Origin of the sequence: Gilliamella sp. Nev5-1, assembly GCF_001690895.1 — a bacterium.
GTDB classification, from domain to species: Bacteria; Pseudomonadota; Gammaproteobacteria; order Enterobacterales; family Orbaceae; genus Gilliamella; species Gilliamella apicola_C.
The window spans coordinates 57,672-115,342 of the sequence record NZ_LZHO01000011.1 but is presented as its reverse complement, the minus strand read 5'-3'; the positions used below and the strand labels follow the sequence as shown (position 1 = coordinate 115,342).

The following is a 57,671-nucleotide window of genomic DNA, read 5'->3' as shown; positions in this document are numbered from 1 at the left end:
GGCTACTTGCTTGATAAATTTTTGGTGCTGTTTGTTGGTTAAAGATATTATCACCAGCTGCTTGCCTATTAGGAGGTATTGTTACTTTTTCTTCCACTTCGGTTAAATTTGACCCAAGCGCCATTACAATAGCTTGATAAACAAAATCATGAACAAGCCTTGCTTCATGAAAACGCACTTCATGCTTAGCTGGATGAACATTAACATCAACTTGTTTTGGATCTATCTGTAAAAACACCACATAGCTTTGTTGTTCATTAGTACGACTGATGTAAGCCTGACGCAGTGCATGATTAAGTAATTTATCTTTGATGACTCGCCCATTAACATAAAAATACTGCAAATCACTACTTTCACTACTGGTGACCCAACCTTGAATGAGTAAATCATCATGCTGCCAATCTAATTTGACAGCTTTTTGCATAAATGCACGCCCGCACACCAATTCGACTCTTTTTTCAAGGGTGGATGAACGATACTGCTTAACCAATTTACCATTATGTTGTAAATTAAAGGTAACATCAGGTCGTGCAAGTGCAATACGCCGAACAAACTCTTCGATATGCATAAACTCAGTTTTTTCTGTTTTTAAAAAACGACGTCTTGCCGGTGTATTATAAAACAGATCAAGGACTTCGACAGTCGATCCTACAGGATGGGCAGCAGGTTTAATGATCGGTTTCATATCACGCCCCTCTGCATAAACTTGCCACGCTTCGGATTGTTCAACAGTACGTGAAGTTAATGTTAATCGAGCCACCGAGCTTATACTTGCAAGCGCTTCCCCACGAAATCCAAGACTAATAATAGCATCTAAATCATCTAATTTACTGATTTTACTTGTCGCATGACGAGCAAGCGCCAGCGCTAATTCATCTTTAGCAATGCCACAACCATTATCACGAATACGGATTAATTTACAGCCACCTTGCTCAAGGTCAATATCAATTTGAGTACTACCCGCATCAAGACTATTTTCAACTAACTCCTTAATAACTGACGCTGGACGTTCTACTACTTCACCTGCAGCAATTTGGTTAGCTAATTGCGGCGATAAAATATGAATTGCCATTAATGCTGTTCTCCAAATTTTGGATTTTGTTTAATATAATTTTTGATACCTTGATAAATAGCGTTAGCGATTTTCTCTTGGTGGGCATTATTACTTAGTAGTCTTTCTTCATCCTCGTTAGAGATAAAGCCAACTTCAACTAAAATTGATGGAATATCTGGCGAACGTAATACACCTAAACTTGCATGTTCTGGAACAGATTTATGCAATGGTATTGTTCCTTTCATCGCTTTTAAGACTTGCATTGCTAACTGATATCCCACTTGTTGAGAATAAGAAAACTGTAGATCTAATACTGCTTGACTTAAATGAGGATCATGATCATCACTAAGCGCATCACCAGCACCACCTAGTAATTGAGACTGTTTTTCACCTTTTTCAAGCCAACGCCCCAGCTCTGTATCTGCACGCTGAGTTGACAATACCCAAATTGAAGCCCCCGTTGCATTCCTATTTGGCGCAGCATCAGCATGAACTGAAACTAATAAATTAGCTTTATTTTTACGAGCAATTTCTGAACGTTGCGAGACAGAAATAAAATTATCACTGTCACGAGTCAGTACACCTTTAAAATTAGTATCTTTATTTAATAAGTTGGTCAGTTTTTTAGCAATTGAAAGCGTAACTGCTTTTTCATATAACTTATTTTGTCCTATTGCGCCCGAATCTTTACCGCCATGCCCCGCGTCAACAGCAATCACAACTTTGGTTGCATAAGCAGAGCTACAAAGCAGTACTAACATAAAAAAAATAAGTAGTTTTTTCATTGTCTTTTAATTGTTTATTTTTATTGTGATAAATTAAGAATCACTTGGCCTTTTTCGCTTTTTGCTTGTACACAAGCAGTGCGTTCAAGCGCTAAATAAGCCAAATGAATTTCGAGATCAACATTAGGCAAGATACCGCCTGCTCGCTCAGGCCACTCAATTAAACAAATCGATCGAGAAACAAAATATTCACGAATGCCCATAAACTCTAATTCTTCAGGGTCACAAAGCCGATACAAATCAAAATGATAAACTGAAAAATTATCAAAATGATAGGGTTCTACTAATGTATAAGTTGGGCTTTTTACGTTACCTTTATGGCCTAATTGTTGTAAAAAACCGCGACTAAAAGTTGTTTTTCCTGCGCCAAGATCGCCAATTAAATGGATAACAATTGTATCATCATGCTTAGACAAATAGTTTAAACACTGTTTGGCAAGTTTGCTACCAAACAAAATCGTTTGGTGCTCATTGGTTAAAATAATCGGTTTCATGATGAATTCTTTGCTCAATAATGATCTCTTATTATATACTAATAACCATTAAAGATGTACTAAACAAGATAACCTAGATTTTGTAAAAAACTTACAGGAAAACCTACGTTTCATTGTAAAAAGTGAAAAATAATGTTACATACTATTTCAACAGCAAATCCATTAGCTCTAGATCCACAACAAATATCCGCTCAAGATGCCATATTATTTTGGCAAAATGGTGTTGTTCTAGCTATCAAAAACACTCCATTATTAAATGATATTATCAGTAAAACGGCGCATTGTTATATCATCAACAGCGATATTCAAGCTCGTGGGCTAAATGATATTATCGATTCAAGACTTAAAATTATTAATATGCAACAAGTTGTTGAACTAACAGCTAGCTATTTCCCACAGATAAATTGGGAATAACAACAGCACATTAAGCTTACCATTAGCGGTGTTTAAAAACTAAATAATACCCATTTGCCAAACCTAAAACTGAGGTTTAATATAAATATTAACTGTAATCTGATTGTATTTAAATTTAATGGCTAATTTATTAACGCTATCGCAAATCAATAATTGTTTAAAAAATGGTGAAGTGATTGCTTACCCAACTGAAGCTGTTTTTGGTCTAGGCTGTGATCCCAATTGCGAATCAGCGGTATTAAAACTATTACAACTAAAACAGCGATCAATAGATAAGGGGTTGATTCTAATTGCTAGCCATTACCAACAACTAATACCTTATATAGATGAATCAACTATCACCAACGAACAAAAAAAGTTAGCCCTTACTAATTGGTCTGAGCCCATTACTTGGGTTTTTCCTAAAAATGAAAATACACCATATTTTTTGACCGGTAAATTCGATTCTATTGCTATACGGATCACGAATCATCCTGTCGTTTGTAGACTTTGTGATCTTTATGGCAAACCAATAGTTTCAACTAGTGCTAACATTTCTGCTCATCCTCCTTGTAAAACAGCTATCGAAGTTGCCAAACAGTTTGGTTCAGATTTCCCTATTTTAGATGGTGAAACAGGTCACCGTACACAGCCATCACAAATAAAAGACATTAAAACAGGTCAAATTTTTCGGCAAGGATAACGTTATGCAAAATTTATATATAGGTGTGATGTCCGGTACCAGCATGGATGGAATTGATATAGCTTTAGTGAATATTACCGAAAAAAAAGTTAAATCAATAGCAAGTGCATGCTATCCAATACCCAGCAATTTAAAACAGCATTTACTAACATTGTGTGAAACCAAGCAAACCTCATTACAAAATTTAGGTGAAATAGATCACAAGCTTGGTAAACTTTTTGCCAATAGTATAAATAACTTTTTAGAAAATAATAAGATAGATAAAAAACAAATTAAAGCCATTGGCTGTCATGGACAAACAATTTATCATGCACCAAACAGTAACAATCCATTTACCCTACAAATTGGCGATGCCAATATTATTGCCGCAAAAACAGGCATTACGACTATTGCTGATTTTCGCCGTAAAGATATGGCTTATGGTGGGCAAGGCGCACCACTCGTTCCAGCTTTCCATAAAGCTATATTGCAAAATAAACATATAAATCGCGTAATATTAAATATAGGCGGAATAAGTAATATTTCAGTACTAATTCCTAATCATACAGTTATTGGATATGACACAGGCCCAGGTAATGTGTTACTTGACGGTTGGATAAAGCAGTATTTAGGAAAAAACTATGATAAAAATGGATTATGGGCAAAAACAGGTAAAATAAACCAAGACTTATTAAACCTTTTATATAAAGAAGACTATTTTCAAATGCCCGCTCCCAAAAGTACCGGACGGGAGCTGTTTAACTTACCGTGGCTACATAAAAAATTAGCAGGAACACATTTAAAAGCACAAGATATTCAAGCAACACTGGTTGAATTTACTGCTTTATCCATTGCCAATGAAATTAATAAATTAAAGATACAAAGCACGTTACCTTGTGAACTTTTAGTTTGCGGTGGGGGAGCGAAAAACCCGCTTATCATGCAAAGATTATCGGCATTATTACCTTTATGGTCAGTATTAACCACAGACACAAAAGGCATAAACGGTGATGATATGGAAGCAATCGCTTTTGCTTGGCTTGCTTATTGTAAAATAAATAATCTTCCCTCCAATATTCCTGAAGTAACTGGCGCAAACCAAGCGGTTTGTTTGGGGGTTATTTATCAATAAACTAAAAAATAGATGAAAGTTAATTAAATCAATCCAAATTTTTGTAATGCTTTTGCTATCCCATCATTATTGTTAGTATCTGTTATATATTCAGCTTTACCTTTTAACGTATCAACAGCATTTCCCATAGCAATAGGGTGATCAACAGTTAAGAACATTTCAAAATCATTCATACCATCACCAAATGCATAAGTTGGTACATCAGAAAATCCCTTAGTTTGAAGCAACTGAGCAATACCATAACCTTTAGATCCTCCATGATTAAAAACATCAACACAGTAAGGCGTATTACGAATAAAAGTTAGCTCAGGAAAAACATCACGATAATGCAATTCACCTTCCTCACACAATAATAACAACATCTGGATAGGTTCTTTTAAATAAATCTGATCATCAACGGGAGGGACGGGTTGCTTAAGGTAATGATAAAACTTCTCAGCCGGTTGACTATGGGCTGATACACGCATCAATTCATCATTATAAAAAGATAAAGGAATATTCATTTTTTGTTTAGAATATTGATATATTCTAGCTATCACCTCTTTATCAATATCATTTGTAAAAACTTTTTCACCTTTATATAAAACAACCTGCCCATTCATACCAACAATGGAATCAATCTGAGTCCTTTTCATTAAATTAATAACTTCACAAGGTGTTCGGCCTGTTGCTATCATTGGGGTAATATTATTTTGTTTTAACTTTTTTATAGCTTCAATAGAACTAGGTAATATATCAATCTGACTATTAAATAGTGTGCCATCTAAATCAAAAAAAACGATAGCTTCAGGTTTTTCATTCATATTACAAATCCAAAATATGTTTAATAAAAGGAATAGTTAATTTTCGTTGTTGTGCAAGCGTTGCGACTTCAAACTTTTCTAACAAAGAAAACAATGTGCGCATATCACGGTTAACACGTTTTAATAAAAATAACCCAACTTCTGTTGATAATTCAAAACCACTTAATTGTGCTCTTAATTGTAAAGCTTTAAGCTTATCATCGTCACTAAGTTCTTTTAATTGATAAACTTGTCCCCAAGATAACCGAGAAACCAAATCAGGTAATATAAAAGAAATTTGTTTAGGAGGTGCACTTGCTGTTATCAGTAATTTACTCACATTTTTTTCAGTCAAACGATTAAATAAATCAAAAATAGCCTCTTCCCAATCCCTATGGCCTGCTATTGCATCAATATCATCTAAACAGACTAAATCATAATTATCTAACCCCTGTAAAATTTCAGGTACTAAATGATAATATTGCTTCAACGGGATATAACTAGCTAATTTGTTTTGGCTTGATGCGTGTAAAAGGTGCGTTCGACCCGCAGCGCTAACCGACCATATATAAAAGATATTAAACCCCTCTTTACCTAATAAGGATTGCAATGAATCAGACAATAATCGATTATCGCCTACATAAAAACTATCAAAAGTTTCATTATTGGGTAATGAAAAAGGTAAAGGCAACTGCGAAAGAGTAATAAAATAACCTCGTAATAAAAATACAATTATGTTAAGTATAAATTTGCTTTTACAAAAATCAATCACTTTTATAGAAAAGAAAAATATCCTGCCCCATAAATTATTTAATATGTACTTTAATTGCACAAAAACAGGTTAATCTACTTTTTAATAGAGAAACTAAGGCTAAATCAAACCCCTCTAGTTTATAAATATAATTTGCTTATTATAAAATAGTTTAACCATCTTACCCACAAAAAAATGACTATACTAAATTTATTTTTTAATAATAAATTAGCTTATATTTATATGAAAAATATTTTCTAACTGGTTTTATATTATGGCTAGGCGTTTTTTGTTGCTTTAGTTTTCGTACTTTTTATTTGTAAACAGCCTTAAATTTATTTTGGCTATTTTTTAATTAGGTATTTTACATATATTCTCTGCTAGTTTTGCTATTCGATCATCAGGCTTAACGCATAACTTTTATAATGACCTTCTGCAATCACAGCTACCTTATTCACCTAATAGAAAGGGACAATCGTCTATTCAACCAAGATAAATTGCACTGGCAATTCCTTTTTCCAATAAGGTAAAACAGGCTCAGTAGGTTATGCCACCATATGCGATCGATTATTTTAGATTGAATTTTATAGAAAGGTTTTATACTAATATGGCTTGATCGCACATTGATCTTTTCAACTAATCCTATTAGATATTTTAAAATAGATCATTGATATAAGTATAAAAATCAAGCAAACGAACTTATTTTTTTGTGGGTAACTCTGTGATAAATTAGGATCACAAGCTGTTATAATCGCATTAACAACTTCAATCAAAAAAACATCTGTGGATAAATTTAATAGTTATAAACAAGTATACACAAAAAAAGCTCCGATCAATTCACAGAATTGGATCACAAATAAGATCTTATAAAATATCTATAAAAATAAGTTATCAACAAAAAGGATCCTCTTTAATAGTAATAAAAATAAAAGATCATCTAAAAGATCTTATTTAATTTAGATCGCGATCGAAATAGATCATTTGACGTAATCGAAAAGATGAGTAAAATTCCCTACGCTAAATAACTAGATCACAGGATCTAAATTAGCGATCATCTATACACAAATAAATACGAGGCTTTTTTATGTTTTATCCAGATCTTTTTGATGTCATCGTGGTTGGTGGTGGTCATGCAGGAACAGAAGCCGCAATGGCATCAGCGAGAATGGGACGAAAAACACTGATTTTAACCCATAATATCAATACATTAGGACAAATGTCCTGTAATCCTGCTATTGGCGGTATAGGTAAAGGCCATTTGGTAAAAGAAATTGATGCTATGGGTGGTCTAATGGCACATGCTATTGATCATGCAGGGATCCAATTCAGGATCTTAAACAGTAGTAAAGGACCTGCTGTGAGAGCAACGAGAGCACAAGCAGACAGATCACTGTACCGTAAAGTGATCCGCACTACTCTTGAAAATCAAGAAAATTTAATGCTCTTTCAACAATCTGTTGAAGACGTGATCATTGAAAACGATCAAATAACAGGTGTCAAAACACAAATGGGCATTTCATTTAAAGCTAAAGCTGTTGTTTTAACAACAGGTACTTTTTTAGATGGAAAAATTCATATAGGACTTGATAATTATAGTGGTGGTCGCACAGGGGATCCGGCATCAATAGGTTTATCAAAATCATTACACCAATATCCTTTTAGAATGGGACGACTAAAAACAGGTACGCCACCACGAATTGATGCGAGAACAATTGATTTTTCAAAACTAGGCACTCAATATGGTGATGATCCAGTACCCGTATTTTCATTTTTAGGTAATGCAAGTGAGCATCCTAAACAGATCCCTTGTTATATAACAAGTACTAACGAAACAACCCACGAGATCATTCGAAACAGCTTAGATCGTAGTCCTATGTATACCGGGGTAATTGAAGGTGTAGGACCTAGATATTGCCCATCAATTGAAGATAAAATAATGCGCTTTGCTGATCGAAATTCGCATCAGATCTATTTAGAGCCTGAAGGATTAGACAGTAATGAAATCTATCCAAATGGGATCTCAACAAGCTTACCGTTTGATGTACAACTCGCATTTGTACGTAGCATGAAAGGATTAGAAAATGCCAACATTGTAAGACCTGGTTATGCGATCGAATATGATTATTTTGATCCAAGGGATCTTAAGCCAACACTGGAAAGCAAAGTGATCAAAGGGCTATTTTTAGCAGGACAGATCAATGGTACAACAGGCTATGAAGAAGCTGCCGCACAAGGTATGCTTGCTGGCTTAAATGCAGCGCGTTTTGTTTTTGATCAAGATCAATGGTATCCAAGTCGCGATCAAGCTTATTTAGGTGTGTTAGTTGACGATCTTTGTACTCTTGGTACTAACGAACCTTATCGCATGTTTACCTCGCGTGCTGAATATCGTTTAATGTTACGTGAAGATAATGCTGACATTCGTTTAACAGAAATAGGCCGTAAGCTAGGGATGGTTGATGATTATCGTTGGCAGCGCTTTAACGAAAAATTTGAAGCAATCGAACAAGAAAGAGCGCGTTTACGCGATATTTGGGTACACCCCCATATTGAAACGATTGATGAAGTCAACGCTGTTTTAAGCGCTAATTTAACCAAAGAAGCTAATGGTGAAGAGTTGCTTAAGCGACCAGAAATGAGTTATAACACATTGAAAACGCTTTCTTTATTTTCACCAGGATTATCAGATGCACAAGCTGCAGAACAGGTTGAAATTCAAGTTAAATATGACGGTTATATTAAATTGCAAATTGAAGAAATTGAACGTCAAAAACGCAATGAACAAACACTTATTCCTGAACATATTGATTATGCCGAAATATCTGGATTATCGAATGAAGTTGTGGCTAAATTAAAACAACACAAGCCTGTTTCTATTGGGCAAGCGTCGCGTATTTCTGGTATTACGCCAGCTGCTATTTCAATGTTGTTGGTTTATTTAAAAAAGAAGAATTATGTTAAAAAAGAAACTTATTAATCTTATTGATCAAACGGATCTTTTGATCACTGAATCACAAATAGATCTATTGATCCATTATGTTGAAATGCTCAACAAATGGAACAAGGCTTATAACTTAACGGCGATCCGCGATCCTAATGATATGTTAGTAAAGCATATTATCGATAGCTTAATTGTATCGCCTTATTTAACAGGTAAAAGCTTTATTGATGTAGGAACAGGTCCTGGTTTACCTGGTGTTCCCTTAGCGATTATTAATCCTGAAAAACAATTTGATTTAGTTGATAGCTTAGGCAAGCGTATTCGCTTTTTAAAGCAGGTACAGTTTGAATTAAAATTAACAAACATAAATCCTGTGCAAAGTCGTATTGAAGAGTACACTGCAAAAAAATTTGATGGGGTTATCAGTCGTGCATTTGCCTCTTTGCAAGATATGCTAAGTTGGTGTAAACACCTTCCTAATGAGCAAGGGCTTTTTTATGCATTAAAGGGAAGTGATATTGATTCCATTCCTAATGGTTTTACGCTTAAACAAAATATTAAATTAACTATACCTGAATTAAATGCTGAAAGATGTTTAGTTATTATTAAGTAGCTTTATACTAAAGTGTCTACATAATTTTAAACATCTTTACAAGGTTAATTTTTACGTTTTTTTAGGTAGGCTTTTATACCATCAACAATTGCCTTAGATACTTGATTTTGAAAAGCTGCTGTTCTTAATTTCTTTTCTTCGGTAGTATTACTAATAAAGGCAGTTTCTACTAAAACAGACGGGATATCTGGTGCTTTTAGTACCGCAAATCCTGCTTTTTCAAGAGAAGGTTTATGCAGCTTATTAATCTTCTTCATTTGGCTTAAAATAGCATTACCCAGTAAAACCCCATTATTTAAAGTTGTTTTTTGCACTAAATCTAAAATGGTATTGTCCAAATATTTATCGCCACTACGACTTACTCCCCCAATTTGGTCGGCTTCATTTTGGGTTTGTGCCAGATAGCTTGCTGCAGAACTACTTGCCCCACGTGTTGATAATGCAAAAACAGAAGATCCACCAACTGAACGATTAGCAAATGCATCAGCATGGATAGAAATAAAAAGATCTGCATGCAAAGATCGTGCTTTAGCTACTCGTACTTTTAAAGGTATAAACACATCTTCATTACGCGTCATATAAACTTTTATGTTGGGCTCTTTTTTTAGCAAATTGTAAGTGCGACGTGCAATTTGTAAAACAATGTCTTTTTCACGGGTTTTATTATAGCCTATAGCACCGGGATCTTCACCGCCATGCCCTGGATCTAACATAACAACAATTGGCGCGTTTTTCTTTTTATTAGCCGGTGTTTTTATTTCAGATTGTTTTTTATTAAGATTTCCAGATTTATACTCTTCTAACAGAGCAAGTAAAGGATCAGCATCGGAAGTTGAAGCGGGTTTAGATGGATAAAGATCCATCACCAAACGATGCTTAAATTTCGCAATTGGCGATAAAGTAAAAGTATTTGGTTGGACGCCTTGTTTTAATTCGATCAGTATTCTAACCGTTTTTGGGTCACGTTGAACAACACGTATCGATTTAATATAAGGATCGTTTTTTAAAACTTTTGAAGATATATTTTTTAATGTTGTATTTAAATTGACATCACTGATATCAATTGCGATTCTTTCGGGGTTACTCAATAAAAAATGCTTGTATTTTAAACTAATATTGGATTCTAAAGTGATCCTAGTATAAGTAGATGAAGGCCAAACTCGCACAGCAACAATTTGTGCCATTGAAGCAGCAAAGCCTACACGAGTGACAGATAATAAACAAGTCGCAAGAATACCTTTAACTAATAGGCGCTTTGTAGGACTGAATGTTTCTGACATATTTAATCTAAACACTTTATTTTCTATATGAGTTAATCGCGAATAATAACATAAAATATAAAGATATTAAAAAGAATGATTCTTATCTTTATCTGATTTTTTTATAAAATAACCTATCCATTTTTTATGTTATAGCGATATTATTTTTTCCTTTTCTAAGATCAATGTTAGATTTTATCGTTATAAAAAGTTGGTATAGATCTTAAAACGCCATTAAATGCAATTATTCAATTAACAGTTTTTTTATAATCATCTATATTAATTGAAAATTTTTCACTGTATTTTCAAATCATTTTACAAAAGCTTATATAATGCTTTATTTTGGGTTGCTATGCTTATTTTATTATAGACCCTACATTCACAAAAGATTACAATATGGCTCGCTAAAATCACGGATTTAAACCCGTTTTCATTTTAACAATTAAATATAGCTGAGTTATTGATGAGCAAAAAATTACATATCAAAACTTGGGGCTGCCAAATGAATGAGTATGACTCAACAAAAATGGCTGATCTCCTTGAATCTACCCATGGTTTAACATTAACAGACAATGCCGAAGAAGCGGATATTTTATTACTAAATACCTGCTCTATTCGAGAAAAAGCTCAGGAAAAGGTTTTTCATCAATTAGGTCGTTGGAAAAATCTTAAACAACATAATCCAAATATCATTATTGGTGTTGGTGGTTGTGTTGCCTCGCAAGAAGGTGCACATATTCGTAAACGCGCCCCTTTTGTCGATATTATTTTTGGGCCTCAAACTTTTCACCGTTTACCTGAAATGATTGAACAGATTCGAAGTGGTAATGGTAACCATGTCGTTGATGTCAGCTTTCCTGAAATTGAAAAATTTGATCGTTTGCCAGAGCCTCGTAGCGAAGGACCTACTGCGTTTGTTTCTATTATGGAAGGGTGCAATAAATATTGCACTTATTGCGTCGTACCTTATACTCGCGGTGAAGAAGTTAGCCGACCTTGTGATGATGTCATTTATGAAATTGCACAACTGGCTGAACAAGGGGTGCGTGAAGTCAATTTATTAGGTCAAAATGTTAATGCTTATCGTGGCCCCACATTTGATGGTGATATTTGTTCCTTTGCAGAGCTATTACGGCTAGTTGCCGCTATTGATGGTATTGATCGTATTCGCTTTACAACTAGCCATCCGATCGAATTTACTGATGACATTATTGATGTTTATCGTGACACGCCAGAGCTTGTGAATTTTTTACATTTACCTGTTCAAAGTGGTTCAGATCGCGTATTAAACTTAATGAAACGTACGCATACCGCACTTGAATATAAATCCATTATTCGAAAATTACGTAAAGTGCGCCCAGATATTCAAATTAGCTCTGATTTTATTGTCGGTTTCCCGGGGGAAACGCAAGAAGACTTTGAGCAAACAATGAAGCTAATTGCCGAAGTCAATTTTGATTTAAGTTATAGCTTTGTTTATTCAGCGCGTCCAGGTACACCCGCTGCTGAAATGGAAGATAATGTTTCAGAAGAAGAGAAGAAGCAGCGCCTTTACATTCTTCAAGAACGAATCAACCAACAAGCCATGCAATTTAGCCGTCGTATGTTAAATACTGTACAACGTATTTTAGTTGAAGGTCCATCCAAAAAAGACCTTATGGAATTAACCGGTCGAACGGAAAACAATCGAATTGTTAATTTTGCAGGTCGTCCTGATATGATTGGTAAGTTTGTTGACGTTGAAATTACTGATGTTTATCCAAATTCACTACGTGGTAGAGTTGTTCGTACTGAAGATGAAATGGATTTACGAGTTAGTGAATCGCCAATGTCAGTTATTTCTCGCACTCGTAAAGAAAACGAGCTAGGGGTCGGTATCTATCAACCTTAAAGTAGTAATCATTAAGCCACAATGTGAGTGGCTTTTCATATTTTTTATAAAATAATAAAGATAATAAAATAACTTACGGATGAATTTAAAGGAAAAGAAAATAATATGTTTATAATATTTGGAACTCGCGGAAGAGAAGTTAACGAACATAGTGGACAATTTAATTGCCCAAATTGCTGTTCGCAACAAAACACCACTACCGATGAAAAAAAACAAAAATATACACAAATAAAAGTGGCAAAATATTTTACGCTATTTTTTATTCCTATTTTTAGTTACGAAACATTAGGACGTTATATAAAGTGTAATGAGTGCAATAGTGATTACAACGAAAACGTACTGGAATATGTGCCACCAACATTTGAAGAACAAGTTGCATCATATGTTGAACAAGAGTTAAAAAGTGGAACACCTATTTCAATGGTAATTAATAAACTAAAAGCACAAGGTCTTGATCAAGATCAATCCCAACGTGCTGTTGATCATGTTGTTTCTGGTAATATTGTGACATGTCATCATTGTAATATGGACTTTTTAACAGGTATTGAAAAGTGTTCTTTATGTGAAGGGCACATTAAAAGTTAGTTTTAATTATTTGAGGGCTTACATTTGAATATCATAACACATGAAACTATGCTTGACCCCGCTGATAATCAGCGACTTAATAGCCTTTGTGGCCCTTATAATGACAATATTAAGCAGCTAGAGCGTCGACTAGGTGTTGAGATTAATCATCGTGGTAATTTATTTTCAATAACTGGCGATCGGATTTGTGTCAAAGCAGCCAATGATATTTTACAATCTCTTTATAAGCAAACTAAAGCCAAAGATAAAATCATTGATATCGAGCCAGAACAAATCCATCTAGCAATTAAAGAGTCTGGCGCGCTAGAAAAGGCAAGTGAGCATTTACCTGCTTATATTGATCATCAAGGCGGCAAGCTGGTAATGATAAAAACTAAGCGAGGCATCATTAAACCAAGAACGGCAAATCAAGCACAATATATTGCCCATGTTTTAGATTATGATATCTCGTTTGGGATAGGGCCTGCTGGCACAGGTAAAACCTATTTAGCGGTAGCCGCAGCAGTTGATGCGCTTGAAAAGCAACAAATCCGCCGCATTGTATTGACTAGACCAGCGGTTGAAGCTGGTGAAAAATTAGGTTTTTTGCCTGGCGACTTAAGTCAAAAAGTCGATCCTTATTTACGTCCACTTTATGATGCGTTATTTGAAATGCTCGGATTTGAAAAAGTTGAAAAGCTGATTGAAAAAAGTGTGATTGAAGTTGCACCACTTGCCTATATGCGTGGGCGAACTCTTAATGATGCTTTTATTATTCTTGATGAAAGCCAAAATACCACCATTGAACAAATGAAAATGTTTTTAACTCGCATAGGTTTTAATTCTAAAGCGGTAATAACAGGCGATATTACCCAAATTGATTTACCACGCCATCAAAAGTCGGGTTTACGGCATGCTATTGAAGTATTGAGTCAAGTTGATGAAATTAGTTTTAATTTTTTCAATAGTGAAGATGTAGTCCGTCATCCAGTGGTTGCCAGAATTGTTAATGCTTATGAAAAATGGGAAGAACAACAGCAGAATATTAAACAGCAATATACGGAAAGTAGTATATAAAGGAGTCTTATTATTCCTATTTCACGTAAAAAAGAAAAAACGGTAATTCGAGATCATTCTGCCGAAGCAAATTTATTTCTTCGTAGGGCGCTATTTGCATTCGTTACGATTATTTTAATGGTCATTATTTTGCTTGGTAATTTAGCAGATTTGCAAATTGCTAATTTTAGTTATTACAGTACAAAATCCAATAATAATCGAATTGAAATTATACCTATCTCACCTAGCCGCGGCATGATTTATGATCGTAATGGCACACCTTTGGCAATTAATAACATCACATATCAGCTTAATATCATTCCTGATAAAACAAAAAACCTTAATGAACAATTCAATGAATTAAAAAAAATTGTTGGCTTGACTGATGAAGATATTGAGATGTTCCAAAAAGAACGACGCAATTATAAAGCTCATCGCCCAGTACCGCTAAAAGAAAATTTGACCAAAAAACAAATAGCGCGTTTTGTTGTGGATCAACATCGTTTTCCATTTGTTTCTATTGTGGGGATACAGCATCGTTATTACCCTTATGGTGCATCACTGACTCATATTCTTGGCTATATTTCTAAAATTAATAGCCAAGATAAACAGCGCTTAGATGATGAAAATAAGTCCAGCGATTATGTCGCTACGTTTAATATTGGTAAAATGGGGATAGAAAGATATTATGAAGACGTATTACACGGAACCCCAGGTTATGAAAAGGTTGAAGTTAATAGCCGAGGTCGTATTGTTCGTCAAATAAACAAACATCCACCACAAGCTGGTGAAGACATCTATTTATCTATTAACCTTAAATTACAGCTTTATATAGAGCAATTATTAGCAGGGCGTAAAGCGGCAGTGGTTGCTATGGATCCTAATAATGGTGAGGTTTTAGCTTTAGTTTCTAGTCCAAGTTATGATTCCAATCTATTTGTTGGTGGTATATCGAGTGTAAAATATAGCGAATTACTCAAAGATCCTAGTAAACCTCTATTTAATCGCGTGTTACTTGGCGCTTATCCACCAGCTTCGACCGTTAAACCTTTTATTTCTATTGCCGCTTTGAGTGAAGGGGTTATCACGCCAAAAACTGTGGTTGATGATCCTGGTTGGTGGCAATTACCTGGTACTGAGCGACGTTATCGAGATTGGCTTAAATGGGGGCATGGTCGGGTTGATGTATTAAAGGCCATTGAAGAATCGGTTGATACTTACTTTTATAAAGTTGCTTATGATATGGGTATCGATCGCTTAAACTTATGGATGGCTAAGTTCGGTTATGGTAAACGCACCGGTATTGATATTTCACCAAACGAAGAAACCCGTGCCGTTATGCCGAGCCGTGAATGGAAAATAAAGCGTCATAAAAAATCTTGGTTACAAGGTGATACCATTCCTGTCGGTATTGGTCAAGGTTATTGGACTGCAACCCCAATGCAAATGGTTAAAGCGCTAACGACTTTAATTAATAATGGTAAAACCTATACACCGCATTTTTTATTATATAAAAAGAGCGATATTTTAAACGCTAATAAACGGCAACCAGAGATTAATTCAGATAATTATATTGAAACAAATAGTTTAGGTGATATTAACCCAGCTTATTGGGCACTTGCTAAGGAAGGTATGCACCGAGTGATGTTTGGATCAAGAGGAACGGCACGTAAGATTTATGCTGATGCAAAATATCAGGCTGCAGGTAAATCAGGTACCGCGCAAGTTTATGGGTTGAAGCAAGATGAAGTCTATAATGCTCATAAGATCCCAGAGCATTTACGTGATCATGCATTATTTATTGCTTATGCTCCTTATGATAAACCAAAAATAGCGCTAGCGATTGTATTAGAAAATGGTGGCGGTGGTAGCTCAAACGGTGGCGCTGTTGCTCGTAAAATCTTAGATTTTTACCTTCTAGGTAATGATTCAACACAGCTAGATGAGCCATCACCCAATGACGGAACTGAAGATTAATGATGAATAATAGCAAAAAATCTTTTTGGCAAAAGATACACATCGATCCCTTATTTTTTTTATTTATTACGCTATTACTTGGCTATAGCCTCTATATTCTTTGGAGTGCATCGGGTCAAAATATCGATATGATGCAAAAACGAGTCATTCAAATATTGCTAAGTTTTGCTGTAATGATTATTTTAGCTCAGTTTTCACCTAGGGCTTATGAAAAATGGGCGCTGTATCTATATATTGTTTGTATTATCATACTATTACTAGTTGATATTTTTGGTTACACCAGTAAAGGCGCACAGCGTTGGTTGGATTTAGGTATTTTACGATTTCAACCTTCAGAAATAGCCAAAATAGCCGTGCCATTAATGGTAGCAAAATTTATTCACCGAGATGGGTGTCCGCCGCCATTAAAAACCACATTACAAACACTAGCTATCATTGGTGTGCCAGCATTACTTGTTGCGATGCAACCTGACTTAGGTACAGCAATATTAATTGTTATGTCAGGCATTTTTATTATATTTTTAGCGGGCATGAATTGGCGTTACATTCTTGTTGCATTAATTTTAATCGCTGTCTTTTTACCGATTATGTGGTTCTTTTTAATGCATGATTACCAGCAAAAACGCGTATTAATGTTGATTAATCCCGAACTTGATCCTAGCGGAGCAGGTTATCATATCATTCAATCTAAAATAGCAATTGGATCGGGCGGTCTATGGGGTAAAGGCTGGTTACAAGGCACACAATCGCAACTTGAATTTTTACCTGAGCGACATACCGATTTTATCTTCTCCGTTATTGCCGAAGAGTTTGGTTTTGTCGGCTCTATTGTTTTGCTTATTCTCTTTTTATGTTTAATTGTACGAGGGCTTATTATTGCCGCTCAGGCACAAACCACCTTTGGTCGAATACTTTCTGGTGGGCTGATTTTAGTCTTTTTTATTTATGTGTTTATTAATATTGGTATGGTCAGTGGAATCTTACCAGTAGTTGGTGTACCATTACCGCTAATAAGTTATGGTGGCTCTTCTTTAGTCGTATTAATGGCAAGTTTTGGCATTATGATGTCTATTCACACACATCGATATATGTTATCTAAAAATATTTAACGGAACCCAAATAAATGAAAAAGAAATTTAAATTATCTTTTGCGTTATTCGCGCTTGCTGTTTGCTCATCAGCAAATGCTGAAATGGCTTTTCCTATTCCAGCTATCCCAAAATTGGATGCAGAATCTTATATTTTAATCGATGCTAAATCAGGCGAGATACTGGCACAATATAATGCCGAGGAACAACGTGACCCAGCAAGTTTAACTAAAATGATGACCAGTTACGTGGTGGGGCAAGCACTACAATCAGGGCGTATTAAAAATGATGACATGGTTGTGGTCAGTAAAGATGCATGGGCAACAGGCAATCCTATTTTAAAAGGATCATCATTGATGTTTTTAGAAGTGGGTAAAACAGTATCGGTTTCTGATCTTAATAAAGGCATTATTATCCCATCGGGTAACGACGCTTGTATTGCTATGGCTGAACACGTTGCGGGGAGCCAAGGCGCTTTTGTTAACCTAATGAATGATTATGCTAAAAGACTTGGATTAGATCATACTCACTTTGAAACAGTGCATGGGCTTGATGCGCCAGGGCAATACACAACAGCTAAAGACATGGCTTTTTTAGGGCAAGCTTTAATTCGTGATTTACCTGAAGAATATTCCATTTACAAAGAAAAAGAATTTACTTATACATTATCTAAACCACAACTTAATCGAAATGGGCTACTTTGGGATACCACACTGAATGTAGATGGAATTAAAACAGGTCATACCAATGCCGCGGGGTATAACTTAGTTGCTTCTGCTGTGGATGGTAATACTCGTTTAATTTCAGCCGTATTGGGTGGACGTACTTATAAAGGTCGTGAAGAAGAAAGTAAAAAATTATTAGTATGGGGATTCCGCTTTTTTGAAACAGCAAACCCTATAAAAGCAGGTGCGCCATTAGCAACTGAAACTATTTGGTATGGTGATGAAAATAAAATTCAATTAGGTGCAATTAATGGTGCCTTTATCACAGTGCCAAAAGGTCGTTCAGCAGATGTACAAGTTGAATATAAAATTGATGATTATATTTATGCGCCAATAGCTAAGGGTGCAACAGTGGGCAAAATGCAATTTTTACTTGACGGTAAAGTTATTAACGAACAGCCACTTGTTGCTTTACAAAATGTTGAAGAAACAGGCTTTTTTGGTAGTGTATGGGATTGGATAACGCTACAATGCTATAGATTATTCCACTAGTTTTTATTCAAGTTTTGCTATCATCGCTCTGCGTTCTGTAAGTAATTACTTACAGAATGAGCTAATCCTTTATAAAATAACATATTTTTAACATAATATAGCTATGCAAAAGATAGTCAGAAAAAGTGTTGATTTTATTGAATTTTTTATTATTTTATTTTTATTGTTTGCTATTTGAAAAGACAAACATGCTAATAACCAGCATTTGCTTAGCTAGCAGAACAAAAAATAGAAATAAAACTAGTAATTTTATACTATTTATGATATAAAACGCGCGCTACATTTCATATTGTTTTTCTATATAAGATAGTAAATGACAATTAGTAATGAATAAAGCATTAAATTTTAATAATTAATTAACGTTATAACACACACATATCATCACACTTTTCCGGGGTGCCTTTTACTTGTTGTTATTAGGTCGGTTAAAGCGGATATGTGGAGGCATAACCCCAACGTCAAAATGAGGAAATCATGACTACAGTATCAATGCGCGATATGTTACAAGCGGGTGTACACTTTGGACACCAAACTCGTTATTGGAACCCAAAAATGAAACCATTTATTTTTGGTGCACGTAACAAAGTTCACATCATCAATCTTGAAAAAACAGTACCAATGTTCAATGAAGCATTAGCTGAATTAAACAAAGTTGCTGCGCGTAAAGGTAAAATTTTATTTGTTGGTACAAAGCGTGCAGCTAGCGAAGCCATTAAACAAGCGGCTGAAAGCTGTGGACAATACTATGTTAATCACCGTTGGTTAGGTGGTATGTTGACTAACTGGAAAACAGTACGTCAATCAATCAAACGTCTAAAAGATTTAGAAACACAAGCTAGTGATGGTACATTTGACAAATTAACCAAAAAAGAAGCACTAATGCGTGCTCGTGAAATGGCTAAATTAGAAAATAGCTTGGGTGGAATTAAAAATATGGGTGGCTTACCCGATGTGATTTTTGTTATTGGTGCAGACCACGAACATATCGCAATCAAAGAAGCTAACAATTTAGGTATTCCAGTCATTGCTGTTGTTGATACTAACTCAGATCCTGATGGTATTGATTACATTGTTCCTGGTAATGATGATGCAATCCGCGCAATTCAATTATATGTAAATGCGGTTGCTGAGGCAGTCCGTTCTGGTCGTGAACAAAACCAATCTCCAGTATCTGAAGAAAGCTTCGTAGAAGAAGCACCAGCAGCTGAGTAAAAACTCAAATATTTTCGGGTGGATGCTTGAGTGTCCACTCATTCTAATGAAAATCATCACAATGGTTAAATAGAGGATTAAAAAATGGCTGAAGTTACCGCTTCTATGGTAAAAGAACTGCGCGAAAGAACTGGCGCAGGTATGATGGAATGTAAAAAAGCATTAGTTGAAGCTAATGGTGATATTGAACTTGCAATTGACAACATGCGCAAATCAGGTCAAGCCAAAGCAGCTAAAAAAGCAGGTCGTGTTGCTGCTGAAGGTGTGATTATTTCTAAAATTTCTGCTGATAAAAAGTATGGCGTTATCTTAGAAGTTAACTGTGAAACAGACTTTGTTGCCAAAGATGCTGGTTTCCTAGCATTTAGCGAAAAAGTAGCAACAGCAGCTTTAAATGATCGCATGATTGATCTTGCTGCTTTACAAGCAAAATTTGAAGAAGAACGCACTGCACTAGTTGCTAAAATTGGCGAAAATATTGGTATTCGTCGTGTTGCTGAAATTTCTGGTGACGTAGTTGGTAGTTACCAACATGGTGCTCGTATTGGCGTATTAGTGGCAGCTAATGGTGCTGATGATGAATTAGTTAAACATATTGCAATGCATATTGCAGCAAGCAAGCCAGAATATGTTGATCCAAGTGATGTGCCTGCTGATGTTGTTGAACATGAACGTAACATTCAAATCGATATTGCAATGCAATCAGGTAAACCACGTGAAATCGCTGAAAAAATGGTTGAAGGTCGTATGCGTAAATTCACTGGAGAAGTATCATTAACTGGCCAAGCTTTTGTTATGGATCCTTCTAAAACTGTTGGTGATTTACTAAAAGAAAAGAAAGCCACAGTTGCTTCATTCATTCGCTTTGAAGTAGGTGAAGGTATTGAAAAAGTCGAAGTTGACTTTGCTGCAGAAGTTGCTGCAATATCGAAACAATCTTAATTTTTTCAAAAAACCGCCGTTAAGGCGGTTTTGTTTATCTACAAAATATTTTAAAATTACGACAAGCTAATTTGTTAGCTTATTGAGTAATTAAACAACGAAATAGTGAGACTTCAATATGGTGACCCCTTTCTATAAACGTATTCTTCTAAAACTCAGTGGCGAAGCGCTACAAGGTGATGAAGGCTTTGGTATTGATGCAACTGTTCTTGACCGTATGGCGCAAGAAATAAAAGAACTGATTGAAATGAATGTTCAAGTTGCTGTTGTTATTGGGGGTGGTAATCTATTTCGTGGTGCAGGACTTGCTAAAGCTGGGATGAACCGAGTGGTTGGTGATCATATGGGGATGCTTGCAACGGTTATGAATGGTCTTGCGATGCGTGATGCGTTGCACCGAATTGAAGTTAATGCGCGTTTAATGTCAGCGATACCATTAAATGGCGTCTGTGATGATTATCGTTGGACTGAAGCAATCAGCTTGCTTCGTCATGGTAGAGTCGTTATTTTATCAGCAGGAACGGGTAATCCTTTTTTTACCACGGATTCAGCAGCCTGCCTGCGTGGTATTGAAATCGAAGCAGATGTTGTTTTAAAAGCAACCAAAGTTGATGGTGTTTATTCAGCTGATCCTGTAAAAGATCCGAATGCAACACTTTATAAGACGCTTAACTATGAAAAAGTATTAGATGATGAACTTAAAGTCATGGATTTAGCGGCATTTACATTAGCAAGAGATCATAATCTACCTATTTGTGTGTTTAATATGAATAAACCAGGTGCGTTGCGTCGCGTCATATTAGGTGAGCAAGAAGGAACATTAATTAGTAACAAAGCAACAGTAACCAGCTAATTATCTTTATCTTAAATAAGGCTTTTATTATGTTAAACGAGATTCAAAAAGAAGCGCAAACGCGCATGGAAAAAAGTATTGATGCATTTCAAAATCATATTTCTAAAGTAAGAACTGGTCGCGCATCACCAAGTTTATTAGATGGCATTATGGTTGAATATTACGGTAGCCCAACGCCACTTCGTCAACTAGCCAATGTTGTTGCTGAAGATGCAAGAACACTAGCTATAACCGTATTTGATAAATCATTAACGCCAGCTATTGAAAAAGCGATTTTAACTTCAGATTTAGGGCTTAATCCTGCGTCAGCAGGCACAGTAATTCGTGTACCTTTGCCACCGCTTACAGAAGAACGCCGTCGCGATTTAACCAAAATTGTTCGTAATGAAGCAGAACAAGGTCGAGTATCGATTCGTAATATTCGCCGTGATGCCAATGATCAAATTAAAGCATTGCTAAAAGATAAAGAAATATCTGAAGATGATGAGCGTAAAGCACAAGATTTAATCCAAAAAGCAACCGATGCTGCAATCAAAAAATTAGATGCTGTGCTGGCCGATAAAGAAAAAGAGTTAATGGAATTCTAATTTATCTTTTTTCCTTGCAAACGCTTGGTTTTATAAAACTGAGCGTTTTTTATTTACTAAAATGTTGCTATTTTATGTATATAATATTTTCAACTTTTCAGCACAAGTAGCATGGGTATGGATAAAAACAAGATATATTAGCTTGTTTTAACTATTATTGAATATTCCAAGATAAACACTTTTTATTTTCATGGGCTTCTTTTAATGCTATAGATATTAATGATAATTCTTCTTCAGCTTTTTCCTTATCTATTGGATCTGATGATATTGCGGAAACAACTTTTTTATTCTGTATAAAATATCTTTTAGTAACCGTGAATACTACTTCTGACTTTATATTTTCATCATGATAGTAAATTGGGACATTGTAATATTCAGCATTTGAGATAACTTGGTATCTATTACTGTTTTTTATAACGGTAATTTTTCCACGATAAGTTTCACCATAAATATTAATCTCAATCTTATTTTTGCGACATATTAATCCTGCGCCTTCTGTTGAAGGAATCGATTCAAGTGTTATCTCATCAGCTTTTGATGTAAAAGATAGGCATAGTAAGTTGATGAATATTAAATAAGCGAATCGTTTAATCATCTTGTTTTTCCGTCAATTACCTTATTTTCTAATTCAATTTCAGCTTGATTTATTTCTTGCTTTAATTAAAGCTATCTCGTATATAAAAATATTTCAAATTTATTTTGATGTTATTCATTGTTTTTTAGAATTATTTAAAACCCAAAATCATCATCTAGTTCATCTGCGTTTTTGCAATAATTATCTTCTTTTTGTGTACATTGACGAGAAAACACTTTATCTGAATCATTCGTGCTACGTCTTTTATAATTACATACCGAATTAAGTAAGGTATAGCTATGTTTTTTAGTGTCAAATTGAAAAGTTTTAGTGATTACAATGTCGTTATCTTCTTTAATTGGACAAATTTTTTTCTGAATGGCTTGTTGTTTCTTTTCATCAAAAGAAATATCGAGCCCTTCTAAATTCAGATAAACAAATTTTCCTTTGTTCTTATCAAAGGAGTAAAAACGATGAAAAGTAGGTACCCCCATTACATCATCGGTTGTTTTAGAAATAAAAAAATCATTATCAATGCCATCAAAATTGTAATCATCAGTGCCTTCAGGTCTATGAATTACTGTGCTATCACCGTTTTTTATTGTTTCGATTGACATAAATTCATAATCACTAATAGCAGCATCATTAATTGTTTGTAACAAACTACCGTCTTTTTTTCGGTAAACATTAATGCCAAGCATTTTATAAGCGCAGTCTTTTATAGATAAAACGATTTTGAAATAGTAATCTTTAGTTGTCTTGTGTTGTAAAAATTCTATTTCTTTAGATTTTTTTTCAAATATATCTAATTCTGAGTCCGAAAAGCATCCAAATTGCAGTTCACTTTCTAATTCTGTTTTAGGTAATGACGCTAATCTTTTATCAGCTGAAAGATTATCATCAGACTCTGTGCCATCCTCATTTTCGGTTAAAAGCTTAGGATGATTGGTGATATTATTGATATATAAAGTTGCATTACCAGCAAAATCATTATTATAATTGTAATAATACTCTTCTTTATACTTGCCATTCGTTCTGATTTCGATTCGATAAAAATAGTTGGCAAATACAAAGTTGGATAAACATAAGATAGCCACTATAATGTATTTTATTGTTTTCATATTCTTTCACTTAATCATATTATCCACTTCTCAAACTAACAGCATTTAAGAATTATTTTATAGAAATTTATGGCATTTTAGTTGATAGTCTATGCTTATTTAGGCGTGCAATTACTAGTCGGCGTAAAATGCATTCCATGGTACCCAATTAATTATTTCACCATATTTTTCACTTTGATAACTCACTTTAAACCATAAGAGCTTTCTCATTTTATAAATTTCATAAAGGTTAGTTTTTTTGAGTTTCTCATTGTCTAATTCTACATCTAAAATTTTGACAAAATCGTTTCTTTTTAAATAGTTATAAGTTGGATATTGAAAGTCTGGTTGTTCATAAAGTTGAACTTTTTCTAGTTGAATATAAGAATGAATATCGCTTTTTTCGGTTGAGTTATCCAGTATATCTGAAAGCCTGTCCATATCATAAAAAGTAAAATTACCGTTAGAATTGAGAATATCTAAACCAATCATATGTTGGTATTCAAATTCACCTAATTCTTTAATTCTTTGAAATACTTCGATATTTTTGAAATGATATTGCTTATCTTTATTTGCTATTATTACTGTATATTTATCTAAATCATAATCCTTAATTAATTGATAGTGTTGATAAAAACTAATATCACCCACTTTACCAACGAAAACATCAAAATTTTTATGTAATAAACTTTCATCAGTGTGAGGGAAATAGGAGTAAGAATTTAATTGGCGAGGATCAAAAAGAGCCAAGGAACCATTTAAATCTTTAATATTGTTAATCTGCTTTCTTTCAGTGCAATAAGAATATCGGGTTTCCATCAAGTTGATTAACCGTCTCTTAACATAGCTACAATCAATAGTTAGTCTGTTGTTTTGAATTGTTATTGGAATGTAGCCTTGAATATTATTTGTTGTTGCATGCTTGTAAAATAATGCGGGTTGATTATTCCAATTGGCAAATTGAACATCAAGTGAATGATAAGATCCAATCAAATTTTCAAGTTGATAATCCACATTATCACCTTTTACTTCTAATATAGCGGGTTTTGAAAATTCATTATTTTCATCATCACAACGATAAGATATAAAGTTATACGAATTTGAATTAATCTCGAACGAATAGTTTTTAGCTTCTATTTTGTTTGAACAATGCTCCTTAGCATTGCAGATAGCGCTTATTGATATACATAATATTAATATTATTTTTTTCATTTCTAATTATTATTCACTAAATAATGATTTTAAGTCTATTCCAGTATATAAATTAGCTAAGATTAAGGGTAGAAAAAATTAATTTTTATATAAGTAACCTAAGTTAAAAACAATGGTAATCGATACCGTTTACGTGCATTATGTCGATGTTTAAATGTAACGGGAAATCGTTTCTATTATCAGCGACAATTGACGTAGCAACCACAAGATATATTGCTGAGTGAAATAGTGGGACGAAGTGCTGGCAGGCATAAAACAGCGGCACGGGTCATGCAAGCGATGAGTCAAATATCCATGAACTTACAGACGATTGAGTTTTTTCATTCTGATAGAGGAAAAGGGTTTGATAATCATTTGATTGATAAATGCTTAACAGCATTTGGAATTAAACGGTCGTTAAGTCGCAAAGGCTGTCTTTATGATAACGCAATTGCAGAAAGCACATTTAAAGCCGTAAAACCAGAATTTATGCCAAATACTATTTTTGATCACTGGCGCAACTTAAATTGGAATTTAATCACTATGTGGATTGGTTTAATTATAACAGGCTTCATTCAATATTAAATGGACAGTCGCCGATTGAATATAAAAGAAATCGATGACCTTATTTTTTGTACTAAAAAGTGTGGACATACCACCAGACTCTTTGGCATAAGCTGTAAAAGAAATTGAAGATAATAAAGGGCAAGCTAATGAAAATAATTAATTTATTAATTATCGTATTGTTTAATTTTATAGGTGCCTATCTAAGTTACCAATGGTGTTATCGAATGATTATCGCAAAACATCGCACACCAGAATTATATTATTTGATGTGTTATGGTTTGTGTTATTTCTGTTTTATTCTGATTTCAATCTTCCTTTTATATAAAATAAATCGGCCGATGGGTTTAGTGATGTGCGGAGTGCCACTTGGTATTCTAATTACCTTAATGTCACCTATTGTCTTCATGTTAGTTATGGATGAGGCTAATAAATCGGTTTTTAATCTAGATTTTATTATGGGATTTTTAGGTATTACATCACTGGTAACCCTTAATTTTATAATATATCCGGCAATTTTATTATGCTGTCATTATTCTATTGGTGGGATACAAAAAATATCAAGTAAGCTTGCTTTGAAGCAATAATTAATTACCTGAATTAGCCAGAGCATCGCCCACCTATTTTATACTGTGGCACTCATCAGATTGGATTGCCGCCCTGTATTTCTTGTCTTATTTTAAGTTTATCAATTTTTGTACAAAAAACGCTCTAACTTATCCGCCTTAAAATGTAGTTCAGAAATCGTGTCGCTTATCCACGCACATCATAATCACTATTCGGTAATGGAAATCCCCACACCTGATTACAGGTATAATGCCTATGGATATCATGTAGCTTGTGCTAATTCTGCTAATTTTTGTTTTCTACTCCTTTAGGTTATTTATTCTAATTTATATCTAAATTTTAACACTTTTAAGGATGCTAAAGTCTTTTGCCTATTACCATTAACAAATCATTGAGCATAATAATTTATGATTGAAACGGTATAGAATCCTGAATCTTTTTTACAAATGCATTAAACATTATGATGATTTAGAGCTAAAATGCGATTTGCTAGCGGGTAAAAACGTGTCGCCAGTGTGCATGTCTAACCATGTTTGACGATAACGTTGACATCGCTTTATTTGATAATAGTTAGCTAATGCCAAAAATCCTTGTAATTCCATTATCTCCAAAAAATAACGTTGCCACTTAGCGACGGTATCGGTATTAATTCCCAATTGCTGGCTAATCGTTTTAAATGTCTCACCTTGTAGTAATAAATCAACAAAAGGTAACCACAGTTCACAATGAGATAATTTATCAAGATAATACTTTTTGAGAGGATTAAACGTTCGGCGACAGGTTCGGCAACGAAAATTAAGGCGGTGCCCAATGCGAACTGTACTAAGCGATCCACAATAATCGCAAGGCATAACTGACGTACCAAGCAGCTTGGTCAGCCATAACTTAAATGCCTGAGCTTGTCTAGACACTTCTACCGGCATCGTTTGTGTAAGATTCAGTATTGCTTGATAAAGATCTGGCTCATACTGCGCTAGCCACTGACGAATAACGTTATCTCGCCTTTGAGCAGCTCGTGGTGAAAGATGAAATTTATTGGCAATCAAGCTATGTGGCAGAGCAATTAACGTCATGGGCGCAATGTCAATCAGTAATGCGACAGGCTTAAGGCGTCGACATAATGAACTTGTTGCGATTAATGACGGGACTCGTTGCAAAAAGCGCTTAGCAGCAGAATGCTGCTCTTCGGGTAAAATAGCGTGATACATTGTTGATCTCCTTTGAAACGGTATAGAATCCTGAATATTTTTTACAAATAATATAACCTAAAAAGTGAACAGGTGGAATTATTTGATTAACGACTGCCCAGCATAAACAGAATATGCTATATTATTTTTCGTTTGATTTTACAAGGCGATAAGATGGATATTAAACTAACCAAACATGACAAACGCTATATTGAAAGCACGGACGACGTGTACAGTATTATGCAGCGTGTGTTATTGCGTGAAAACAAGATCGACCAAGAAAAGGAACATCTTTGGATTATTGGTATGAATCAAGCGGGTTATATCCTGTATATTGAACTAATTGCGCTTGGATCGTATAAATCGGTCAACATTGAGCCAATGAACGTGTTTCGCGTTGCGGTGATGAAAAACGCCTCACGGGTGATTTTGGTGCATAATCACCCGTCAGGATCGCTGATCCCTTCAGCGGCCGATAAAGACATCACCGACCGCTTAATTCAAGTTGCCCATATTTTAAATATCGAACTTACCGACCACTTAATTATCACCCCAAAAACCTATATCAGCTTTCGCAGCATCAAACTGATGGCAGAACTTGAACAAAGCCTGAAATATGTTCCGACTTACCAAGTAGTTGAACGCATCCGTAAACAAGAAAAACAAATTGCAAAAGAAAAATTAGCGGTTGAGAGGGATAAGACCAAAACAGCTCAGCAGAAAGCAAAAGCAGAAAAAGCTCGTCGAGAAAAAGCTGAATCTGAAAAGAAAATACTAATTAATGCATTACTGGAAAAGGGCGTATCGATTGAAAATATTGCGAAGATTTTGGGCATTACCGTGAGAGCGGTTAAGGGGATTATTAATTTAAAATAATAGTGCATTTTATGAACAGATAGAAGAGCAACATCTAGAGTTTATAAGAGAAAGCTATCCAGACAATATTTTAGAGCTTATTACCCATAATTTTGAGGAATATATAAATAAACTCAGGGAGGATGATTCTTTAATTGATCATGATGAGATAATAAATCTATTATCAACAGAGTTAAGTTCAGCGCAAAAAACGTCATTGTTAGGTTTAACAAATGTTCCTATTTCCATTAATTATGCAAAGGATTCAGTAGAGCTTCAAAGGTAGTAAAAACTGATAAATACTGATTTTATTGTTATCCCATACTATTGGAAATGGTTGAATAGTCGCCCTATTTGAGGTGGCTATCGTTGAATTTTGAGTATTTTCTTTCATCGTTAATCCTTTGTTAGATTGATTAATTAGTTATTTAAATCAAATGGAATAATCTCGATAGTAATGCATTCTTTTAGATAACCATTGATATAATTAAGACTGTTAATCTTTTTATTTCCACCAATATCGAGGATTACTCCTCGATATTTTTTACCCTTTCACACACACGACTTGCCGTAATTGATGGACAATTTCGACCAGTTCATTTTGGGCAGTCATTACCGCATCAATATCTTTATATGCCATTGGTATTTCATCAATCACATCAGCATCTTTACGGCATTCAACATGTGCGGTGGCTTTGATTTGGTCTTCAATGGTAAATTGTTTTTTTGCCGCTGTTCGGCTCATAACTCGCCCTGCACCATGTGAGCATGAACAGAAACTTTCTTCATTACCAAGTCCACGGACAATATAGCTTTTAGCGCCCATTGAGCCCGGAATAATCCCTAGCTCACCTTTACGAGCTGATACCGCTCCTTTGCGTGTCACAAAAATATTATGACCAAAATGATGCTCTCTTTGAACATAGTTATGGTGGCAGTTAACTGCTTGTAGATGACTAATAAACTCAATATTTAGTGTATTACCGATGGCTTTAATTGTGTTATGCATTATCGCTTCACGATTTAAACGGGCAAACTCTTGAGCCCAATTTACCGCCATAAGATAATCATTAAAATGCTCAGTGCCTTCAACAAAGTAGGCTAAATCTTGGCTTGGTAAAAAGTTATCAATAAAATAAGTAGCCATGTCTTGTTTAGCTATTTTGATAAAATACTCTCCAATAGCATTACCCACACCACGTGAACCGCTATGTAACATAATCCAAACCCGATCAGTTTCATCCAAACAAATTTCGATAAAATGATTACCTGTTCCTAATGTCCCTAAATGATGGTAGTTATTAGTATTTAAAAAATGTGGATATTTTTCAGTCAGCTTTTCAAATTCTGGTAATAGCTGTTGCCAATATTGATCCACAATTAATGGTGGATTTTGCCAACTACCTTGATCGCGACCTATTTTTTTTGGCGTTAAACCATGCGGTACGGCTTTTTCAATCGCTAAACGTAAGGGTGCTAGTTTGTCAGGTAGATCAGCATTGGTTAATGAAGTTTGTACTGCCATCATTCCACAGCCAATATCTACACCAACCGCAGCAGGTATAATTGCACCAATAGTAGGAATCACGCTACCGATAGTTGATCCTTTACCTACATGCACATCAGGCATTACAGCGATATGTTTAAAAATAAACGGTAATTGTGCCAATTTTAATAGTTGTTCTTTAGCTTCAAGCTCTACTGGTACACCTTTTGTCCACATTTTTATCGGCTTAGTATTTTCGGTTTTTAATACTTCATATTGTCTCATTTTTTCACTCCTTCTTAATTTCATGCAATGCTAAGTTGCTAAGTTTATAAGCTCTATTTTATTTTTGGATTTTATTCCCCCTTTGGGCGATAAAATCTTTTTTTGTGATTCCGTATATAAATACTGCTAAAAGCGTGCCAAAAATTAAAAAATGGTAAAAATAATTAGTATTGTTTTGATTAAAAAAACAAAAATAAGTTTAAAATAGATGAAAATAGAAATTTAATAGATTTTGGTTGATTAATTTTTTATAATTTATTCTAAAAAGTTATAAATATTTATAAAAATGAAAAAGAATATAGTATTTGGTTTTTTAGGAAATGTACTGGATCAACGTAGTAAAGGTAAACGACGATGGTTACAATGGCGACCGACTATTGATTTATGTCATCGATCTGATCTACCACTAACTCGATTTGAATTACTCTATTATCAAAACGATTATCATCTGCTTTGTGAAGTTGTTAAAGATATTAAAATTTTATCACCACAAATTGAAGTAAGGCCAATTGCAGTAAATATAGATGATCCATGGGATTTTGAACAAGTTTATACCTGCCTTTTTGATATTTCGAAAAACTACTCATTTAATTCAGAACAAGAAGAGTATTATTTGCATATCACAACTGGTACGCATGTTGCACAGATTTGTTGGTTTTTGCTAGCAGAATCGCGCTATTACCCAGCTAAATTATTACAAATGTCTCCACCATCCAAAAAGGAGATAATGGAAAAAAAATATAACTTAGAGGAAGCCGATCTCATTGCGCAAGTACCTTATGGTAAAATGAATATCATCGATTTGAATTTGCATCGTTATGATAAAATCCTAACCCGTTTTCAACAATATGCCATTCAAGCAACGGATCTGTTAAAATCTGGTATCGCTACTCGTAACCAACAATTTAATCAATTAATTGCTGAAATAGAACAGGTTGCCAGCCGATCGCATGCTCCTATTTTATTGTGTGGGCCAACAGGTGCTGGTAAATCATTTTTAGCTAAACAAATTTATTTACTAAAACACACTAATCATCAAATTAACGGTCAATTTGTCGAAATTAACTGCGCCACCTTACGAGGTGATAGTGCAATGTCAACCTTATTTGGCCATGTCAAAGGCGCATTTACCGGTGCAAATTTTGCTCGTAGCGGATTACTTAAAAATGCTGACGGGGGAGTATTATTTTTAGATGAAATTGGTGAACTTGGGCTTGATGAGCAAGCCATGTTATTAAAAGCGATTGAAGAAAAGCAATTTTATCCATTTGGCAGTGATAAACCGATACAGAGTGATTTTCAGTTAATCGCTGGCACGAATAAAGATCTGAAACAGGCAATAAAACAAGGTGAGTTTCGAGAAGATCTGTTCGCCAGAATTAACTTGTGGAGTTATCAACTGCCAAGTTTAGCCGAACGGAAAGAAGATATTGAACCGAATATTGATTATGAATTGGCACGTTATGCTAAAGAATATGGCATCATGCCACGTTTTAATCAACAATCAAGACGTGCTTATTTAGCCTTTGCTACCTCTCCAGAAGCCTTATGGCTGGGCAACTTCCGTGAATTGAATAGCTCAATTATTCGAATGGCAACGTTAGCACCACAAGCCAATATTACGTTGGAACAAGTAGAAAAGGAAATTTTGCGTTTAAAACAAAACTGGGGGAAACTCAAGTCAGATGATCCTTTAATTCCATTAGAAATAGATGAATTTGATCGCTACCAACTGGAAAAGGTAATCGAAATCTGCCAAAAAAGTAGCTGTTTATCTGAAGCAGGCAGACTATTGTTCGCAGTGTCTCGCATAAAAAAACAACGTAGCAATGATGCCGATCGATTAAAAAAATATTTGGCCAAGTTTGGTTTAAATTGGGATATGGTTAATAAACCTTAATCAATGTATCGGTAACATCTATCCTATAAATGCAAAGATTTTTACTGACAACTATATTTATACATTTAAACTAATTAAACGAGATTGTTCATCAAATTTAGCAATTATTCTTTGCTTACCTTTTATTGCAACAAGCTCTGTTTGAGCTGTCAAATTGCTTGGTTTGACTTGATAATCTTTAGCAATTAGATAGTATTTAAGCGCCTGATAATGATCCACATCAAAGTTTGAAATAAATTGAGAAAATATTTCAAAAATTTGGTTTTGATTATTTTTCTGCTCATGGTTATCACTTTCAGATGAAGAACGACCAAACAGATTTTTTATAAATTTTGGCAAAATTTTAGAGGTTTTATTCTGGTTATTATTTTCTGAGTTAATATGATCTTTTTTTATGGTTACCAATGCTATTCCTTGCCCAAAATTAGCAAGATAATATCCATTTGTGTTAAACATTCCTGTAGCAATTACCCCTATTTTGTATAACTCTTCTTGTGTAGTGTCAAATTGAGCAGTAGTGAATAAATTAATATTATTTTTTTCACCATAGCTTTTTAAACTCAACGCTTGTTCAATAACCGATGCGGGCAACTGCGATGCTTCATTATTCCAAGACCAAAGCCATGTTTCAGAAGATAAAGAAAAAGTACCTAATAATTGAATAGAAAAGGTTATATTATCACCAAAATAAATAACACCTTGATTGATATCTATTTGCCAATTGTTATCGCCAATTTTTTCATCAAAATTGAGTTGTTTTTCAAATCCATAACAACCAAAATGTTCTAACAATTCTTTTTCAGATTTGCACGGTGTTACCATAACTTTTTCCCCATCCCCATAATAATTCATTATTTTCCCATTTAAATTTTATGTTTTGATTTAATACTGATATGAACTCCCGTGATGCTAATATATTGTTTATTAAATATCAATATTTTTACCTTTACAGCTAAATATTTTTTGTATAGAATGCGTTCGCTTTCCTGAATCGTGCTGCTGCAGGAAAACAGTAATTATCTTCTCAACAGAGGAGACCGTTTTTTATTGTTTTCTAGGTGGCAATGATGTCTACATTTACCCGTTTACAAAAACGTTTATCCCGACTAGGGATTGAAAGTCATTTTTATAATGATATTTATACTTTTAATCAACAAAATACGACCGCTCAAGTTTTATTACCGCAGGCTTTACCTTTAGAAGAAAAAGCTGTCAAGCAGTTACTGGATTTTGCATCGGTCAAGGTACCTAATAGCTTAGGACACGTGTGTGCCGCTCGAGCTACTCCCGATTTTCACCCAGGTGCAATTGCGCCAGTGGGCAGTATTGTGGCAACAACGGAAGATTTAATTATTCCAGCAGCTATTGGCACTGATATTGACTGTGGTATGCGCCTTTTAACAACGGGCTTAAGTTATGATCAAGTGCATGACCAAAAATCAACAATTATTGCGCAACTAAAACGTGTATTATTGCAAGATGAGCGAGATGTTCCTGTTACGCCACAATCCTTTCAAGCGTTGTTTGATCAAGGAATCGCAGAATGGATTGCAGCACTACCACAACAAGGGGTGTGGCAAGAGGTTAACGTTAATCGATTACTTGCCGAAATTAATCAAATATCAGGACAGACGTTAATCACCGCCGATAGCAAATACGCGCCAGAGGCCTTTTTTGAGTCACGCAGTATTATCCGCCCAGCAAGCTTAGGTACCGTTGGTTCAGGTAACCATTTTGTTGAGTTACAAATTGTTGATGAAATCCTTGATCGACATTTAGCTTATCAAATGGGGCTAAAGAAAGATGCTGTTGTGATAATGATTCATACTGGTTCACGAGATGTGGGATTTTATATTGGCAAGCGTTGGCAAGATAAAGCCAAAGAATTATGGCCAGTAAACGAAAAATATCCAACATCAGGATTATTTGGTTTGGCCGATGATAATGCTCAAAATTACTTGCAAGCTATGGGCGTTGCAGCTCGTTATGCTTGGATCAACCGAATTGTTATCACGGAATTGATACGTAAAGAATTCATGGCGATTTTTAAACACAATAATAGTCAGTTAATCGTGGATATTTCGCATAATATTATTTTACCTGAGCATGGCATGAATATTCACCGCAAAGGAGCAACGCCAGCTAACCAAGGGGAAATAGTATTAATTCCTGGCTCAATGGGCGATTACTCTTATGTGGCGGTTGGTAAAGGGAATTCAGATTGGTTATGGTCTTGCTCGCATGGTGCGGGTAGAGCTGAAAGACGGCAATCAATGCGTAGCAAAAAAGTGGTGTCTGATAAAGTTAATTTGCCATGGCAATGTGTTACCTTAAAAGAGGAACGTCTACGTGAAGAAGCCCCTGCGGCTTATAAACCGATCACACCTGTAATCGAATCGCAAGAAAATGCTGATTTAATCCAGTCTGTGGTAAAACTTAAACCTTGGATCACGTTTAAAGCGTGATTAAGCAAACAGCCCAAGCTTCGTTAGTTTGGGCTGTTTTTATAATCAATTGCTATTTTTTAATTTTTACTATTGTATTCTGTTTATGTTGCCGTATCACTAGGTATTGAGTGTGGAATAAATTGCGTAGTAAAAAGTTTTAAAGATTGAGCTTGTTTTACTCATCCAGCTCTCAGCATTATTACTTAATAAGTTTGAGGCAATATTTTTTAATCGATTTGGCATTCACATATAACAATCGGCAATTTCTATGTAATTAAGAAAAATACAATAAGTAGGTTTATTATAGAATTTAGTGACAGAATTAACTGTCACTTTTATTATCCATTATGATTTTTTTCCTCTATACAGAAACAAGCAATTTTATGTTCGTTATAATTAATAAGTTGCGGTTGTTCAATTGTGCAACGTGGAAATGCTAAACGGCACCGAGCGTTAAAAGCACAACCCAAGGGAGGATTAAGAGGGCTTGGTAATTCCCCTTCTAATTTGATTCTATCCCGTCTAAGATCTGGATTTAATCTTGGTGTTGCTGATAATAGCGCTTGAGTGTATGGATGTTCAGGGTTACGATAGATTTCATCTTTCCGCCCTTGTTCAACGCAACGCCCTAAATACATCACCATTACGTCATCAGCAATATGTTCAACAACCGAAAGGTCATGAGAAATAAAAACATAAGATAAACCTAGATCTTGCTGTAGATCCATCATCAGATTTAGCACTTGTGCACGCACAGAAACATCTAGTGCTGAAACGGGCTCATCAGCAACCACTATTTCAGGATCAAGCATTAAACCTCTTGCGATAGCAATGCGTTGACGTTGTCCCCCTGAAAACATATGCGGATAACGATTATAAAACTCTTCTTTTAATCCAACTTTTTTCATCATTGATAGTACTTTTGCTTTACGATCATTGGCTGCTAAATCGGTATTGATAATTAGCGGTTCTTCTAATATGGAACCGATTTTTTTGCGTGGGTTGAGTGATGAGTATGGATTTTGGAAAACAATTTGGATCTTTTGGCGACGCAATTTTTGAGCTTGCAGGTCATCATCCAACAGATTCTGATCTTTAAAATAAAGTTCTCCTGATGTGGGCTTTTCGATCATGGTCAATAATCTTGCTAATGAGGATTTACCACAACCCGATTCACCAACAATCGCCAGTGTTTTGGCTTTACCTAATGTAAAAGATACACCGTCAACGGCTTTAACTTGTTTAGCTTCAGAAAAGAATCCCGTTTTAACATGATAATATTTTGTCAGGTTTCGGGCATCAAGCAGTAATTCTTTATTTTCCATATTATTGTTCATATTGTGGTATCCCTTCGCTTGATAATGGATAATGGCATTTTACTTTTCTAGTTGCAGAATAACTCATTAATGCGGGTTCTTCGGTATAACAGCGTTCGGTAGCATAAGGACAACGCGGATTGAGTAAACAGCCCGTTGGCCGATCATATTTTCCTGGAACGACACCCGCTAATGATGCTAATCGCTCTTTGTCTTGCGTAAATTCAGGCAGCGAGCGTAATAATGCTTGTGTATAAGGGTGTAATGGTTTTTTAAAGATAATTTCAGCATCACCTATTTCAACGACTTGTCCAGCATACATCACAATAATTTTTTGCGCAGCCTCAGAAACTAGCGCTAAGTCGTGTGTAATAAGAACTAATGCCATGTTATTTTTGCGTTGCAACTCAAGCAATAACTCGATAATTTGCCCTTGAATTGTAACATCAAGCGCGGTTGTTGGTTCATCAGCAATTAAGAGTTTTGGATTACATGCAATGGCTATTGCGATCATGACGCGTTGGCTCATTCCACCAGATAACTGATGCGGATAAACATTTAATCGATTTTCCGCATCAGCAATACCCACTAATTTAAGCAGTTCAATCGCTCTTGCTTTGAGTGCCTTTTTACTGCCACCTTGGTGAATTTTCAAGGTTTCAATGATTTGGTAACCTATCGTAAAACATGGGTTTAAGCTCGTCATCGGATCTTGAAAGATCATTGCCACATCTGCACCCACAATTTTACGACGCATTTTGGTTGAGATCTGTTGCAGGTCTTTACCATCAAAATGTAATGCATTGGCATTGACTTTACCCGGTAAATCAATTAGCCCCATTATGGCGAGTGAACTCACTGACTTGCCTGAGCCTGATTCACCCACAATACCAACAACTTGTCCTTGTTCAACGTCATAACTAATGTGGTCTACCGCTTTAAATCCACCAAATTGAACAGATAATTCTTTTACTTCTAATAGTGCCATGACTGTATCTCCATTACTGCTTCAATTTAGGATCAAGCGCGTCTCGCAAACCATCTCCCATTAAGTTGAAAGCTAACACTGTCATTAAAATTACTAAGCCCGGAAAGGTGACTACCCACCATGCAGATTGTGCAAATTGCAATACGTCAGCAAGCATTGTTCCCCATTCAGGGGTTGGTGGTTGTGCACCCATACCTAAAAAACCTAATGCGGCCATGTCTAAAATCGCATTTGAAAATCCTAATGAAGCTTGCACAATTAATGGTGCTAAACAGTTTGGCAGAATATTTATAAACATCTGCCGTAAAGCACCAGCCCCAGCAACTCGGGAGGCAATCACATAGTCTTTATTAATTTCAGCAAGCGCTGCTCCGCGGGTTAAACGGATATAATGAGGTAACGCAACAAAAGCTAATGCGATTGAGGCATTAACAATCGATGGGCCAAATATCGCAACTAAAACAAGTGCAAGTAATAAACTGGGTAAAGCAAGCATGATATCGACAGCACGCATAATGATGTTGTCTAAAAAACCACCTACATAACCGGCAATCAATCCTACTGTAATCCCTAAAATCAATGAGATGATGACGACCAAGCAACCAACTAATAAAGATAAACGAGCACCATAAATGAGCCTCGATAAGATATCTCTCCCCACATCATCTGTTCCTAAAATAAATTGCCAGCTACCATCTTTCATCCAAACAGGTGGCGCTAATAAGGCATCTCTAAATTGTTCAGAAGGAGAATGTGGTGCAACTAAATTAGCAAAAATAGCGAGTAAAACAACAATAATAATGAAGGCTAATCCAACGACAGCGCCTTTATTTTTTGAAAAATAAAACCAGAACTCACGCATAGGCGTTAATGGCTTAGGCTCAACCAAACTGATGTCTTTCGTATTGGTCGATTCAGTAATAACCTGTTTATTCATCTGTAAACACACTCTTATTTATGTCTAATACGCGGATTGATAACGCTGTACAACATATCAACTAATAAATTCACCAAAATAATCATGACCGCAACAAGTAAAACACCACTTTGCACTACGGGATAATCTCGACGTTGTAGCGCTTCAATTAACCAACGACCAATTCCTGGCCATGAAAAGACGGTTTCGGTCAATATTGCACCAGCAAGCATTGTACCAACTTGTAAACCGATGACAGTCATCACAGGGATCATCGCATTGCGTAATGCATGAATAAGGATGATTCGCATTCGACTAACGCCTTTAGCTCGTGCAGTTCGAATATAATCTTCACTTAATACTTCTAACATAGAAGAACGGGTCATGCGGACAATGACCGCTAATGGAATGGTACCTAATACAATGGCAGGTAAAATTAAGTGAGTAACTGCGTCTATAAAATCTTCTTTTTCACCCCATAATAAAGTATCAACTAACATAAATCCGGTTAAAGGTTTACTTTCGTCTAAGAAAAGCATATCACTAACACGACCTGATACCGGAGTTAAATTTAAATGCACAGAAACTAACGTAATGAGCATCATTCCCCACCAAAAAATTGGCATGGAATAACCCGTTAAAGACAAACCTATTGCTGTATGATCAAATATTGAACCGCGTTTTACTGCTGCAAGCACGCCAATTGGAATCCCAAAACTAATTGCAAACAACATCGCGCAAAATCCAAGCTCAAAAGTTGCTTTAAATCGGGGTACAAATTCATCCCATACTGGAATTTGGCTTTTAAAAGAGATGCCTAAATCGCCATGAAACATGCCTATAATGTATTGAAAATATTGCTCATACAGTGGTTTGTCTAAACCAAATTGTGTTATTAGTTCAGCATGGCGTTCTGGTGTTAAACCTCGCTCTCCTGCAAGTATCGTAATCGGATCACCAGGAATAAGGTGAACGAAAATAAAAGTCAGCAGTGTAATGCTGATAAAAGTCGGGATAAGTACACCTAACCGTTTTAAAATAAATTGAAACATGTAGTGGCTCTTAAATATTGCTTCTAAACTATCGTTTATAAAATAGATAATTTTATATAAATATATTTATAGTACTCAATCAAACCTAATGTAGCGATTAACCACACAGGTGGTTAATCGCAAGGAATATTATTTTTCAAGCGTAACTTGGTTAAAATTATGTAATGCTAAAGGAGCCATAATATAGCCTTTAACCTCTTTACGTATCGGTAGATAAATCATTGAATGAGCAATCATTAATGCAGGCGCTTGGTTATGCATCTCAACTTGCGCTTGTTTGTAAAGCTTAACCCTTTTTTCATGATCAGGCTCAATGCGAGCTTGCTGTAATAAATCATCAAATGGTTTATAACACCAGTGTGAATAGTTTGAACCTGCTTTAACCGCATCACAACTCATTAAAACAGAATAAAAGTTATCAGGGTCACCATTATCTCCCGACCATCCCATTAACACCGCATCATGTTCACCATCACGAATACGAGATAGATATTCTCCCCATTCATAACTCACAATTTTAGCGGTTACACCAATTTTAGCCCAATCAGCTTGAATCATTTCAGCCATACGGCGTGCATTTGGATTATATGGACGTTGTACTGGCATTGCCCATAAATTGATAGTAAACCCTTTCTCTAATCCCGCTGATTTTAATAACTCTTTTGCTTGTTCTGGATCATAAGGATAATCTTTTACTTCATCGTTATAACCCCACATTGATGGTGGAATAAAGTTTTTAGCGGGTTCTGCCGCACCCTGAAAAACAGCTTTTATAATCGCATCTTTGTTCACGGCCATATTTAATGCTTGACGAACTTGTAAGTTATCAAGTGGTGGCTTATCCATATTATAGGCTAAATAACCAATATTAACTCCAGCCATTTCTTTAACAACAATATTCTTGTCAGATTTCATTCGTTCAATATCAGCTACATTTGGATATGGCATCGCATGACATTCTCCTTTTTGTAACTTGGCATAACGAATTGCTGGATCTGGTGTAATTGAAAACACTAAACGATCAAGCTGGGCTTTAGGTCCAAAATAATCGGGATTGGCTTTATAAAGAATTCTTGAATCTTTTTGGTATTGAACAAAAGTAAACGGTCCTGTGCCAATGGGGACTAAATCAACTTTTTCGGGTGTGCCATTTTTAAGCATAGCATCGGCATATTCAGCTGATAAAATGGAAGCAAATGACATTGCTAAATCAGCCAAGAAAGGGGCTTCTGGATGGTTTAATTCAAATACAACAGTATGGTCATCAATCTTTTTAATTTCTTTGATTAAATCTGGGAATCCCATGCTTTCAAAGTATTCATATTGTCCACCAGAAACTTTGTGATAAGGATGATTTTTATCTTTCTGTCGCATAAATGTAAAAATAACATCATCAGCATTTAAGTTTCGTGTTGGTTTGAATTCTTTATTGCTATGCCACTTAACATCATCGCGTAAATGGAAAGTATAAGTCAACCCATCTTGGCTAATATCCCAAGATTTTGCTAAAGCAGGTTCGATTTCGGTAGTACCTAATTTAAATTCCACCAAACGGTTAAAAACAGGAACTGCACTAGCATCCATTGAAATACCGCTTGTCACTAACTGTGGACTAAATGTTTCAGGTGAAGCCTCTGCACAATAAACTAACGTCCCTGCAGCATGAAGTTGTGCACTAGCAAGCATCGTTATTAGCCCCGCGCCCAACAAAAATTTATGTTTATATTTCCTTAGATTACTCATAAAACCACCCCAATTATTTAACAGTAAACCTATTTTGTCATAATTAAACAAAGTTAAAATCTTCGTATTTCTAATATTTTTTAAATACAGATTTAGTAAAACGCTCTAATTTTGATTGTTACATCAATTAACTTTTACTTTGTTTAAATTCATATTTTCGCTATCTATTGCACTAATATGGTGCAAAATGCACCATAATTAAAATTACGATATTGCCTAAGAATTTACAATAACATTCCATTTTTTATTGAAAATAATTTCTAACACAAGCATAACGGTAGCTAAATACTGTGTAACCGATATAGCATGCAAAAATAGTGCCAATTTCAATTCATATTAAAGGTATGACTAAAAAAGAACATATAAATATATTCTTTGATTTGTTCTCAATTTATGTTTAGTTTTAAATTTATTATAGAGCTTGTAGCTTAATAATTGATTTTTATAGAATGTATTATAATTATTGTAAATAAAATAATCATTAAATTAATAATATAAAATTAATTTATTACTTGATTTAGCTTAATTTCAATTGAACACTGTAGAGGAGTACAACAAGGTGAAAGGCTTATCTGAAAAGGCCTTAGGCATAAAAAAAACTGCTAGAAGCAGGTCTTAGAATTTGGTGATTGGTGCCCGGACGCGGAATCGAACCACGGACACGGGGATTTTCAATCCCCTGCTCTACCGACTGAGCTATCCGGGCAACAATGGGTGCATATTAAACATGATTTGTAATTGCCAGTCAATCCCTTTTGTAAAATTTTTTAAAAAATATTTATTGTTTGGTTGAAAATTAGCTAATCATCTTCATATTAATAGCTAATTTCTAATACTATCCCTTTGTGCTTATAGGAATTGTTATATGCGATTTGTTGGTTTTATTCTCTTTTTTATTTATGTTTATTTCGAAATCAGTATTTTTATAGCTGTTGCAAATTCAATTGGTGTTTTACTTGCATTAACCTGTATTATTGCAACGTCAATTCTTGGTTTTTCATTAGTTAAAACACAAGGTTTGAAAAATCTAAGTATTATGCAACAAAAAATCGCCAATAATCAAAGTGCTAAAGCTGAAATTATAAAAAGTGTATCTTTGCTTTTTTCTGGTTTTTTCTTACTTATACCTGGTTTCTTAACTGATGTTGTTGGCGCAATTTTATTAATTCCCTGTGTTCAAGATTATATTGTAGAATTTATAGTTCGAAAAATACCGATGAGATTTCAATTTTCATCATCGCAAACACATTATCAAGACAGTGATATTATTGAAGGTGAATTCAAACGTAAAGATGATTGATAAATAATCAATTAGACTTTTTTTAGTTTTCTTCCCTTGAAGAATTTAAAATTGTCCCCATATAGTTTGCACTACATTTGAAAATCATAATTGTATGATTTATTGATAATAATTGTTTTAATTAAAATTAGTGTTAGGAGATAACTAATGAAAATTCGTCCATTGCATGATCGCGTGATCATTAAACGCAAAGAAGTAGAATCAAAATCAGCGGGTGGTATCGTGTTAACTGGTTCAGCTGCTGGTAAATCAACACGAGGTGAGGTTTTAGCAGTTGGTAATGGTCGCATTTTAGAAAATGGTCAAGTACAGCCATTAGATGTGAAAGTGGGTGATATCGTAATTTTTAACGAAGGATATGGCGTTAAAACAGAAAAAATCGATAACGAAGAAGTGCTTATCTTATCTGAAAGCGATATTTTAGCCATTGTTCAAGCATAACTGGCAAATAATTAAACTATAGACAGAATTTAGGAGAAATACGAAGATGGCAGCTAAAGATGTAAAATTTGGTAACGATGCTCGCATCAAAATGCTTCAAGGCGTTAATGTATTAGCCGATGCAGTTAAAGTAACTTTAGGTCCAAAAGGACGTAATGTAGTATTAGATAAATCATTTGGTGCACCAACTATTACTAAAGATGGTGTTTCTGTTGCTCGCGAAATAGAATTAGAAGATAAATTCGAAAATATGGGCGCACAAATGGTGAAAGAAGTCGCTTCTAAAGCAAATGATGCAGCAGGTGATGGTACAACTACTGCAACTGTGCTTGCTCAAGCGATTGTTAATGAAGGTTTAAAAGCTGTTGCTGCGGGTATGAATCCAATGGATTTAAAACGTGGTATTGATAAAGCGGTTGTTGCTGCTGTTGAAGAACTTAAAAAATTATCTGCGCCATGTGCCGATTCTAAAGCAATTGCACAAGTAGGTACAATTTCCGCTAACTCGGATGAAACTGTTGGTACATTAATTGCACAAGCAATGGAGAAAGTAGGTAAAGAAGGTGTTATTACTGTTGAAGATGGCACAGGTTTACAAGATGAGCTTGATGTTGTTGAAGGTATGCAATTTGATCGTGGTTACTTATCACCATACTTCATTAACAAAGCTGAAACAGCAACAGTTGAATTAGATAGCCCATATATTTTATTAGCTGATAAAAAAATCTCTAATATTCGTGAATTATTACCAGTGCTTGAAGCGGTCGCTAAAGCAGGTAAATCATTATTAATTATTGCGGAAGATGTTGAAGGCGAAGCATTAGCGACTTTAGTTGTAAATACTATGCGCGGTATTGTTAAAGTTGCAGCTGTTAAAGCACCTGGTTTTGGTGATCGTCGTAAAGCTATGTTACAAGATATTGCAATTTTAACTGCTGGTACTGTAATTTCAGAAGAAATTGGTTTAGAGCTTGAAAAAACAACACTTGAAGATTTAGGTCAAGCTAAACGTGTTGTTATCAATAAAGATAATACAACCATTATTGATGGCGTTGGTGAAGAGTCTTTAATTAATGCGCGTGTTGAACAAATTCGTAAACAAATCGAAGAATCTACTTCTGATTATGATAAAGAAAAACTTCAAGAACGCGTTGCTAAATTAGCTGGCGGTGTTGCAGTAATTAAAGTTGGTGCAGCAACTGAAGTTGAAATGAAAGAGAAGAAAGCGCGTGTAGAAGATGCGTTACACGCTACTCGTGCAGCAGTTGAAGAAGGTGTTGTTGCTGGCGGTGGTGTTGCTCTTGTTCGTGCTGCATCAGCGATTTTAGAACTTAAAGGTGCTAACGAAGATCAAAACGTAGGTATAAAAGTGGCCCTTCGTGCAATGGAAGCGCCATTACGTCAAATCGTGACTAACTGTGGTGAAGAAGCATCAGTTGTGGTTAATGCGGTTAAAGGCGGCAAAGGTAACTATGGTTACAATGCTTCAACTGAAGAGTATGGTGATATGATTGCAATGGGCATCTTAGATCCAACTAAAGTAACTCGTAGTGCATTACAATACGCAGCGTCTGTTGCCGGTCTTATGATTACTACTGAATGTATGGTTACTGATTTACCTAAAGATGATAAAGCTGATTTAGGTGCCGCTGGTGGTATGGGCGGCATGGGTGGTATGGGCGGAATGATGTAACCTCATCTGTTGCTACTCCTTAAATTTATCAATATAAACCACTCGTTCATGCGAGTGGTTTTTTCTTATTAATTTCTTGCCTTATTTTTACCAAATAAAACAAATTAAAAATACGCCGTTAAATTGATTAAAGTTAAATATGAAGCTTAGATAATACTTTTATATGCCAGTAAATGGTTTAAATTATATATGTTGCTCATTTTCCTTTTTTATTATCAATAGCAGTTTTACTTGTCAAAATAAACTGTTAAATAGATAATAACATGATGAAAAGATGGAGTTTGTCTTTTCTATAAGTGTAAATTAATTATTCCAAACTTTCTCCTTTTCATTTGAAATAGGATTTAAAATAGTTAAATAATAAGGAAAAAAACAATGAGTGTATCTTCTAAGAGAAAAGTAACTAGTACCGAACAAAATGATTCTTCAGTTAGGCAACGACAAAAAAGCGCTAAAGTAGAAAATCCGCTTTCAAATATTCAACAAAATACTTTTTTTAAAGTTATTTTTTCAGATAACCTTTCACTTGAACAGAAAGTAGAAGAAGTCACTCATATTTTAGAATTTACTGATAATAAAGAAGCTGATAGAGCCAAAATTCAAGAATTTGATACATTTAAAGAATATCTACAATCCATTTCAGAAGAGATGTCTAAACAGCGCATCGAAATGACTGATACCGAAGTGTTTGCTGAGTTACAGCGGGTATATTCTGACTTTAATAATGACCTTAATGACTTTATTGAAAAAATTAAACCACTTACTGAACTTACAGACGCACTGTATAACTTACGCCAAAATGGTGAGACTCGAAATGCTTTAGCGCAAATAAAAGCTGATCAACAATGGGATGAAGAAAAGATAGCGCAACAAGCAAGTGTGCAAAGCGAAATTACTAGTATTGAAGAGAAAATAACTAATTTGCAAAAAGAAATCGTTTTGTTACAAAATGATAGGAAATTTTTTGGTTTAGGAAAAATTAAAGTTGCATCACAAGCTAAAATCACTGTTAATGAGGAAACTATTGTACAGTTACAACAGCAAATACAAAATAAACAAAAAGAATTAAGTGATATTCAGATAGAAATTGCACAACGCCACGAACAACGCAAGGATTCAATCGATGTTGAAAAACTAAAGGAGTTACTGAACCTAACTTCAGAACAGCATACATTACGCCAAGCTGATATGGTTGAATCGGCATTAAAATTTGTTAATCAAGGCAAAGAACGTTTTGGTGCAATTCGTAATCACCTTGAAAAAATGGTTAAACAAATAGAAGGGCTTAGCGATAATAATGGCAATATGATACAAATTTATGCCATTATGAACGAAGCGACTAAAAAAGTTGAGAAAGTTCACCGTGAACGTAGAGAAGAGCTTGAGCATAAAGATGTTGGCGACAACCTATTAGAATCAATGAAGCTTGATGAAGCTAGACGCAATTTAGATGAACATATCGATACTGTATCAACAGCAACGGTTGATACCATGCAAACCTATGGTGAATTAACAACTGAAGCCATTAAAATTCGCAATATGCAAGCTGCAACCAAAAAACAAGTTGAAAGTGCCAGAGCAATGCATTCACGAGGAATTGCATCGGTTGCTTCACAACTTAGTGTTGTGGTTACTGCTGTTAACTCAGCAGCAATTAATGAGGCGCAATCTATGGCAGGTAATACTTTAGCTGAAATGACACGAGTAACAAATGACATAGCTAAAAATGAAGCCATCCGAATTGCAACTGGTCGTGATGAAATTAATAATGATTTAGAAGCGATGTTACAGAACTTAGCAGAATTTGGTGACACCCAAAAAGAAGCTACTGAAATTACACGTTCAGCATTAGAAACAATGCGAGCAAATTTAGAAGAAATTGAAAGAATGTCTAAAGATGTTCAAAGTGATACGCGAGAATTTATTGCTGTGACAGGTGATGTTTTATCAGAAAAATCTGAGAATAAAAAAGAGAGCTCGCAAACTGCCTCTCCCTTTAAACTATAATAAAGGAATGCACAATGTATTTAGTTAGAGGGCGTGAATATTTAGCGCAATACCCTAATTTTACTTTAGTGGGTCGGGAACATGATTTAGAAAGAATATCATCTATTCTTATACGAAAATCATCAAATTCACTTTTGCTAACAGGTCCTGCTGGTGTCGGTGTTTCAATGCTTACCCTTGGTTTGCAAGCAGCTAAAAACAGTCCAGATACACCGTTTGATTTGATTGTAAAAAAACTGTTTTGGTTAAATTGTGATGCGCTTTTTTCTAGTGGTGATAGCGCTAAGATAAACAATGAGTTTCAAAGTATTTTAAAAAAGCTAATGCAAACTCCAGAATCCGTATTGATTATTACTGATACGGCTAATTTTTTAGAAGCAGCACATAATACTGGCAATGCTCATTTTATCAATGCATTAAATAACGCAGACAAAGCAAATAATTTCCAAGTTATTTTAGAAGTCCGCGATGATAAATTGAGTAATGTATTAAAAGCCAGCACAAACATGCCAGAGCTTTACACTCTTTATGATGTTAAAGAGCCGATTGGGGATGATTTAAGATCGATCGTTTCTAGTGTTGCTAAAGAGCTATCTGCATACCATAAAATTGAAGTTGATGAAGATGCTGTTGAAGAAGCGATACATTTAACCAGTAAGTATCGAGATAGTTTAGGTTTAGGTGGAGCACAACCGCAACGAGCGATTGCTTTACTTGATCGTGCGCTTGCAAGTTATCGTCAACTTACGCATAAACAGCATCCTAAAATAATTGAGCTAATGAATAAGATAGCCAAAAGTACCAATGAAACAGAAAAGCAAGATTTGCAACAACAACTTGAACAATGGCAACAAGATTGGCAAGAATTAAAGTCAGAAATCAATAAAACTTACCAATATCAACGTGAGGCCGAAACATTACGCTTTAAATTGCAAGATGAGATCAGCCAATTGCAAGAAGAAGAGGATAATAATAAAAATTTGGAATCAACAACAATAAAAACCTTTGCACAGCTAACAGCTGGTGGATTTGACTCACCGGCTGTTACCAAATTAAAGGAAAAGATTCGACAGATTGATGCAGAAATAGTACAAAATAACGAACAACACCAAAAATTGGTTATGCTAGCTAACAAAGATTTACGGCTTAACCGTCAAGAAGTTATCACTGAATTTAGCAAAGTTTCGGGAATACCTACAAACAAACTAGATGAAAATGAAGTTGAAAACTTGATTAATTTAGAGGCAAATTTGTTATCGAGAATTTTTGGTCAAGATAATATTGTTAAACATGTCGCTAATTCGGTGAAAGTCGCTAAAGTCGATGCGCTAGAAGAATCAGGCCCAGCAATGTCTTACCTATTTTTAGGCCCATCTGGTGTAGGTAAAACTGAGATGGCTAAAGCCTTAGCGCAATATGTCTATGGTGATGAAAAATCATTGGTACGTTTTGATATGTCTGAATACATGGAAAAACATGCTGTTGCTAAATTGATTGGTGCGCCACCAGGATATGAAGGATTTGAAGCTGGAGGCATTTTGACAAACTCTGTTAGAGCAAAACCAGTTGGAATCTATCTATTTGATGAGATTGAAAAAGCACATCCTGATGTATTTAATATCTTTTTACAGATTTTATCGGATGGACGATTAACTGATAATGTCGGTCGAACAGTCGATTTTTCTGATATTATGATTATTATGACTTCAAATATCGGGCAACCTTATTATTTAGATCCAAACCTTTCTGATGAAGCTGCATGTGAATTGGCAACAAATGACCTGAATAACACTTATCGTTCAGAACTACTTAATCGTTTTAACGGACGAGAAAATATTCTCCATTTCAAACGTTTGCCAATGGTCGTTATCGAGCGGATTATTCGCCGTGAAATTGACAAGTTGAATCAAGCATATCAACCTCGAGGTTTTTCTGTAGAAATATCTGATTCTTGCATAAGCTCATTTTGTCATGATCACTACGATTTAATTCGTGGTGCGAGAGGATTACCTGGTTATATTAAAGCAAATATTAGACCAGTTATCGTCAATCATATTTTGCAAAATCCTCATGACAAAGGTGCCTTTAAAGCGGTCTATAATCAACAGGATCGTAGCTTTGATATGACATTTTGTAAAATTTAAAAAGATTTAAATAGAAGTATTTTCCATAAACTGTTACCTCTAATAGGTAACAGTTTAGTTTAAAGTTAACTAAATTGGTTTCAATCTTATCTATTAGATACTTTAACGTGATAAATGCTATTATGATAGTCCTGTTTGAAAAGCTAAGCGATGTTACTAGATGAAAAAAAGTGAAAGTTTAATTAGATAAATGTTGATAAAGCGTAATTGTGCCAATCATAATAAGCGCTAAACCACCTAAAAATTCTGCTCGTTTACCAATTAAACATCCTAATTTATTACCTAATAATAATCCAATCGTTACCATTAAACAGGTTGCTATGCCAATCATTGTTGCAGCCCAATAAATATTCACGCTTGCTAACGCTAATCCAATACCAACAGCAAATGCATCTATACTGGTTGAAATAGCTGTAAAAATTAGTATTAGAAAGGATTTTTTTGATGATGTTTCTTTATCCTCTAGGCAATCTTCATCAGTTTTTTTAAAGCTATTGTAAATCATGTTAATACCTAAAAATAACATGACAGTAAAAACAACCCAGTGATCCCATTGTTCGATATATTTCAGTGCAATATAGCCAACTAACCAGCCGAGGAGTGGTGTAATAGCTTCAACAACACCAAATAAAATACCGACTTTGAGTGCACCTAAAAATGGGGTTGATTTAAGCGAAACCCCGCGGCATACAGCGACAGCAAAGGCATCGGTCGACATAGCCAGTGCTAATAATAAAATAGCCCAAAAACTCATGATATCTTCTTTATACTTAAAATTATAATGATGATGTTAGTACGGTTTAAATAATAATATTTTACAGCTTACTATTTTGTGACTGAAAACAAATAATTGGCAACTTTCATATCGCCCTTTTTCTGATAAATCTCAGCTATTTTTTTCACATTATCACGCCGATTTGCGTCGTATTGAAAAAGTTGCTTAAACATTAACTCAGCAGTTTTTTTATCATTATTTTGGATAGCACAATATCCATATTGTTCATAGGTATCAGCTTTCCAACGGTGGCGATCTAAATCAAGACTTTGCTTAAATTGTTGCTGTGCTTCTTGGTAACGATCTCGCCCGCATAAAAAAGAGCCGTAATGCACATGATATAATCCATTACCAGGTTGCATAAAAATAATGCGCTTATAGATCATCTCGGCTTCCTCGTATTCACCAACATGTTGATCAAACATTGCCATTGCTAGCATAATTTGTGGGTTATTTGGTGAATATTGTGCCGCTAATTTGAGGTTATAATGCGCTGCTTTGACATTAGCTTCCGATCCATTTGCTTTGGCAAGATAGCCTAACCCAAGGCGCATTCTTGCTAAAGCGGCCTTTTCTGGATCAAATTCATCGCTGTTTTTGATTTGACAACCAGATAAAATGATCAGAGCAAAACAGTTTAATATCAAGCTTCTTTTCATCAACTTCCCCTTTTTGCTGTTTTTTTCCTTTATAATGTTTGTTGCACCAAGCTTTGTTTTTTATACAGCGTTCTTTTGGTACGATCAACAACTTCACCAGCTAATTGACCACATGCGGCATCAATGTCGTCACCGCGCGTTTTTCGAACAATTACAGTAAAACCATATCCCATCAATGTTTTCATAAATCGATCGATACGCGAACTAGAGCAACGAGAATAAGGCGCACCAGGAAACGGATTCCAAGGAATTAAGTTAATTTTACTTGGTACATTTTTTAGGAATTTAGCAAGTTCGTGTGCGTGTTCAACACCGTCATTAACTTGATTAAGTAATACATATTCGATAGTAACTTTTCCATGATTCGCATTTGAACAAGAAAGGTAACGTAAAATTGAATCACGCAACATAGTCATATTGTATTTTTCATTAATTGGCATGATTTCACTGCGAATAGTATCGTTAGGCGCATGAAGTGATATCGCCAGTGCCACATCAATCATACCAGCGAGCTTATCTAAAGCAGGAACAACCCCTGAGGTGGATAGTGTTACACGCCTTTTTGACAAACCATAGCCAAAATCATCTAGCATAATTTCCATCGCGGGCACTACATTAGATAAATTAAGTAACGGCTCTCCCATCCCCATCATAACGACGTTGGTAATTGGTCTATCCGCCAGTTTGCCTGTTACACCAATAGCATTTGATGCGCGCCATACTTGACCAATAATTTCAGAAACGGTTAAGTTTCGGTTAAATCCTTGTTGTGCGGTAGAACAGAATTTACATTCTAATGCACAACCAACTTGTGATGAAACACATAATGTTGCACGATCACGTTCTGGAATATAAACCGACTCAATCATTTGGTTATTGCCCACATCAAGTGCCCATTTTATTGTGCCGTCTGATGAGCGTTGCTCCATTGCAATCATTGGCGCTTTAATTTCAGCTAAAGTTTTTAGTTGCTCACGTAACTTTTTATTGATATCGGTCATTTGATCGAAATCATCTATCCCAAAATGATAGATCCATTTCATCACTTGATCGGCTCGAAATGGCTTTTCGCCTAGTGAAATAAAAAACGCTCTTAATTGTTGGCGTGTAAAATTGAGTAAGTTTACTTTTTCTTTACTTGGGTTCATTGTGGTTAGATTTATTGAGTTTGAAGTATCTGATAAATTTACAGATATATTTGACGTACATAGTGTTGACATAAGGCCTCGTTTTTACACATTATGGCTATTTCAATTTTTAGGAAAAAGATTATACTGTTTTTCATCTCATCTTACTATAAAGAATATATGTAATATTTAAAATGAAAAGTAAATTAATAAATTTAAAAACACTTCTTATTTTAATCTCATCATTAATGTTAATTTTATGTTCGAGTATTACTATGGCGCAAACAATTCCATTAAATAAACTAACAGGGCAGTTTGATGAAAGAAAAGATAGTGATTTTATTGCATTGGATTTAACTCAATTACCAGTTAATAAAAAGGGAATGTATCTACAAAAAGAAGTTGCTGATCAGCTAATAAAAGCGTTTAAAGACTTCAAAAAAGATCACCCCAATATTCCTTTTATTGTGGTAAGTGCAACACGCAATTACGCTTACCAAAACGGAATTTGGCAACGAAAATGGGAGGCTTTATCTCATAAGCTCAATGACCCTGAGAAAATTGCCCGAGAGATTTTAAAATACTCATCAATGCCAGGTACATCAAGGCACCACTGGGGTACAGATATAGATATTACCAGTGTTTCATCTGCATATTTTAAAAGTGATAAAAAGGGCATCATTCTTTACAAATGGTTACAAGAAAACCTACCCAAATATGGATTTTGCCAAGCATTTAATGAGGGACGAAAAGGCGGATATCAACCCGAAGAATGGCATTGGTCCTACAAGCCCATCGCCAGCCAATATATTGCGCAGTACAAAGCGATACTAGAAAGTGATCCAGACGCTATTATAAAAACTTTAGATTTTATAGGTCACGATAAAATTAAGCTAGAAAGTCTAGTTAAACAGTACGTGCTCACCATTAATAGCGACTGTTATAGTTAATTACTGCTTCTCCAATAAGGCAATTCGATTGTTACAACTAATCCACCACCATCACGATTGGTTGCTTGAATAGTGCCGTTATGCATAATAACGGTCTTTCTTGCAATCGCAAGACCTAACCCGTAACCTTTGCCTAATTGAGGAGACTGGATACGGACAAATGGCTCAAAAATACTCGATAGTTTATTAGCTTCTACACCAGGCCCACGATCTTTAACTTCAATTTGTAAATACTTGCCTGCTTCTTTTAATGAAACTTCGACAGCTTGTCCAGCTTTAGAGAAGCGAATCGCATTACGAATAATGTTTTCTATAGCTCGGCGAATTTGCTCTGAGTTACCTTTAACAATAGAATGAGTAACGGACGATAAGTTGAAATGTACATCAATGAGCTGATGATTAGCCTCATAGTTAGCATCATTAATTACTACACTTATTAAGTCTTTTAAATCAAAATATTCATCGGTACGATTATTCATTTCAGCACGAGAATAATTTAGAATCTCACCGATTAGCTGATCTAATCGTTCTGATTCTAATTCGATTCTAGCTAATGCGGTATCAATATTTTGTTTGTTTTGTTGAGCAAGCCCAATCGCTAGTTGCAAACGAGCAAGTGGTGTTCTTAGTTCATGTGAAACATCATGAAGAAGAGCTTGACGATCTGAGATAAGAATATTAAGTTGCTCAACCATCATATCAAAATCTTTACCTAATTCGCTAAGCTCATCACGCCTAGGTTTTAATTTTTGGAATAATCGAACAGAAAGATCACCCTGAGATACGCGAAAAAAACCTTGTCTTAATAACCGCATGGGTCTAGTTAGATTCCATGCCAAAAACAAGCTAAAAGCTAGCCCAACACATATTCCCATTAACACAATTGGCATTGGCATATTGAATAATGTCTTTTTATCATCTTTATCCTTATCTTCTTTAAATGAAATAGAATAAAGCGTGCCATCAGGCGCGACAGCCATGCGTTGATAAACATAGGTTGGTGTTTCTAGTTCGTCGGTCAAAATATTGACTTGCTCATTGATTGGAGAAACTAATTTTATTGATAATAAAGCTCTTTCTCGTTCAGGTAAATGGGCTATAAAATTAAGCGTCTCATCTTCGCCTGCTACATGTAATAACTGGGCTATCATATCCACTTTTGTCGGCATATGATTAAGAAATTTCTGATTTTTATTTTCTACATAAATAGAAAATGCAATCCAAGTTAATTGGAAAGTGAGGTAGAAAATAACCCAAAATATAATGAGTATTTTCCAGAATAATCGACGATTCATAGCAAGCCTATTGGTTGTTAGCGGATACGATAACCGACAGCCCTAATTGTTTCAATCGTCACATCATTTTGTGCTATCTGATGTAGTTTTTGTCGAATGTTACTAATATGAACATCAACACTACGATCATAAAGTTCTCGTGCTCGACCAAGACCGATCTCTGATAACTCCTCTTTAGTTACTACCCGCTCGCTATGTTTTACTAATAAAACTAATAAATTAAACTCGGTTGATGTTAAGTCAATAGCTTTTCCATTCCACGTACATAAACGTTGGGGAAGATCTAAGGTTAAGCCATTAAAATGGTATTTTTTATCATCAACTGTTTCTACTGAACGTTCATCAAAACGACGTAAAACAGCACGTAATCGGGCTAACAACTCACGCGGATAACAAGGTTTAGGGATATAATCATCAGCGCCTAATTCTAATCCTAAAACGCGATCAATATTATCGCCTTTGGCCGTTAACATAATAACAGGCATGTTACGCTGTTGCCGTATGCTTTTAAGGACATCAATACCATTAATGTCAGGTAACATCACGTCTAAAATTGCAGCACGGTATTTTCCTGACAATGCTTCATCAATACCATCTTTACCCAAATAAACACTTTTGATATTGAAACCTTCATTAGTCAAATATTCACTAAGCATTTGTGATAGTTCAATATCATCATCAATTAATAAAATATTTATCATAATCGCAATCGCCATTGTTATCTAATTTTAGGTTTTTACATTATTGCAATAATAAAAAAAAAGTCAGGCTCCTTTACTAAAATATTACATATTTTTGAACGAGGCACGATAATGTAATTTACTATTATTAATAATATAAATAGTTTTTAAAGTAGCTCTATGTTACAACATATATTTTCCACTCAAGTTAATAAGTGGCATTGAGTATTGGCTATGCCAGCGCATTATTTAATTCTAAGTAAAGATACAGTGAAGTAATATTTTTAATGACCTATCTTTATGAATAAAATATGGAGATAAAAATTGAAACAACAAGTAATCAGGCAAGAAAAATTTAGTAATTTAGCGTAGCTGCTAAAGTGAATGCTAGCTATTTAGTAAGCTAGTAAGCAATAAGGTATGAGTTCGCATTGAAGGTAATTAAATTTTATACTTTTAGCGCTTTTTATATAATCAGTTGGCGTATTTTTTTAAAAATGTGCTGGACAATATTATTTTTTATGCGTAATATTTTGTCCTGATTCTATGGTGGCTATAGCTCAGTTGGTAGAGCCCTGGATTGTGATTCCAGTTGTCGTGGGTTCGAATCCCATTAGCCACCCCATTTATAGAATGCGAAAAAAATTATAACGGCGAGTAGCGCAGCTTGGTAGCGCAACTGGTTTGGGACCAGTGGGTCGGAGGTTCGAATCCTCTCTCGCCGACCATTTTTAAATAAAATTCTACTTATTTGGAATTTAGCTATTGAGTATTATATAACAATTCGCATACTGATTTCATTTACCAGTCATCTATTTTCAGTCATTGCCTAATATTTTAATTAAATTTATTGCAACTTTTGAAACCATTTCCTCTCTCAATTTTTTGTTATTTTGGTTAAATATCATATTAATATATAACGTCATGTTATCATCTTCTTATTTACAATAATAATTCTTATCTGGCTTGTTTTATGGTGATATTTTGTTTTAATAATAAATATCTCTTTATATAAACTCTAATTATTGGAAATAAAATATGAAAAATGTCGGTTTTGTCGGTTGGCGCGGAATGGTTGGTTCCGTTCTTATGCAACGTATGGTTGAAGAGCACGATTTTGATTATATCAATCCTGTATTCTTTTCTACATCTCAAGCGGGTCAAGCAGCGCCTACTTTGGGCGGTAAGACTGGTATATTACAAAGTGCAGATAATATTGATGCGTTGAAAGCATTAGATATTATTGTTACCTGCCAAGGTGGTGATTATACTTCTGAAATTTATAAAAAATTGCGTGCAACTGGTTGGCAAGGTTATTGGATTGATGCTGCATCAACACTTAGAATGGAAGATGATGCGATTATCGTTCTTGATCCTGTTAATAAAGCTAACATCCATACTGCTTTAGATAGAGGTATTAAAACCTTTGTTGGCGGTAATTGTACAGTAAGTTTAATGTTGATGTCACTGGGTGGATTATTTGCTGAAAACTTAGTTGATTGGGTATCGGTTTCAACCTATCAAGCGGCTTCTGGTGGCGGTGCGCGTCATATGCGTGAGTTGCTTACCCAAATGGGGATGTTAAATGCGGAGGTTGCTAAAGAACTACAGGATCCTAATTCTTCTATTTTAGATATTGAGCGAAAAGTGACGCAAAAAATGCGCGACGGTAGTTTACCAACTGATAATTTTGGTGTGCCATTAGCAGGTAGTCTGATCCCTTGGATTGATAAAGCGCTTGATAATGGGCAAAGTAAAGAAGAATGGAAAGGTCAGGCTGAGACCAATAAAATTTTAGGGACTGGCGAGATTATTCCAGTTGATGGACTTTGTGTCCGTATTGGCGCATTACGTTGTCATAGTCAATCGTTTACGATTAAATTGAAAAAAGATATTAGCGTGCCAGAAGTTGAGAAACTACTTGCTTCCCATAATGATTGGGTAAAAGTCGTGCCAAATGATCGTGATATTTCCATACGAGAGCTGACACCAGCCGCAGTAACAGGTACCTTAACTACACCAGTTGGCCGATTACGTAAGCTTAATATGGGTAAAGATTATTTATCAGCTTTTACTGTCGGTGACCAATTACTATGGGGGGCCGCTGAACCATTGCGTAGAATGTTACGCATTTTAGCTTAAACTAGATATAAAAAGTAAAGCCCGATTTGTTGGGCTTTACTTTTTATAACTATAGGCTATTATTCTTTATCTTCCAGCAATGTCATTAATAATGAACCATTAAATAAAGATTGTTGCACTAATGCAAACGCGCCAATTGCTGAACGGTCATTGAGCGATGAACAATGAAGAGTAAGATTTTTTCTTAATTCTTCTAAACTTTGTGTATTTAATGCACTATTTACCGCATGCAATAGTATTTCGGGAGATTTTGTCAACTCGCCCGCTAATACAATACTTTGTGGATTAAAAATATTTACCATCATAGCAACTGCTCTACCAAGATTTTCACCGGCATCTTTGACTAACTTAATTGCCAATTCATCTCCTTGGTTAGCATATTTACAGATATTGGCAATATTACAATTACCCAAACTTAATTTAGTTGGGTAACCTTGCTCAATCATTTGTTTGGCTCGATGCTCAATTGCTTTATTAATAACTCGATTTTCTAAACAACCAAAGTTACCACAATGACAGCGCTCACCTAATGCATCCACTTGGATATGACCAACTTCACCCACTGTTTGATTATGATTAGTTAACAGTTGTTGATTGATAATGATGCCTGATCCAACACCACGGTGTACACGAATCAAAATTGAGTCATCTACATCTTGGGTTGAGCCAAAATAACTTTCCGCTAAAGCTAAACTTTGAATATCATTACCAATAAAAATCGAAATATTAAACTTATGGTGTAATGCTTCGGCTAAAGGCCATGCTTTAACTGGAATATGCGGTGTATAACGAATAATTCCGCGTACAGAGTCGACCAAACCAGGTAGTACAACAGATATTGCCACAAGGTGTTTTATCTTTTTACTATTCTGTTCTATAAATTTTTCAATTAACGCGATTAAATACTCTTCAGCCAATTGCTGGGTAAATGTAGTTAGTGGGTAAATTTCGGTAACTAGATTTTTAGCACCAAGATCATAAAGTTCAATGGTAACACGGGAACGACTTAATTGAACAGCAATTGTTTGATAATAATCAAATTTTGCTTGTATTGAAACGGCTGGTCGCCCGCCTGTTGATTGTTGTGCATCAACTTCTTTTATTAGATTGCTTTTAAGAAGTTGACGAGTAATTTTAGTTATACTTGCTGGTGCTAATTGGCTAATTTCCGCCAGTTGAATTCGAGATACAGGCGCTTGCTGAACAATCAAACGGTAAATCATGGCATAATTTAATTGTTTGATTAATTCAGCATTGCCAACTAGATTTAGATAATTAAAGGTCATATTTTATCTCAATATTTTCGTTAACTATCTAGCATTCTAGCTGTTCATCTCTCCATTAACAATCGTTTTCACGTTTGAAAAGTCACGATCAAAAATAACCAAGTTCGCAATTTTATTTTCACTAATTGAGCCAAGTTGTTTATCAACACCAATTGCTTTTGCTGGGTAAAGTGTCGCCATTCTTAATGCTTCATCTAAGGCGATACCCACATATTCGACTGCATTTTTTACAGCTTCTATCATGGTTAAGGAAGAGCCGCCTAACGTCCCATTTTCATCAACACATCGACCATCTTTATAATAAATGGTTTTACCTGCAAATACACCAGATTCTAAGTTTGATCCAGCAAGTAACATTGCATCGGTAATTAAAATTAAATGATTTTGTTTAATTTTGTGGCTATTGCGAATATTTGCCCAACTTACATGTTGACCATCAGCAATAACACCAACATAAACTTCAGGTTCATCATAAATAGCGCCAACAACACCAGGTTCACGCCCAGAAATATAAGGCATGGCATTAAACAGATGCGTTCCCAAACGAATACCATCGTTAAATCCACGACGGCAATCATCATAATGGCCATTAGAATGGCCAACAGACACATGAATACCTGCATTAACCAATTGTTTGATGAAGTGACTTTCTACTTTTTCTGGCGCTAAAGTAATAATTTTAATGACATCAGCATTTTCACATAAAAAATCAATCATTTCTTGCGATG

At 35.0% G+C, this 57,671-nt stretch carries 50 protein-coding genes, 3 tRNA genes and 1 pseudogene (2 of these 54 cut by a window edge); 29 read left to right on the top strand and 25 right to left on the bottom strand.

What is annotated here, in order from left to right:
• From mutL to tsaE, 3 genes and pseudogenes are all read right to left on the bottom strand, one after another.
• On the bottom strand, positions 1-1,072 hold the 5' portion of the coding sequence (mutL, locus tag A9G41_RS02230; protein ID WP_075539272.1) for a DNA mismatch repair endonuclease MutL. Its footprint begins 779 nt before the window's first position; only the first 1,072 of its 1,851 coding nucleotides appear in the window; it begins with the start codon at positions 1,070-1,072; its stop codon lies beyond the left edge, outside the window.
• Between the two features lie 20 nt (positions 1,073-1,092).
• Positions 1,093-1,797: pseudogene (locus A9G41_RS02225) on the bottom strand (N-acetylmuramoyl-L-alanine amidase); the annotation flags it as partial.
• Positions 1,798-1,859: 62 nt separating this feature from the next.
• The gene (gene tsaE, locus A9G41_RS02220) at positions 1,860-2,333 is read right to left on the bottom strand and encodes a tRNA (adenosine(37)-N6)-threonylcarbamoyltransferase complex ATPase subunit type 1 TsaE (RefSeq protein WP_065581566.1); all 474 of its coding nucleotides are present in this window, start codon (positions 2,331-2,333) and stop codon (positions 1,860-1,862) included.
• A gap of 132 nt (positions 2,334-2,465) precedes the next feature.
• Here tsaE and tusB point away from each other — a divergent pair, with 132 nt between their 5' ends.
• From tusB to A9G41_RS02205, 3 genes are all read left to right on the top strand, one after another.
• Positions 2,466-2,747 carry a sulfurtransferase complex subunit TusB gene (gene tusB / locus A9G41_RS02215; RefSeq protein WP_065567295.1) on the top strand — a complete coding sequence of 94 codons (282 nt, stop codon included), beginning with the start codon at positions 2,466-2,468 and terminating at the stop codon, positions 2,745-2,747.
• 118 nt (positions 2,748-2,865) lie between these two features.
• The gene (locus tag A9G41_RS02210) at positions 2,866-3,429 is read left to right on the top strand and encodes a Sua5/YciO/YrdC/YwlC family protein (RefSeq protein WP_075539278.1); all 564 of its coding nucleotides are present in this window, start codon (positions 2,866-2,868) and stop codon (positions 3,427-3,429) included.
• Between the two features lie 4 nt (positions 3,430-3,433).
• Positions 3,434-4,540: an anhydro-N-acetylmuramic acid kinase gene (locus A9G41_RS02205; protein WP_075539271.1), complete on the top strand. Its 1,107-nt coding sequence runs from the start codon at positions 3,434-3,436 to the stop codon at positions 4,538-4,540.
• 23 nt (positions 4,541-4,563) lie between these two features.
• Here A9G41_RS02205 and A9G41_RS02200 read toward each other — a convergent pair whose 3' ends face one another.
• Entirely contained in the window at positions 4,564-5,343 is a 780-nt protein-coding gene (locus A9G41_RS02200) for a Cof-type HAD-IIB family hydrolase (protein WP_075539270.1), read from the bottom strand.
• A 1-nt stretch (position 5,344) separates the two neighbouring features.
• Positions 5,345-6,028 (bottom strand): DnaA inactivator Hda, encoded by a 684-nt coding sequence (gene hda / locus A9G41_RS02195; RefSeq protein WP_065580053.1) that lies wholly within the window; start codon positions 6,026-6,028, stop codon positions 5,345-5,347.
• 1,129 nt (positions 6,029-7,157) lie between these two features.
• Between hda and mnmG the strand changes: the two genes are divergently transcribed.
• Together mnmG and rsmG are read left to right on the top strand one after the other, a co-directional pair.
• Entirely contained in the window at positions 7,158-9,050 is a 1,893-nt protein-coding gene (mnmG, locus tag A9G41_RS02190) for a tRNA uridine-5-carboxymethylaminomethyl(34) synthesis enzyme MnmG (protein WP_075539269.1), read from the top strand.
• Positions 9,028-9,627: a 16S rRNA (guanine(527)-N(7))-methyltransferase RsmG gene (gene rsmG, locus A9G41_RS02185; RefSeq protein WP_075539268.1), complete on the top strand. Its 600-nt coding sequence runs from the start codon at positions 9,028-9,030 to the stop codon at positions 9,625-9,627. The genes mnmG and rsmG overlap by 23 nt, the downstream gene beginning before the upstream one ends.
• 44 nt (positions 9,628-9,671) lie before the next feature.
• Here rsmG and A9G41_RS02180 read toward each other — a convergent pair whose 3' ends face one another.
• Positions 9,672-10,907: an N-acetylmuramoyl-L-alanine amidase gene (locus tag A9G41_RS02180; protein WP_065580051.1), complete on the bottom strand. Its 1,236-nt coding sequence runs from the start codon at positions 10,905-10,907 to the stop codon at positions 9,672-9,674.
• A gap of 442 nt (positions 10,908-11,349) precedes the next feature.
• Here A9G41_RS02180 and miaB point away from each other — a divergent pair, with 442 nt between their 5' ends.
• The 10 genes from miaB to frr all read left to right on the top strand — a co-directional run bounded on the left by miaB (position 11,350) and on the right by frr (position 22,273).
• Entirely contained in the window at positions 11,350-12,777 is a 1,428-nt protein-coding gene (miaB, locus tag A9G41_RS02175) for a tRNA (N6-isopentenyl adenosine(37)-C2)-methylthiotransferase MiaB (RefSeq protein WP_065581559.1), read from the top strand.
• 105 nt (positions 12,778-12,882) lie between these two features.
• On the top strand, positions 12,883-13,362 hold the full coding sequence (locus A9G41_RS02170) for a zinc-ribbon domain-containing protein (protein ID WP_065653147.1): 480 nt from the start codon (positions 12,883-12,885) through the stop codon (positions 13,360-13,362).
• Positions 13,363-13,386: 24 nt separating this feature from the next.
• A complete protein-coding gene (locus A9G41_RS02165; RefSeq protein WP_075539267.1) occupies positions 13,387-14,418 on the top strand; it encodes a PhoH family protein in 1,032 nt (343 codons plus the stop codon).
• A gap of 18 nt (positions 14,419-14,436) precedes the next feature.
• On the top strand, positions 14,437-16,374 hold the full coding sequence (gene mrdA, locus A9G41_RS02160; protein ID WP_075539266.1) for a penicillin-binding protein 2: 1,938 nt from the start codon (positions 14,437-14,439) through the stop codon (positions 16,372-16,374).
• A gap of 2 nt (positions 16,375-16,376) precedes the next feature.
• Positions 16,377-17,483: a peptidoglycan glycosyltransferase MrdB gene (gene mrdB, locus A9G41_RS02155; RefSeq protein WP_082259601.1), complete on the top strand. Its 1,107-nt coding sequence runs from the start codon at positions 16,377-16,379 to the stop codon at positions 17,481-17,483.
• A 14-nt stretch (positions 17,484-17,497) separates the two neighbouring features.
• Positions 17,498-18,679 (top strand): serine hydrolase, encoded by a 1,182-nt coding sequence (locus tag A9G41_RS02150; protein WP_065567307.1) that lies wholly within the window; start codon positions 17,498-17,500, stop codon positions 18,677-18,679.
• Between the two features lie 474 nt (positions 18,680-19,153).
• The gene (gene rpsB, locus A9G41_RS02145; RefSeq protein WP_065581553.1) at positions 19,154-19,891 is read left to right on the top strand and encodes a 30S ribosomal protein S2; all 738 of its coding nucleotides are present in this window, start codon (positions 19,154-19,156) and stop codon (positions 19,889-19,891) included.
• Positions 19,892-19,975: 84 nt separating this feature from the next.
• Positions 19,976-20,833: a translation elongation factor Ts gene (gene tsf, locus A9G41_RS02140; protein WP_065568206.1), complete on the top strand. Its 858-nt coding sequence runs from the start codon at positions 19,976-19,978 to the stop codon at positions 20,831-20,833.
• A 118-nt stretch (positions 20,834-20,951) separates the two neighbouring features.
• Positions 20,952-21,686, top strand: a complete 735-nt coding sequence (gene pyrH / locus A9G41_RS02135) for a UMP kinase (RefSeq protein WP_065568207.1) — start codon at positions 20,952-20,954, stop codon at positions 21,684-21,686.
• 29 nt (positions 21,687-21,715) lie between these two features.
• Positions 21,716-22,273: a ribosome recycling factor gene (gene frr / locus A9G41_RS02130; RefSeq protein WP_065568208.1), complete on the top strand. Its 558-nt coding sequence runs from the start codon at positions 21,716-21,718 to the stop codon at positions 22,271-22,273.
• Positions 22,274-22,427: 154 nt separating this feature from the next.
• Here frr and A9G41_RS02125 read toward each other — a convergent pair whose 3' ends face one another.
• The 3 genes from A9G41_RS02125 to A9G41_RS02115 form a co-directional block, all read right to left on the bottom strand.
• The gene (locus tag A9G41_RS02125) at positions 22,428-22,868 is read right to left on the bottom strand and encodes a hypothetical protein (protein WP_065581552.1); all 441 of its coding nucleotides are present in this window, start codon (positions 22,866-22,868) and stop codon (positions 22,428-22,430) included.
• A 134-nt stretch (positions 22,869-23,002) separates the two neighbouring features.
• On the bottom strand, positions 23,003-23,968 hold the full coding sequence (locus A9G41_RS02120) for a hypothetical protein (protein WP_075539264.1): 966 nt from the start codon (positions 23,966-23,968) through the stop codon (positions 23,003-23,005).
• A 114-nt stretch (positions 23,969-24,082) separates the two neighbouring features.
• Positions 24,083-25,159: a hypothetical protein gene (locus tag A9G41_RS02115; protein WP_141672088.1), complete on the bottom strand. Its 1,077-nt coding sequence runs from the start codon at positions 25,157-25,159 to the stop codon at positions 24,083-24,085.
• Positions 25,160-25,683: 524 nt separating this feature from the next.
• On the opposite strand from A9G41_RS02115, the gene A9G41_RS14905 reads away from it, so the two are divergent.
• Together A9G41_RS14905 and A9G41_RS13795 are read left to right on the top strand one after the other, a co-directional pair.
• Entirely contained in the window at positions 25,684-25,761 is a 78-nt protein-coding gene (locus A9G41_RS14905; RefSeq protein ID WP_442903048.1) for an IS3 family transposase, read from the top strand.
• 90 nt (positions 25,762-25,851) lie between these two features.
• The gene (locus tag A9G41_RS13795) at positions 25,852-26,289 is read left to right on the top strand and encodes a hypothetical protein (protein WP_141672089.1); all 438 of its coding nucleotides are present in this window, start codon (positions 25,852-25,854) and stop codon (positions 26,287-26,289) included.
• A 438-nt stretch (positions 26,290-26,727) separates the two neighbouring features.
• Here the strand turns inward: A9G41_RS13795 and A9G41_RS02100 are convergent, their stop codons facing one another.
• Positions 26,728-27,477, bottom strand: coding sequence for a hypothetical protein (locus A9G41_RS02100; RefSeq protein ID WP_065588935.1), 750 nt, complete (start codon positions 27,475-27,477; stop codon positions 26,728-26,730).
• Between the two features lie 153 nt (positions 27,478-27,630).
• Here A9G41_RS02100 and A9G41_RS02095 point away from each other — a divergent pair, with 153 nt between their 5' ends.
• Positions 27,631-28,332: a JAB domain-containing protein gene (locus A9G41_RS02095; RefSeq protein ID WP_075539262.1), complete on the top strand. Its 702-nt coding sequence runs from the start codon at positions 27,631-27,633 to the stop codon at positions 28,330-28,332.
• A 523-nt stretch (positions 28,333-28,855) separates the two neighbouring features.
• Here the strand turns inward: A9G41_RS02095 and A9G41_RS02090 are convergent.
• Positions 28,856-30,082, bottom strand: a complete 1,227-nt coding sequence (locus A9G41_RS02090) for an RtcB family protein (protein WP_065581544.1) — start codon at positions 30,080-30,082, stop codon at positions 28,856-28,858.
• A gap of 286 nt (positions 30,083-30,368) precedes the next feature.
• Between A9G41_RS02090 and rtcR the strand changes: the two genes are divergently transcribed.
• Complete coding sequence (rtcR, locus tag A9G41_RS02085) at positions 30,369-31,982, top strand: RNA repair transcriptional activator RtcR (protein ID WP_075539261.1); 1,614 nt, start codon at positions 30,369-30,371, stop codon at positions 31,980-31,982.
• Positions 31,983-32,039: 57 nt separating this feature from the next.
• Here rtcR and A9G41_RS02080 read toward each other — a convergent pair whose 3' ends face one another.
• Complete coding sequence (locus tag A9G41_RS02080) at positions 32,040-32,804, bottom strand: DUF6882 domain-containing protein (RefSeq protein ID WP_141675151.1); 765 nt, start codon at positions 32,802-32,804, stop codon at positions 32,040-32,042.
• A gap of 245 nt (positions 32,805-33,049) precedes the next feature.
• On the opposite strand from A9G41_RS02080, the gene A9G41_RS02075 reads away from it, so the two are divergent.
• Positions 33,050-34,447, top strand: a complete 1,398-nt coding sequence (locus A9G41_RS02075) for an RtcB family protein (RefSeq protein ID WP_075539260.1) — start codon at positions 33,050-33,052, stop codon at positions 34,445-34,447.
• A gap of 320 nt (positions 34,448-34,767) precedes the next feature.
• Here the strand turns inward: A9G41_RS02075 and A9G41_RS02070 are convergent, their stop codons facing one another.
• The 6 genes from A9G41_RS02070 to A9G41_RS02045 form a co-directional block, all read right to left on the bottom strand.
• Entirely contained in the window at positions 34,768-35,766 is a 999-nt protein-coding gene (locus A9G41_RS02070) for a peptide ABC transporter ATP-binding protein (RefSeq protein ID WP_075539259.1), read from the bottom strand.
• Positions 35,756-36,733: a dipeptide ABC transporter ATP-binding protein gene (gene dppD / locus A9G41_RS02065; protein WP_075539258.1), complete on the bottom strand. Its 978-nt coding sequence runs from the start codon at positions 36,731-36,733 to the stop codon at positions 35,756-35,758. Before dppD ends, A9G41_RS02070 begins: the two co-directional genes overlap by 11 nt.
• Before the next feature lie 13 nt (positions 36,734-36,746).
• Positions 36,747-37,670: a dipeptide ABC transporter permease DppC gene (gene dppC, locus A9G41_RS02060; protein WP_081295531.1), complete on the bottom strand. Its 924-nt coding sequence runs from the start codon at positions 37,668-37,670 to the stop codon at positions 36,747-36,749.
• A gap of 14 nt (positions 37,671-37,684) precedes the next feature.
• Positions 37,685-38,701, bottom strand: coding sequence for a dipeptide ABC transporter permease DppB (gene dppB / locus A9G41_RS02055; RefSeq protein ID WP_065581538.1), 1,017 nt, complete (start codon positions 38,699-38,701; stop codon positions 37,685-37,687).
• A 129-nt stretch (positions 38,702-38,830) separates the two neighbouring features.
• Positions 38,831-40,444, bottom strand: a complete 1,614-nt coding sequence (locus tag A9G41_RS02050; RefSeq protein ID WP_075539277.1) for an ABC transporter substrate-binding protein — start codon at positions 40,442-40,444, stop codon at positions 38,831-38,833.
• Positions 40,445-41,074: 630 nt separating this feature from the next.
• Positions 41,075-41,150: transfer RNA gene (locus A9G41_RS02045), tRNA-Phe, on the bottom strand.
• Positions 41,151-41,309: 159 nt separating this feature from the next.
• Here A9G41_RS02045 and A9G41_RS02040 point away from each other — a divergent pair.
• The 5 genes from A9G41_RS02040 (at position 41,310) to A9G41_RS02020 (ending at position 48,029) form a co-directional block, all read left to right on the top strand.
• Positions 41,310-41,744: an FxsA family protein gene (locus A9G41_RS02040; protein WP_065581537.1), complete on the top strand. Its 435-nt coding sequence runs from the start codon at positions 41,310-41,312 to the stop codon at positions 41,742-41,744.
• A 147-nt stretch (positions 41,745-41,891) separates the two neighbouring features.
• The gene (locus A9G41_RS02035; RefSeq protein WP_034915350.1) at positions 41,892-42,185 is read left to right on the top strand and encodes a co-chaperone GroES; all 294 of its coding nucleotides are present in this window, start codon (positions 41,892-41,894) and stop codon (positions 42,183-42,185) included.
• A gap of 46 nt (positions 42,186-42,231) precedes the next feature.
• Complete coding sequence (gene groL / locus A9G41_RS02030; RefSeq protein WP_065581536.1) at positions 42,232-43,878, top strand: chaperonin GroEL; 1,647 nt, start codon at positions 42,232-42,234, stop codon at positions 43,876-43,878.
• Between the two features lie 375 nt (positions 43,879-44,253).
• Positions 44,254-45,885, top strand: a complete 1,632-nt coding sequence (locus A9G41_RS02025) for a hypothetical protein (protein ID WP_075539257.1) — start codon at positions 44,254-44,256, stop codon at positions 45,883-45,885.
• 14 nt (positions 45,886-45,899) lie between these two features.
• Positions 45,900-48,029 carry an AAA family ATPase gene (locus A9G41_RS02020; protein ID WP_065581534.1) on the top strand — a complete coding sequence of 710 codons (2,130 nt, stop codon included), beginning with the start codon at positions 45,900-45,902 and terminating at the stop codon, positions 48,027-48,029.
• Positions 48,030-48,207: 178 nt separating this feature from the next.
• On the opposite strand, the gene A9G41_RS02015 is transcribed toward A9G41_RS02020, so the two are convergent.
• The 3 genes from A9G41_RS02015 to A9G41_RS02005 form a co-directional block, all read right to left on the bottom strand.
• On the bottom strand, positions 48,208-48,783 hold the full coding sequence (locus tag A9G41_RS02015; protein WP_065581533.1) for a manganese efflux pump MntP: 576 nt from the start codon (positions 48,781-48,783) through the stop codon (positions 48,208-48,210).
• A gap of 71 nt (positions 48,784-48,854) precedes the next feature.
• Positions 48,855-49,463 carry a hypothetical protein gene (locus A9G41_RS02010; protein WP_065581532.1) on the bottom strand — a complete coding sequence of 203 codons (609 nt, stop codon included), beginning with the start codon at positions 49,461-49,463 and terminating at the stop codon, positions 48,855-48,857.
• Positions 49,464-49,492: 29 nt separating this feature from the next.
• A complete protein-coding gene (locus A9G41_RS02005; RefSeq protein ID WP_065581577.1) occupies positions 49,493-50,611 on the bottom strand; it encodes a bifunctional tRNA (adenosine(37)-C2)-methyltransferase TrmG/ribosomal RNA large subunit methyltransferase RlmN in 1,119 nt (372 codons plus the stop codon).
• A 254-nt stretch (positions 50,612-50,865) separates the two neighbouring features.
• On the opposite strand from A9G41_RS02005, the gene A9G41_RS02000 reads away from it, so the two are divergent.
• Positions 50,866-51,540: a M15 family metallopeptidase gene (locus A9G41_RS02000; protein WP_176700822.1), complete on the top strand. Its 675-nt coding sequence runs from the start codon at positions 50,866-50,868 to the stop codon at positions 51,538-51,540.
• Here the strand turns inward: A9G41_RS02000 and A9G41_RS01995 are convergent.
• Entirely contained in the window at positions 51,537-52,835 is a 1,299-nt protein-coding gene (locus A9G41_RS01995; RefSeq protein ID WP_065581530.1) for an ATP-binding protein, read from the bottom strand. The genes A9G41_RS02000 and A9G41_RS01995 overlap by 4 nt on opposite strands.
• 17 nt (positions 52,836-52,852) lie before the next feature.
• Positions 52,853-53,533 carry a response regulator transcription factor gene (locus A9G41_RS01990; protein WP_065568294.1) on the bottom strand — a complete coding sequence of 227 codons (681 nt, stop codon included), beginning with the start codon at positions 53,531-53,533 and terminating at the stop codon, positions 52,853-52,855.
• Positions 53,534-54,064: 531 nt separating this feature from the next.
• Here A9G41_RS01990 and A9G41_RS01985 point away from each other — a divergent pair.
• The 3 genes from A9G41_RS01985 (at position 54,065) to asd (ending at position 55,657) form a co-directional block, all read left to right on the top strand.
• Positions 54,065-54,140: transfer RNA gene (locus A9G41_RS01985), tRNA-His, on the top strand.
• Positions 54,141-54,166: 26 nt separating this feature from the next.
• Positions 54,167-54,243, top strand: a tRNA-Pro gene (locus tag A9G41_RS01980).
• A 310-nt stretch (positions 54,244-54,553) separates the two neighbouring features.
• On the top strand, positions 54,554-55,657 hold the full coding sequence (gene asd / locus A9G41_RS01975) for an aspartate-semialdehyde dehydrogenase (protein ID WP_065581529.1): 1,104 nt from the start codon (positions 54,554-54,556) through the stop codon (positions 55,655-55,657).
• A 59-nt stretch (positions 55,658-55,716) separates the two neighbouring features.
• Here asd and A9G41_RS01970 read toward each other — a convergent pair whose 3' ends face one another.
• Positions 55,717-56,943 carry an ROK family protein gene (locus A9G41_RS01970; RefSeq protein WP_065581528.1) on the bottom strand — a complete coding sequence of 409 codons (1,227 nt, stop codon included), beginning with the start codon at positions 56,941-56,943 and terminating at the stop codon, positions 55,717-55,719.
• A gap of 36 nt (positions 56,944-56,979) precedes the next feature.
• Positions 56,980-57,671: the 3' portion of an N-acetylglucosamine-6-phosphate deacetylase gene (nagA, locus tag A9G41_RS01965; protein WP_065581527.1), read on the bottom strand. It continues 451 nt past the right edge of the window; the window shows 692 of its 1,143 coding nt (coding positions 452-1,143); its start codon lies off the right edge, out of view; the stop codon is at positions 56,980-56,982.

Bases quoted from the DNA above. Each gene is read 5' to 3' on its own strand.
- tsaE (WP_065581566.1), bottom strand. From the start codon at position 2,333: ATGAAACCGATTATTTTAACCAATGAGCACCAAACGATTTTGTTTGGT.
- tusB (WP_065567295.1), top strand. From the start codon at position 2,466: ATGTTACATACTATTTCAACAGCAAATCCATTAGCTCTAGATCCACAA.
- A9G41_RS02210 (WP_075539278.1), top strand. From the start codon at position 2,866: ATGGCTAATTTATTAACGCTATCGCAAATCAATAATTGTTTAAAAAAT.
- A9G41_RS02205 (WP_075539271.1), top strand. From the start codon at position 3,434: ATGCAAAATTTATATATAGGTGTGATGTCCGGTACCAGCATGGATGGA.
- A9G41_RS02200 (WP_075539270.1), bottom strand. From the start codon at position 5,343: ATGAATGAAAAACCTGAAGCTATCGTTTTTTTTGATTTAGATGGCACA.
- mnmG (WP_075539269.1), top strand. From the start codon at position 7,158: ATGTTTTATCCAGATCTTTTTGATGTCATCGTGGTTGGTGGTGGTCAT.
- rsmG (WP_075539268.1), top strand. From the start codon at position 9,028: ATGTTAAAAAAGAAACTTATTAATCTTATTGATCAAACGGATCTTTTG.
- A9G41_RS02180 (WP_065580051.1), bottom strand. From the start codon at position 10,907: ATGTCAGAAACATTCAGTCCTACAAAGCGCCTATTAGTTAAAGGTATT.
- miaB (WP_065581559.1), top strand. From the start codon at position 11,350: ATGAGCAAAAAATTACATATCAAAACTTGGGGCTGCCAAATGAATGAG.
- A9G41_RS02170 (WP_065653147.1), top strand. From the start codon at position 12,883: ATGTTTATAATATTTGGAACTCGCGGAAGAGAAGTTAACGAACATAGT.
- mrdB (WP_082259601.1), top strand. From the start codon at position 16,377: ATGAATAATAGCAAAAAATCTTTTTGGCAAAAGATACACATCGATCCC.
- A9G41_RS02150 (WP_065567307.1), top strand. From the start codon at position 17,498: ATGAAAAAGAAATTTAAATTATCTTTTGCGTTATTCGCGCTTGCTGTT.
- rpsB (WP_065581553.1), top strand. From the start codon at position 19,154: ATGACTACAGTATCAATGCGCGATATGTTACAAGCGGGTGTACACTTT.
- tsf (WP_065568206.1), top strand. From the start codon at position 19,976: ATGGCTGAAGTTACCGCTTCTATGGTAAAAGAACTGCGCGAAAGAACT.
- pyrH (WP_065568207.1), top strand. From the start codon at position 20,952: ATGGTGACCCCTTTCTATAAACGTATTCTTCTAAAACTCAGTGGCGAA.
- frr (WP_065568208.1), top strand. From the start codon at position 21,716: ATGTTAAACGAGATTCAAAAAGAAGCGCAAACGCGCATGGAAAAAAGT.
- A9G41_RS02125 (WP_065581552.1), bottom strand. From the start codon at position 22,868: ATGATTAAACGATTCGCTTATTTAATATTCATCAACTTACTATGCCTA.
- A9G41_RS02120 (WP_075539264.1), bottom strand. From the start codon at position 23,968: ATGAAAACAATAAAATACATTATAGTGGCTATCTTATGTTTATCCAAC.
- A9G41_RS02115 (WP_141672088.1), bottom strand. From the start codon at position 25,159: ATGAAAAAAATAATATTAATATTATGTATATCAATAAGCGCTATCTGC.
- A9G41_RS13795 (WP_141672089.1), top strand. From the start codon at position 25,852: ATGAAAATAATTAATTTATTAATTATCGTATTGTTTAATTTTATAGGT.
- A9G41_RS02100 (WP_065588935.1), bottom strand. From the start codon at position 27,477: ATGTATCACGCTATTTTACCCGAAGAGCAGCATTCTGCTGCTAAGCGC.
- A9G41_RS02095 (WP_075539262.1), top strand. From the start codon at position 27,631: ATGGATATTAAACTAACCAAACATGACAAACGCTATATTGAAAGCACG.
- A9G41_RS02090 (WP_065581544.1), bottom strand. From the start codon at position 30,082: ATGAGACAATATGAAGTATTAAAAACCGAAAATACTAAGCCGATAAAA.
- rtcR (WP_075539261.1), top strand. From the start codon at position 30,369: ATGAAAAAGAATATAGTATTTGGTTTTTTAGGAAATGTACTGGATCAA.
- A9G41_RS02080 (WP_141675151.1), bottom strand. From the start codon at position 32,804: ATGGTAACACCGTGCAAATCTGAAAAAGAATTGTTAGAACATTTTGGT.
- A9G41_RS02075 (WP_075539260.1), top strand. From the start codon at position 33,050: ATGTCTACATTTACCCGTTTACAAAAACGTTTATCCCGACTAGGGATT.
- A9G41_RS02070 (WP_075539259.1), bottom strand. From the start codon at position 35,766: ATGAACAATAATATGGAAAATAAAGAATTACTGCTTGATGCCCGAAAC.
- dppD (WP_075539258.1), bottom strand. From the start codon at position 36,733: ATGGCACTATTAGAAGTAAAAGAATTATCTGTTCAATTTGGTGGATTT.
- dppC (WP_081295531.1), bottom strand. From the start codon at position 37,670: ATGAATAAACAGGTTATTACTGAATCGACCAATACGAAAGACATCAGT.
- dppB (WP_065581538.1), bottom strand. From the start codon at position 38,701: ATGTTTCAATTTATTTTAAAACGGTTAGGTGTACTTATCCCGACTTTT.
- A9G41_RS02050 (WP_075539277.1), bottom strand. From the start codon at position 40,444: ATGAGTAATCTAAGGAAATATAAACATAAATTTTTGTTGGGCGCGGGG.
- A9G41_RS02040 (WP_065581537.1), top strand. From the start codon at position 41,310: ATGCGATTTGTTGGTTTTATTCTCTTTTTTATTTATGTTTATTTCGAA.
- A9G41_RS02035 (WP_034915350.1), top strand. From the start codon at position 41,892: ATGAAAATTCGTCCATTGCATGATCGCGTGATCATTAAACGCAAAGAA.
- groL (WP_065581536.1), top strand. From the start codon at position 42,232: ATGGCAGCTAAAGATGTAAAATTTGGTAACGATGCTCGCATCAAAATG.
- A9G41_RS02025 (WP_075539257.1), top strand. From the start codon at position 44,254: ATGAGTGTATCTTCTAAGAGAAAAGTAACTAGTACCGAACAAAATGAT.
- A9G41_RS02020 (WP_065581534.1), top strand. From the start codon at position 45,900: ATGTATTTAGTTAGAGGGCGTGAATATTTAGCGCAATACCCTAATTTT.
- A9G41_RS02015 (WP_065581533.1), bottom strand. From the start codon at position 48,783: ATGAGTTTTTGGGCTATTTTATTATTAGCACTGGCTATGTCGACCGAT.
- A9G41_RS02010 (WP_065581532.1), bottom strand. From the start codon at position 49,463: ATGAAAAGAAGCTTGATATTAAACTGTTTTGCTCTGATCATTTTATCT.
- A9G41_RS02005 (WP_065581577.1), bottom strand. From the start codon at position 50,611: ATGAACCCAAGTAAAGAAAAAGTAAACTTACTCAATTTTACACGCCAA.
- A9G41_RS02000 (WP_176700822.1), top strand. From the start codon at position 50,866: ATGGCGCAAACAATTCCATTAAATAAACTAACAGGGCAGTTTGATGAA.
- A9G41_RS01995 (WP_065581530.1), bottom strand. From the start codon at position 52,835: ATGAATCGTCGATTATTCTGGAAAATACTCATTATATTTTGGGTTATT.
- asd (WP_065581529.1), top strand. From the start codon at position 54,554: ATGAAAAATGTCGGTTTTGTCGGTTGGCGCGGAATGGTTGGTTCCGTT.
- A9G41_RS01970 (WP_065581528.1), bottom strand. From the start codon at position 56,943: ATGACCTTTAATTATCTAAATCTAGTTGGCAATGCTGAATTAATCAAA.